The organism is Xanthomonas sp. WHRI 8393 (genome assembly GCF_040203315.1).
Taxonomy (GTDB): domain Bacteria; phylum Pseudomonadota; class Gammaproteobacteria; order Xanthomonadales; family Xanthomonadaceae; genus Xanthomonas; species Xanthomonas arboricola.
Map to the genome: position 1 here is coordinate 57,672 of NZ_JBEGGL010000002.1, position 57,671 is coordinate 115,342.

Annotated in this window: 37 protein-coding genes, 1 other RNA gene and 1 riboswitch (2 of these 39 cut by a window edge); of the genes, 22 read left to right on the forward strand and 16 right to left on the reverse strand. The window is 66.6% G+C overall.

The window, feature by feature from the left end; genetic code table 11:
• Together ABQ137_RS06200 and ABQ137_RS06205 are read right to left on the reverse strand one after the other, a co-directional pair.
• Nucleotides 1-473, reverse strand: partial view of an oligoalginate lyase gene (locus tag ABQ137_RS06200; RefSeq protein WP_349781602.1) — the beginning only. Its footprint begins 1,771 nt before the window's first position; 473 of the gene's 2,244 nt are visible here — the first part of the coding sequence; it begins with the start codon at nt 471-473; the stop codon falls past the left edge of the window.
• A complete protein-coding gene (locus tag ABQ137_RS06205; protein ID WP_349781604.1) occupies nt 470-2,662 on the reverse strand; it encodes a chondroitinase-B domain-containing protein in 2,193 nt (730 codons plus the stop codon). The genes ABQ137_RS06200 and ABQ137_RS06205 overlap by 4 nt, the downstream gene beginning before the upstream one ends.
• Nucleotides 2,663-2,933: 271 nt before the next feature.
• On the opposite strand from ABQ137_RS06205, the gene ABQ137_RS06210 reads away from it, so the two are divergent.
• Nucleotides 2,934-5,804 carry a TonB-dependent receptor gene (locus tag ABQ137_RS06210; protein ID WP_503021208.1) on the forward strand — a complete coding sequence of 957 codons (2,871 nt, stop codon included), beginning with the start codon at nt 2,934-2,936 and terminating at the stop codon, nt 5,802-5,804.
• A 61-nt stretch (nt 5,805-5,865) separates the two neighbouring features.
• The gene (locus ABQ137_RS06215; protein WP_024938638.1) at nt 5,866-6,609 is read left to right on the forward strand and encodes a FadR/GntR family transcriptional regulator; all 744 of its coding nucleotides are present in this window, start codon (nt 5,866-5,868) and stop codon (nt 6,607-6,609) included.
• Nucleotides 6,610-6,865: 256 nt separating this feature from the next.
• Here ABQ137_RS06215 and ABQ137_RS06220 read toward each other — a convergent pair whose 3' ends face one another.
• Genes ABQ137_RS06220 through ABQ137_RS06230 form a run of 3 tightly spaced genes read right to left on the reverse strand, consistent with a single transcriptional unit; the run spans nt 6,866 to nt 10,796 of the window.
• Entirely contained in the window at nt 6,866-9,163 is a 2,298-nt protein-coding gene (locus tag ABQ137_RS06220) for a xanthine dehydrogenase family protein molybdopterin-binding subunit (RefSeq protein ID WP_126967031.1), read from the reverse strand.
• Nucleotides 9,160-10,248 carry an FAD binding domain-containing protein gene (locus ABQ137_RS06225; RefSeq protein ID WP_184431862.1) on the reverse strand — a complete coding sequence of 363 codons (1,089 nt, stop codon included), beginning with the start codon at nt 10,246-10,248 and terminating at the stop codon, nt 9,160-9,162. Before ABQ137_RS06225 ends, ABQ137_RS06220 begins: the two co-directional genes overlap by 4 nt.
• On the reverse strand, nt 10,221-10,796 hold the full coding sequence (locus ABQ137_RS06230; protein WP_184431860.1) for a (2Fe-2S)-binding protein: 576 nt from the start codon (nt 10,794-10,796) through the stop codon (nt 10,221-10,223). The genes ABQ137_RS06225 and ABQ137_RS06230 overlap by 28 nt, the downstream gene beginning before the upstream one ends.
• Before the next feature lie 248 nt (nt 10,797-11,044).
• On the opposite strand from ABQ137_RS06230, the gene ABQ137_RS06235 reads away from it, so the two are divergent.
• A complete protein-coding gene (locus tag ABQ137_RS06235) occupies nt 11,045-11,569 on the forward strand; it encodes an RNA polymerase sigma factor (RefSeq protein ID WP_184431858.1) in 525 nt (174 codons plus the stop codon).
• A gap of 65 nt (nt 11,570-11,634) precedes the next feature.
• Nucleotides 11,635-12,657, forward strand: coding sequence for a FecR family protein (locus ABQ137_RS06240; RefSeq protein WP_349782337.1), 1,023 nt, complete (start codon nt 11,635-11,637; stop codon nt 12,655-12,657).
• Between the two features lie 174 nt (nt 12,658-12,831).
• Here ABQ137_RS06240 and ABQ137_RS06245 read toward each other — a convergent pair whose 3' ends face one another.
• Nucleotides 12,832-13,005 (reverse strand): hypothetical protein, encoded by a 174-nt coding sequence (locus ABQ137_RS06245; RefSeq protein WP_184611123.1) that lies wholly within the window; start codon nt 13,003-13,005, stop codon nt 12,832-12,834.
• Nucleotides 13,006-13,031: 26 nt separating this feature from the next.
• Here ABQ137_RS06245 and ABQ137_RS06250 point away from each other — a divergent pair, with 26 nt between their 5' ends.
• The 4 genes from ABQ137_RS06250 (at nt 13,032) to ABQ137_RS06265 (ending at nt 19,079) form a co-directional block, all read left to right on the forward strand.
• Nucleotides 13,032-15,929 (forward strand): TonB-dependent receptor, encoded by a 2,898-nt coding sequence (locus ABQ137_RS06250; RefSeq protein ID WP_349781609.1) that lies wholly within the window; start codon nt 13,032-13,034, stop codon nt 15,927-15,929.
• A 275-nt stretch (nt 15,930-16,204) separates the two neighbouring features.
• Complete coding sequence (locus tag ABQ137_RS06255; protein WP_349781611.1) at nt 16,205-17,521, forward strand: histidine-type phosphatase; 1,317 nt, start codon at nt 16,205-16,207, stop codon at nt 17,519-17,521.
• Between the two features lie 216 nt (nt 17,522-17,737).
• Nucleotides 17,738-17,813, forward strand: a non-coding RNA gene (locus tag ABQ137_RS06260) — sX9 sRNA.
• Nucleotides 17,805-19,079, forward strand: a complete 1,275-nt coding sequence (locus ABQ137_RS06265) for a jacalin-like lectin (RefSeq protein ID WP_228912128.1) — start codon at nt 17,805-17,807, stop codon at nt 19,077-19,079. Before ABQ137_RS06260 ends, ABQ137_RS06265 begins: the two co-directional genes overlap by 9 nt.
• A gap of 87 nt (nt 19,080-19,166) precedes the next feature.
• On the opposite strand, the gene ABQ137_RS06270 is transcribed toward ABQ137_RS06265, so the two are convergent.
• Entirely contained in the window at nt 19,167-19,592 is a 426-nt protein-coding gene (locus ABQ137_RS06270; RefSeq protein ID WP_104568814.1) for a type II toxin-antitoxin system death-on-curing family toxin, read from the reverse strand.
• 9 nt (nt 19,593-19,601) lie between these two features.
• Nucleotides 19,602-19,823, reverse strand: a complete 222-nt coding sequence (locus tag ABQ137_RS06275; RefSeq protein ID WP_016903820.1) for an AbrB/MazE/SpoVT family DNA-binding domain-containing protein — start codon at nt 19,821-19,823, stop codon at nt 19,602-19,604.
• A 161-nt stretch (nt 19,824-19,984) separates the two neighbouring features.
• On the opposite strand from ABQ137_RS06275, the gene lexA reads away from it, so the two are divergent.
• The 10 genes from lexA to ABQ137_RS06325 all read left to right on the forward strand — a co-directional run bounded on the left by lexA (nt 19,985) and on the right by ABQ137_RS06325 (nt 38,024).
• Nucleotides 19,985-20,590 carry a transcriptional repressor LexA gene (lexA, locus tag ABQ137_RS06280; protein WP_046341994.1) on the forward strand — a complete coding sequence of 202 codons (606 nt, stop codon included), beginning with the start codon at nt 19,985-19,987 and terminating at the stop codon, nt 20,588-20,590.
• Between the two features lies 1 nt (nt 20,591).
• Nucleotides 20,592-21,245 (forward strand): translesion DNA synthesis-associated protein ImuA, encoded by a 654-nt coding sequence (imuA, locus tag ABQ137_RS06285; protein ID WP_228912127.1) that lies wholly within the window; start codon nt 20,592-20,594, stop codon nt 21,243-21,245.
• Nucleotides 21,246-21,254: 9 nt separating this feature from the next.
• The gene (locus tag ABQ137_RS06290; protein ID WP_016903823.1) at nt 21,255-22,673 is read left to right on the forward strand and encodes a Y-family DNA polymerase; all 1,419 of its coding nucleotides are present in this window, start codon (nt 21,255-21,257) and stop codon (nt 22,671-22,673) included.
• Between the two features lie 156 nt (nt 22,674-22,829).
• The gene (locus ABQ137_RS06295; RefSeq protein ID WP_349781615.1) at nt 22,830-26,081 is read left to right on the forward strand and encodes an error-prone DNA polymerase; all 3,252 of its coding nucleotides are present in this window, start codon (nt 22,830-22,832) and stop codon (nt 26,079-26,081) included.
• A 324-nt stretch (nt 26,082-26,405) separates the two neighbouring features.
• Nucleotides 26,406-27,224, forward strand: coding sequence for an HDOD domain-containing protein (locus ABQ137_RS06300; RefSeq protein WP_046341997.1), 819 nt, complete (start codon nt 26,406-26,408; stop codon nt 27,222-27,224).
• Nucleotides 27,225-27,834: 610 nt separating this feature from the next.
• Nucleotides 27,835-29,805, forward strand: coding sequence for an OPT family oligopeptide transporter (locus ABQ137_RS06305; RefSeq protein ID WP_349781617.1), 1,971 nt, complete (start codon nt 27,835-27,837; stop codon nt 29,803-29,805).
• Nucleotides 29,806-30,629: 824 nt separating this feature from the next.
• A complete protein-coding gene (locus ABQ137_RS06310) occupies nt 30,630-31,478 on the forward strand; it encodes a transporter (protein WP_024939485.1) in 849 nt (282 codons plus the stop codon).
• 302 nt (nt 31,479-31,780) lie between these two features.
• Complete coding sequence (locus ABQ137_RS06315) at nt 31,781-34,207, forward strand: glucose/quinate/shikimate family membrane-bound PQQ-dependent dehydrogenase (protein WP_349781620.1); 2,427 nt, start codon at nt 31,781-31,783, stop codon at nt 34,205-34,207.
• Between the two features lie 237 nt (nt 34,208-34,444).
• On the forward strand, nt 34,445-35,731 hold the full coding sequence (locus ABQ137_RS06320) for a carbohydrate porin (RefSeq protein ID WP_349781622.1): 1,287 nt from the start codon (nt 34,445-34,447) through the stop codon (nt 35,729-35,731).
• A gap of 172 nt (nt 35,732-35,903) precedes the next feature.
• On the forward strand, nt 35,904-38,024 hold the full coding sequence (locus tag ABQ137_RS06325) for a prolyl oligopeptidase family serine peptidase (RefSeq protein ID WP_349781624.1): 2,121 nt from the start codon (nt 35,904-35,906) through the stop codon (nt 38,022-38,024).
• 101 nt (nt 38,025-38,125) lie between these two features.
• Here ABQ137_RS06325 and ABQ137_RS06330 read toward each other — a convergent pair whose 3' ends face one another.
• Complete coding sequence (locus ABQ137_RS06330; protein WP_349781626.1) at nt 38,126-38,530, reverse strand: hypothetical protein; 405 nt, start codon at nt 38,528-38,530, stop codon at nt 38,126-38,128.
• Between the two features lie 324 nt (nt 38,531-38,854).
• Between ABQ137_RS06330 and ABQ137_RS06335 the strand changes: the two genes are divergently transcribed.
• Together ABQ137_RS06335 and ABQ137_RS06340 are read left to right on the forward strand one after the other, a co-directional pair.
• Nucleotides 38,855-39,325, forward strand: coding sequence for a hypothetical protein (locus tag ABQ137_RS06335; RefSeq protein WP_167708586.1), 471 nt, complete (start codon nt 38,855-38,857; stop codon nt 39,323-39,325).
• Between the two features lie 128 nt (nt 39,326-39,453).
• A complete protein-coding gene (locus ABQ137_RS06340; RefSeq protein ID WP_024939479.1) occupies nt 39,454-40,179 on the forward strand; it encodes an AraC family transcriptional regulator in 726 nt (241 codons plus the stop codon).
• An 827-nt stretch (nt 40,180-41,006) separates the two neighbouring features.
• Here the strand turns inward: ABQ137_RS06340 and ABQ137_RS06345 are convergent.
• The 4 genes from ABQ137_RS06345 to gcvP all read right to left on the reverse strand — a co-directional run bounded on the left by ABQ137_RS06345 (nt 41,007) and on the right by gcvP (nt 49,205).
• On the reverse strand, nt 41,007-43,115 hold the full coding sequence (locus tag ABQ137_RS06345) for a catalase (RefSeq protein WP_039528594.1): 2,109 nt from the start codon (nt 43,113-43,115) through the stop codon (nt 41,007-41,009).
• Nucleotides 43,116-43,320: 205 nt separating this feature from the next.
• On the reverse strand, nt 43,321-44,175 hold the full coding sequence (locus tag ABQ137_RS06350; RefSeq protein WP_349781628.1) for an aldo/keto reductase: 855 nt from the start codon (nt 44,173-44,175) through the stop codon (nt 43,321-43,323).
• A 21-nt stretch (nt 44,176-44,196) separates the two neighbouring features.
• Nucleotides 44,197-45,846, reverse strand: a complete 1,650-nt coding sequence (locus ABQ137_RS06355; protein WP_349781630.1) for a carboxylesterase/lipase family protein — start codon at nt 45,844-45,846, stop codon at nt 44,197-44,199.
• Nucleotides 45,847-46,271: 425 nt separating this feature from the next.
• Nucleotides 46,272-49,205, reverse strand: a complete 2,934-nt coding sequence (gene gcvP, locus ABQ137_RS06360) for an aminomethyl-transferring glycine dehydrogenase (protein WP_349781632.1) — start codon at nt 49,203-49,205, stop codon at nt 46,272-46,274.
• 98 nt (nt 49,206-49,303) lie between these two features.
• Nucleotides 49,304-49,418: riboswitch (glycine riboswitch) on the reverse strand.
• A 256-nt stretch (nt 49,419-49,674) separates the two neighbouring features.
• Between gcvP and ABQ137_RS06365 the strand changes: the two genes are divergently transcribed.
• Complete coding sequence (locus ABQ137_RS06365) at nt 49,675-50,928, forward strand: multidrug effflux MFS transporter (protein WP_024939474.1); 1,254 nt, start codon at nt 49,675-49,677, stop codon at nt 50,926-50,928.
• Nucleotides 50,929-50,944: 16 nt separating this feature from the next.
• On the forward strand, nt 50,945-51,346 hold the full coding sequence (locus tag ABQ137_RS06370) for a hypothetical protein (RefSeq protein WP_016901679.1): 402 nt from the start codon (nt 50,945-50,947) through the stop codon (nt 51,344-51,346).
• Nucleotides 51,347-51,465: 119 nt separating this feature from the next.
• Here the strand turns inward: ABQ137_RS06370 and ABQ137_RS06375 are convergent, their stop codons facing one another.
• The 3 genes from ABQ137_RS06375 to ABQ137_RS06385 form a co-directional block, all read right to left on the reverse strand.
• A complete protein-coding gene (locus ABQ137_RS06375; RefSeq protein ID WP_349781634.1) occupies nt 51,466-53,400 on the reverse strand; it encodes an XVIPCD domain-containing protein in 1,935 nt (644 codons plus the stop codon).
• A gap of 129 nt (nt 53,401-53,529) precedes the next feature.
• Nucleotides 53,530-55,548, reverse strand: a complete 2,019-nt coding sequence (locus ABQ137_RS06380; protein WP_349781636.1) for a M2 family metallopeptidase — start codon at nt 55,546-55,548, stop codon at nt 53,530-53,532.
• Nucleotides 55,549-56,762: 1,214 nt separating this feature from the next.
• Nucleotides 56,763-57,671: the 3' portion of a phosphoethanolamine transferase gene (locus ABQ137_RS06385; RefSeq protein WP_065049271.1), read on the reverse strand. It continues 747 nt past the right edge of the window; only the last 909 of its 1,656 coding nucleotides appear in the window; its start codon lies beyond the right edge, outside the window — the gene reads right to left on this strand; the stop codon is at nt 56,763-56,765.

Here is a 57,671-nt window from a genome sequence, read left to right on the forward strand (position 1 = left end):
TGCCAGAACAGCCGCCCCGGCACCTGGCCGCGCCCGGCCGGGTGTGCGCCCAGCGTGGGATACAGGCGCGCGTAGGCCAGCAGCACGTCGCGCGCATAGTCGGCATAAACGCGATCGCCGGTGAGTCGGTACAGCGCGCCGGCGGCCTGGATGGCCTGGTAGTTGCGTTTGTGCTGCTCGTGGCTGGCGCCGCCGCCGGGATCGCTGGGCACCGGCACGTCCACGCCGGCGCGCATCGCCGCGCGCACGCTGGCTTCTGCGCGTGCCTGTTCGCGGGCGAACACAGGCAGCCTGGCGCCGGCGCTGGCCATCTCGCGCCATTGCTGGGCGGTGACCAGCACCGGCGCGGCGTCGGTGGCGCGCGGTTGCGGCTGCGCTGCTTGTTCGGCCGCGGGTAACGGGGCGGCGCTGCAGGGCAGGGCGCTACCGGCGCCTACCAGGACCAGCAGCAACAGGCGGGTGGAACGGGTCATAGCAGGGGCTCCGCTGCGTCGGCGTGCAAGGCCGGGGTGCCGACGAACTGATTGCCGCTGGCGATGAGGTGGGGTGTGCCGGTGGTGTGCTGCGCCAGGATCGCGGCGCTGTCGGCGAAGCGGTTATTGCGCAGCGCAATGCGCTGCACGCCATGCAGGCGCAGCGACGCACCTGTGTTGCGGCCGACCTGCGTGAAGTGCGAGTCGCTCACCTGCAGCACCGGGCCGAAGGTGCTTTCGTCGCGGCCGCCGCGATACAGGTCCAGCACCGGCCCGGCGACACGGTGGAACTGCGACTGCCGCACCGTCACCTGTTCGACGTTGTAGGTGCCGCGGTCGTCGGTCTCGGCGTGTGCGGACAACACCTTGCCGGAGACGTCCTCGACCAGCAGCCGGTCCAGCAGGATGTTGTCGGCCAGGCTGCCCTTGCCGAGTGCGATCACATCGAAGCCGGGTTGCGCGTCCAGATGATGCAGGTGCGTGTCGCGCAAGGTGAGCTGGTACTGCGCCACCGCTGTGCCGGGTGCGGTGCGGATCACCGCATTGCCCGGCTGCGCGGGTGCGGCGCGGCCATCGATCTCGAGCCGGGCCAGGTGGAGCGAGCCGCCGGGCGCGATCTGGAACAGCGCCGGCTGCGAAAAGCGGATGCGCGCGCGGCCGCGTTGCGGGCCTTCCAGCGTCAGCGGCCGGTCCACGTCGAGGATGTCATCGACCTGGTAGCGGCCTGCGTCCAGTTGCAGGCGGTCGCCGGGGCTGGCCTGCGCCACGGCGTCGGTCAGGCTGGACTGCCCCGGCCGCACGCGGGTGCGGCGGCCGCTGTCGGCGACTGCCTGCGCTGCCTGCTTGGGGTACCAGCTCACGCCCACCTGTGCGCGCGCGATGTAACTCAGCGCCGGGTCGGCGCCGACGCCAGTGGCGTTGTCGGCGACCAGCAAGCCGGTGCTGGCGCGGGTCATCGTCACCTGGCGGCTGTTGACGCCGCCGGGCAGGCGGGTGGAGGCCAGCGGGCTTTGCAGGTTGCTGGTGAAGGCAATACCGGACAGGTCGCCCAGCACGCGCACCGGGTCGCTGGCGGCCACGATCAGATTGCCGGCAAAGCGGCTGTTGATCGGCGCGGCGGTGCGCTCGGCATCCATGCCGGCACCGAAGTACAGCTGGTTGACGGTCACGAAGGTGTTGCGCTCGATGCGCGCCTGGTCCACCTGCACGTAGCGGTTGGCAGGCGAGTTGGGCACCCCGTACATGATGCTCAGCGCCGACGAATAGCCATCGCCGGCCAGGTTTTCCAGGTAGTTGTGGCGCACGGTCTGCTTGCGGTTGATCACGCGGATGCCGCCGGTGTTGGCCTTGCCGTCGCCGAAGAACACGTTGCGCTCGACCAGGTTGCCATCGCCGTGCCGCAGCACCAGCGCGCCGCGCGATTGCTTGAACACATTGCCACGGTAGGTGTTGCCGCCGGACTTGTTGGAGACCACCTCCACCTCGCCGTCGCAGCCTTCGAACCAGTTGTTGTCCACCACCGAGTTGGAGGCGCTGTCGGCATCGCTGCTGGTGCCGATGCGTAGCGTCTCGCCGCCATTGGCGCCCAGGTTGGGGCGTGGCCCGAACCAGTTGTGGTCGATGCGATGGCGGTTGTCCAGGCCCTGGGTGGCGTCGCGCACCACCACCAGGGTGGGGCCGGCATTGGTCTTGCCGACCAGCTGGTTGTGGTCGAAACGGTTGTCGCTGTCGTACAGCGCCACCCAGTTGTCCGAGTCGCTACGGGTGGGCTTGCTGAAGCCGTCCACCACCACGCCGGTGATGCGGCTGTGGCGCGCGCGTTCCTTGCTGGAGATGCGGTACGACAGCACCGCATCGCCCGGGCTATGGCCGTCGCGGAACACCAGGTCCGACACCACCAGGTAGGGGCCGGCCATGTGCAGGTCGGAGGTGCCGCTGATGATCACCTTGCCCGGCGTTTGCGCGGTGAGGGTGATCGGCTGCTCGGCAGTGCCTTGCCCGCGCAGCACGATGGCGAAATCCCGCCACTGCCCATCGGCCAGCACGATGCGATCGCCGGCACGCAGCGCGGCCGCCGCCACCGCGTACTCGCTCTGGTCGTGCACCAGGTACGAGGTGGCCTGGGCCGAGCCGACCCAGGCGGGCGCACACAGCAGCAACAGGCAGGCAAGGGAGACGGGGGATCGCATCGGGATGCTCCTGGACGCTGGCGCGTCGGTGATGGCCGAGGGTAACAGTGCAAACTGGTTCGTCAACCAAAATGGTAGTCCAGTTGGTCTGTATTGAAGCCCGCGATCGGCTCGATGTCATGCTGCAATTGCACAAAATAATCTACAGAACTGGCCTAGTCAGGTGGCTCGTTGGATAAATCGCAGAAATGGTTGACTTGGCGTTGATCCGCGTGGAGTCTCCACCTCGCTCGGTCTCGAGCGTCCTTTGGGAGGAGGAATTGTGCGGTATCTGAAAATAGTCCAATTACGTAGACCAATTATTCGGAATGCCCTGACCCAGGCGCTGCTGGGTGCCGTTGCACTGACAAGCGCGCAGGCAGCCCTGGCCCAGCAAAGCGATGCCGCTCAGCAGGAGCAAGCGCCCACCACGCTGGACCAGGTCAAGGTCACCGGCATCCGCAGCTCGATCCAGTCGTCCATCGACAGCAAGCGCGAGCAGACGGTGGTGGCCGACGTGCTGTCGGCCGAGGACATCGGCGACCTGCCGGCGCTGTCGATCGGCGAGGCGATCGAGACCATCACTGGTGCGGCCACGCACCGCGAGAAGGGCGGCGCGTCGGAGATCTCCATCCGTGGCCTGGGGCCGTTCCTGGGCTCGGCCACCTTCAATGGGCGCGAGGCCAGCAACGGCAGCGGCGACCGCTCGGTGAACTTCAACCAGTTCCCCTCCGAACTCATCAACACCGTGGCGATCTACAAGACCCAGCGCGCCGACTTCGTCGAAGGTGGCATCGCCGGCACGGTCAACATGCAGACCGTGCGGCCGCTGGAATTCGGCAAGCGCCGCGTGCAACTGGACGGGCGGGCGACCTATGCCGATGGCGACAGCAAGTTGCGCAACGCCGATGGCGTGGGTTGGCGCGGCACCGTCAGCTACCTGGACCAGTTCGATCTGCGCGGGGCCGGCAAGCTGGGGGTCTCGCTCGGCCTGCAGCGGCTGGAAGGCACCAACCCGGAAGAGGTGATGAGCAGCAGCTCCACCTGGACGGCCTGCAACGCCAACGAGGTGGTGGGCGCCAGCCGCAACTGCACCGCCGTGACGCCGGCGCAGGTGCAGGCGGGGACGCCGTATTACCTGGCGCCCGGCAGCCGCGTGTACCGCCAGATCAGCGAGCACGATCAACGCGACGCTGCCTTCGCCGCGCTGCAATGGCGGCCCTTCGACGGCCTGGAGGTGGCCCTGGATTACCAGGATTCGCAGCGCACCGTGACCGAAGACCGCGCCGAGCTCAATTTTTCCGAAACACTGCGCAACCTCAACAACCGCCAGGTGGGCGACAACGGCGCCTTGCTCGGCCATACCGGCAGCAGCACGGTGGAATCCTCCACCGACTACAAGGTGCGCGACGAGCAGTACCGCGGTGGCGGGCTACGCGTGGAATGGCGCCCGAACGCGGCCTGGATGCTGTCCACCGACCTGTCGTATTCGCGCACCGAGCGCAGCGAGATCGACCGCCTGATGCGGCTGCGCTCCAATGCCACCGACATCAACGGCAACCGCGTGCCCGGGATCAACGGACAACGTGTGGACTACACGTATACCTATGCCGGCGATGTGCCGGGGATTGTGGTCGATCCCGCGTTCGACCTGAACAACCCGGACAATTTCAGCGCCGCCGCGCGCGCGCGGCGCGACGAGTTGCGCCGCGAGCACACCATCCGGGCCTGGCGCCTCGATGGCGCCTTCACCCCGGAGAGCGGGCTGCTCACCTCCATCAAGGGCGGCGTGCGCCTGTCCGAGGCGACCTACCGCGACCTGGACGACCGCGTCGAACGCAACGTCACCGATCCGGCCACGATCCGCGCCGCCAACCTGGCCTGCCGGCAACCGTTCCCGCAGGAGGATTTCCTCTCCAGCGCCAGCGGCAACACCATCCGGCAGTGGGCCACCTTCGACAGCCGCTGCTTGTTCAGCGCCATCACCGGCGTGGACGACACCGGCCGCAATGCCGACCCGCGCGGCACCGCCGACTCCGACGTAAAAGAAAAGACCCGCGCGCTGTATGTGATGGGCGAATTCGCCAGCACGTTGTTCGGGCTACCGCTGGACGGCAACCTGGGCGTGCGCTGGGTGCGCACCGACGTCAGCTCGGTGGGGTTGCGCGGCGAGCTGGACGTGGTCGACAACCCCGACGGCACCATCCAGCTGGTGGAAACCGGGCGCTTCGCCGCGCAGACGGTGCGCGCGTCAAACCGCGTGTTCCTGCCCAGCTTCAACGCCAACATCGGCCTTACCGAGCAGACCCAGCTGCGCTTTGGGCTGTACCGGGCCATGGCGCGCCCGGATCTGGTGGCGTTGTCTGCCGGGCGCACCTTCATCCTGGAACCGGGGACCGAATTCACTACCGTCGGCGAGGCGATCGGCAGCATCACCGCCACCGGCAACCCGCGCACGCAGCCGCTGCTGTCGTCCAATGCGGACGTGTCGCTGGAGTGGTATCCCAATGCCGACTCCCTGCTCAGCGCCGCGGTGTACTACAAGCAGTTCACCGGTGGCGCGGTGCCCACGGTGGTGGACGAGCGCTTCGTCATCGACGGCACGGCGGTGGTGGTGCCGGTGGTGCAGGACGTCACCACCCGGCAGAAGAGCGATCTCACCGGGCTGGAGCTGACCGGCACCCACCGCTTCTCCTACCTGCCGGCGCCGTTCGACGGCCTGGGCGTCAAGCTGAGCTACAACTACGCTGATTCCAACTACAAGACCCAGGATCTGCGCCTGGGCGACCAGATCGACCCGGCAACCGGCCTGGTGAGCAGCGGCATCGTCGCGCCGGCCAATATCTTCGGCCTGTCGCGGCACGTGTTCTCCGGCCAGCTGTATTACGCCATCGGCGCGGTCGACCTGCAGGCCATCTACAAGTATCGCTCCGAGTATTTCCAGAAGTTCGTCGGCGCCCCGGCGCAGAACCGCTACGTGCGCGACAGCGGCACCCTGGACCTGCGTGCCAGCTACCGCGTCAATGCGCAGCTGTCGGTGTCGTTGGAGGCTTCCAACCTGACCAACGAGCCGCGGATCTCCGACATGCCGGTGCCCGGCAGCTTCCGTGAGTACAACACTTACGGGCGACGTTATTATTTGGGGGTGCGCTACCGGTTCTAGCGTCGCCCACCTGTCCGGCACCCGTGTGCCGGGCCGATCACCCTGAGGGTTTGAGTCGCCGATGTCCGAAAACCGCCTGTACCACTCCGTTGCCGCCAAGATCCGCGCGCTGATCGACACGGGCGAATTCCCGGTCGGCTCGCGCCTGCCGGGCGAGCGCGAGTTGGCCGAGCGCTTCGGCGTCAGTCGCGTCACCGTGCGCGAGGCCGAAATCGCGCTGGAAGCGCAGGGCCGCATCGTGATCAAGATCGGCTCGGGCGTGTACGTCAAGCCACGCCTGGCGTCGGACGAGGGCGCGTTGCCGGATGTCAGCGCGTTCGAGCTGACTGCCGCGCGCGCGGTGATCGAGGCGGAGGCGGCCGCATTGGCCGCCAGCCACATCACCGATGCGGAGCTGGATGAGTTGAACGGCATGATCCAGGCGCTGTCCGCACCGGGGCTCAGCGATGCGGCCGCTGCCGACTACGACCGCGCCTTCCACCTGGCGATCGCGCGGATTAGCGGCAACCCGGTGGTGGCGCACTGCGTGCAGCTGATCTGGCGCATGCGCAACGAATTGCCGCGCGTACGCGAGGTGTATGCGCGGGTCTGCCACGACGACGGCGCCACCCGCGTGGACGAACACACCGCCATCCTGCAGGCCCTGCAGCAACGCGACCCGGTCGCGGCACGCACGGCCATGCGCAACCACTTCCAGCGTCTGTTCGAATCCATGCTGGAAGCGACCGAGAACGATGCACTGGCGGAGATCCGCCGCCGCACCCAGCAGGACCGCGCGCATTTTCTGGCGGCCACGCGCACCTGAGTGCATGTGATGGTTTGTTGGACGCGCTGCGTCGACCACCAGCGGCACTTTCGTACCGCTGACGCTGGACCCTCCGCAAGACAGATCCTCCAATCAGCTGGACGCGCCGTCTGCGCCGGTTCGGTGCCATCGACACGCGGCTGATCTGAGTGTCGCGCCAGCGGTTGCCGCGGACGCCGCAGTGATAACACGCTGCAGCGTCCGCCCTCAGGCAGATCGCTCTGCCTGAGGGGCGTGGGTACCTGCAGTGCAGGTCTCAGTCCGCCATCACCTTGTCCGGCGTCATCGGGGTGCTGCGGATGCGCTTGCCGGTGGCATGGAAGATCGCATTGCAGATCGCCGCCGAAACACCGACCAGGCCGATTTCGCCCACGCCTTTCGCACCCAGGCTGCTGACGATGCGGTCGTCTTCGTCGGCGAAAATCACGTCGATGTCGTGGATGTCGGCATTGGCCGAGACGTGATACATCGCAAAATCGTGATTCATGAAACGGCCGAAGCGGTGATCGGACTGGGTGTGTTCGTGCAGTGCCTGGCCGATGCCCCAGACCACGCCGCCGACGATCTGGCTGCGCGCGGTGATCGGGTTGAGGATGCGCCCGGCTGCAACCGCGCTGACCACGCGGGTGACGCGGACCGTGCCCAGCTCTTCGTCCACCCGCACTTCCACGAACACTGCGCCGTGGGTGGCGCGGGTGTACTTGCGTTGCTTGAGCACATTGGGCAGCAGCAGGAACTTGTCTTCGATCTGTTCCAGTTCTGCTGCACGCAACAATTCGGTCAAGGCAATGGTGGTACCGGCATCGGCGCGCAATGCCAGCGTGCCGTCGGCAAACACCACCTCGTCCAGCTTGGCCTTGGTAAAGCGCGAGTTCGGCAACGCCTGCGCCAGGCGCAGCAACCGCGCGCGCAGCTTTGCGCACACGCCATCCACCGCCGAGCCCACCGTGGTCACATGCGACGAGCCGCCCTCGATCGGTGCGACCGGCAGGGTCGAATCGCCGAGTTGGAAGGTGACCTGTTCCAGCGGCAGGCCCAGTGCTTCGGCCGCGATCATCGCCATCACCGTATAGGTGCCGGTGCCGATATCGCTGGCTGCGCTGCTCACCACCAGCCGGCCATCGGCGTGCAGCACCGCATGCGCGCGCGCAAACATCTGCATCGCATCCCATTGCCCGGTGGCCATGCCCCAGCCGACCCACTCGTTGCCTTCCTTGCGTGCACGCGGCTGCAGCGGACGCTGCGCCCAGCCGAAGCGTTCGGCACCTTGCTGGTAGCACGCGCGCAGCGCCTTGGTGGAGTAGGGCTTGTCGTCGGCCGGGTTGACCTCGGCATAGTTCTTCAGGCGCAGCGCCAGCGGATCCATGCCCAGCTCATAGGACAGCTCGTCCATCGCCACTTCCAGCGCATGCACGCCGTGTGCGGCACCGGGTGCGCGCATGTCCATCGGGCTGAACTGGTCCAGGCTCACCAGGTTGTAGCCCAGATGCACGTTGTCGCAGGCATACAGCTGCCCACTCCAGTTGACCACCACCTCGACGTAATCCTCGATGCGTGATGTCTCGGCAATGGCCTCGTGCCAGATCGCACGCAAGCTGCCGTCGCGGTCGGCGCCGAGCTTGAGCCGCTGCAATGTCTCCGGGCGATGGCCGAAAGTGAACATCTGTTGCCGCGTCAGCACCACGCGCACCGAGCGGTCCAGCAGGATCGACGCCATCACCGCCAGCGGCAACTGATACTGCGGGCGCAGTCCGGAACCGAAGGCACCGCCCACGTACGGATTGCGCACGGTGACCTTGCGCTTGCTCAGGCCGAACACATGCGAGACATACCAGCGGCTGTTCTGCGAGCCCTGGGTCTTGTCGTAGATGGTGAAGTGGCCATCGGCATCGCGGATCACCGTGGAGGCGAACAGCTCCATCGGATTGTGGTGCTCCACGCCGCTGTAGTAGTCGGCCTGCACCTGGACAGCGGCATTGGCAAAGGCGGTGTCTGGCTCGCCCTTGTCCTTGGGCGGCGGCGAGAAACCGGCCTTCATGGCCTTGGGCTTGTGCGCGCGGTCCAGGTTGGTCATCAGGTTGGTGTCGTGCGGGTCCTGCAGCAGTTCCACCTCCACCAGGTGGGCCGCGTGGCGCGCCGCTTCAAAAGTGTCGGCCACCACCAGGGCGATCGGCTGGCCGCTGTACAGGATCTTGTTGTCGTACAGGGGCCGGAACGGCGAACCGGCCGGTGCAGTCATGTCCTTGTAGAACACATCCATGCCGCGCATATGCGGGCGGTTTTCATGGGTGACGATCTCCAGCACGCCCGGCACCGCACGCGCGGCATCAAGATGGAAGGCGACGATCTCGCCCTTGGCGATGCTGCTGTTGACCACCACGCCATAGGCCAGATCCGCCACCGGCCATTCGGCGGCATAACGTGCCTGGCCGGTGACCTTGGCGCGTCCGTCGATGCGGGTGACGCCGGTGCCGGTGGGGCGATAGCCGGTGCCGCTGTCGGCAACCGGCGGGATCAGGTCGTTGTCGGGTAGATCGGTGCTGCGTGCGTTCATGGCGCTTCCTCCAGCGCGCTGGTTCGCCCGCGGTTGTCGATGGTGCCCTCGCGGGCGACGTCCAGGGCACGCACGATCGCGCGGCGTGCCAGCGGCAGCTTGAAGGCGTTGTTGCCTTGCGGTTGCGCACCCTGCAGCAAGGCATCAGCCAGGCTGCCGAAGCTCTCGGCCGTGGCCGGTTTGCCCACCAGCTGCGCTTCGGCGTCGGGGTTGCGCCAGGGCTTGTGCGCCACGCCGCCCAGGGCCACGCGCACCTCGCGGATGCTGCCGTCCTCGGCCAGGTCCAGCGCCGCCGCCACCGACACCAGCGCGAAGGCATACGACAGGCGCTCGCGGATCTTCAGGTAGGCGCTGTGCGCAACGAAGCGCTGTGCATCGGGCAGGTCGATATGCACGATCAACTCGTCCGGGGCCAGGGTGCTGTCCAGCTCCGGGTGCTCGCCGGGCAGGCGGTGGAACTGCGCGAACGGGATGTCGCGCTCGCCGTTGGGGCCTTGCACGTGCACCACTGCGTCTAGCGCAGCCAGCGCGACGCACATGTCCGACGGGTGCGTGGCAATGCACTGCGCGCTGGCGCCGAGGATGGCGTTATAGGTGGTGAGCCCGCCGATCGCCGAGCAGCCGGTGCCGGGCGCGCGCTTGTTGCATGGAGTGGCATGGTCGTAGAAATACAGGCAGCGGGTGCGCTGCAGCAGGTTGCCGCCGTTGCTGGCCATGTTGCGGATCTGTGGCGAGGCGCCGGCCAGGATCGCCGCGCTCAGCAAGGGGTAACGCGTCTCCACGTCCGGGTGATAGGCGGTGTCGGCATTGCGTGCGAGCGCGCCCAGGCGCAGGCCGCCTTCGGGGAGCCCACTGATGCTGTCCAGCGGCAGGCGATTGATATCGACCAGGCTGCCTGGCCGCATCAATTGCAGCTTCATCAGGTCGGTGAGATTGGTGCCGCCGGCGATCAGGCGCACCGGGGCTTCGGCAGGCACCGGATGCGGGTCGCTGCCGCGCACCGACAGTGCAGTCAGCGCCGCATCGACGCTGTCCGCGCGCGTATAGGTGAGCGGGATCATGCCGGCACCGTCCCTGGCGTCCACGGTGTGGCGGCACTCTCGCTGCTGTCGCTGGGCGTGCCCATGACCTGCATCACCGCATCGGTGATCTGCGGGTAGGCGCCGCAGCGGCACAGATTGCCGCTCATCAACTCGCGCACCTGGTCGCGGTCGTGCGCTTTGCCCTCGTTGATCAGGCCCACTGCCGAGCACAACTGCCCGGGCGTGCAGTAGCCGCACTGGAAGGCATCGTTCTCGATGAAGGCACGCTGCAGCGGATGCAGCTGTTCGCCCTCGGCCAGGCCTTCGACGGTGGTGATCTCGGCGCCGTCCTGCATGACCGCAAGCGTCAGGCAGCTGTTGATGCGGCGTCCATCGACCAGCACCGTGCAGGCGCCGCATTGGCCGTGGTCGCAGCCTTTCTTGGTGCCGGTAAGGTCGAGCCGGTCGCGCAATAGATCGAGCAGGCTGACCCAGGCTTCGAGCTGCAAGTGGTAAGGCTGGCCATTGATGCGCAGGTTGACCGGGTAGGTCGGCGCAGCAGTGGCGGTGGCCGGCGCCGGATGCGTGGCAGTGGCGGGTGTGGCATTCATGCGAACCCCGTGGCGATGGCTGAGAGGAGGACCCTCACCTTGATGCCTGCGTGGTCAAGGTGTGGTGTAGGAGAGTGAGGTCTCTTTCACGCGTGCGTGAACCCTGAGCGTGGTCATGCGCGGAACATGGCGGCGTTGCTGCGCATGACATCGCTTGATCGCAGGCCGGTGCCATCGTCGGTGCGTCATCGTGGTGTCACCTGCAGTGGCCAGGCTAGCCGGCCCAGCGCACAGGGGAACGCGCCCGCATGAAAGCCAACGCCACCCGCGCCTGGACGCAGGTATTCACCCAGCACGGGTCGGTGCTGCGCGGCTTTTTCGTGCGTCGCGGCGCCAACGAGGATGCCGAAGACCTGGTGCAGGAAACCTATCTGCGGCTGTTGCGTGCGCATCAGGATCAAGGCGAGGCGATCGCCAATCCCGAGGCGTATCTGTACACGGTGGCGCTGAACCTGGCGCGCGAGCAGGCCGCGCGACGCAAGCAGGCGCCACTGCACATCGACGAGATGGAACAGTTTTCGCAGCTTCTGGCCGCAGGCGACGACGTGGAAGACGCCGCGCACCGGCAGCAGCGCCAGCAACGCCTGCAGGCCCTGCTGGCCACGTTGCCGGAGCGCACCTGCGCGGTATTGGTGATGCAGTACCGCGACGGGCTCAGTTACAAGCAGATCGCCGAGCGCATGGGGGTGTCTGCGCATATGGTCAAGAAGCATGTGGTGCGTGGCTTGTCGGCCTGCAGGCGAGCGGTCGCCGACAGCGGGGACAGCTGGTGAGCAAGCCGGTGTTACCGAGCCGCAGCGTTGTCGGTGAAGCCGCGCACTGGCACGCGCTGCAACGCATGCAGGCGCTGGATGCGACGCAACAGGCCGGCTTTCTGCAATGGCTGACCGCATCGCCGCTGCATGTACGCGAATACATGGCGGTGCTGCGTGTGGCCGGCGATCTGGGCGATGCCATGCGCGGCATGGACCTGGACGTGGATGCCCTGCTTGCTGCCGACCGGCGCAAGACTGCCGATGCCGCGCCGCCCAATGTGATTGCGCTGCCGCTGCGGTCACAAGTGCCGCCAGCACCGCAACCCGCTGCCCGGCCGCGCCGCAGCGAAGGCCAACCCAAGGCACGCATGCGCAGCTGGCGCATGGGCCTGGCCGCGGCGCTGTGCGGCGTGGCGATCCTGACCGGCTGGGCCTGGCCACGCACGCAGACCTACGCCACTGCGCACGGCGAGCAGCGTAGCGTGCAGTTGGCCGACCGCAGCGTGGTGCATTTGAATGGGCAAAGCAGCCTGCGTGCCACCATGACGCCGTGGAGCCGCCACCTTCAGCTGCTGCGTGGCCAGGCCAGCTTCGTGGTCGCGCCGGATCGGCGCCCGTTGCAGGTGCATGCAGGCCATCTGCGTGTCGAGGATATCGGCACCACCTTCGATATCGCCCTGTATCAACACCAGGCACGCATCGAGGTCGCCGAGGGCCGTGTCCATGTCTGGCGCGACGCGCGCGATGGTCAGCCGATGCTTGCCAACCTGGGGGCAGGGCAGAGCGCACGGATCAATGCGGCCACCGGCAAGATCGAACTGGCCAGCGAAGAGGTGGCCGTCATGCATGCCTGGCGGCAGCGGCGCATCGTGTTCCGCGACGCGCCGCTGGCCACGGTGGCCGAAGACTTCAATCGTCTCAACCGCACGCGTTTGTCGATCGACGATGCTGCCGCCGGTGCGCTGCGGCTCACCGGCAATCTGCGCGGTGACGATCTCGCCGCGCTGCGTGCCTTCCTGGATGGCCAGCCGAACCTGCGCGTTGTCAGCACGCCGGGGATGCTGCGCGTGAGCAGCCGGCCTGCGCCGGGAACGGCGACGCGATAGCCACGGCGCTGCACGACGCCGTAATGCGTGCAGCGCGTGCGCATGCCGCATCGCGCGCGTAGCCCACATGCATTGATCCTGCGCGCAGTGGATGAGGTTGTCGATGCCATTGCGCCGCGTGCATGCCGATGGCCGTCTGCGGCTGCGTCCACGCACATGCAAGACCTCACGTCCTCACGTGCACGCAAGGCGCAGCGCGATGCAGATGCAGTGCGTCGCGCCCGCACCGTTCGGTGCCTGCGCAGATGTCACAGAAAATTCATCAAAAAACGGTGCCCGATCGTCGCTGTCGATGCTCGTAGTCCAGGTACAACGCAGCATTCCCGCCTGGCGGGTGGTGTTGCGCATTGCTTCCTCCCCTACTGGATTCCACGATGCGCCGTACGTTGTTTCTTTCGATCGCTCTCGCCCTGCACGCCGGCACTGCTGGCGCCCAGACGGCTGCTGCCACCGTCGCGGTCGAGGCGATTCCGGCCCAGCCCCTGGCGCGCGCGCTCAATGCACTGTCGCGCCAGACCGGGCTGCAGTTTGTCTATGCCGCCGGCGTGGCCGGCAACCCGCAGACCCGCGCCACCGCGGCCGGCGTCGCACCCGAGCAGGCCCTGCAGCAATTGCTCGACGGTACCGGCCTGCGCTACCGCTATCTCGATGCGACCACGGTGACGATCGAAACCGCCGAGCCGGCGCCCGGCCTGCCGCCAGCGGCTCCGGCAACGGCCGCGGTCGCCACGGCACCGGTGCCGCGTGCAGACGCGCCGGTGCAGGAACTGGACAGCATCCAGGTGCTCGGCAGTTACGCCGGCAGCCTCAGCGCCGCGTTGCGCCAGAAACGCTACGCCGACAGCGTGGTGGATGTGATCGCCGCCGAAGACATCGGCAAGCTGCCCGCGCAGAACGTGGCCGAGGCGCTGCAGCGCGTGCCGGGCGTGTCGATCGTGCGCGACCGCGGCGAAGGCGTGTACGTGCGCGTACGCGGCCTGGGCCCGAATTTCCAGGTCACCACGCTCAACGGCCAGACCATGGCGGTCAACGAGAACGTGCGCACCTCCGGCCAGACCGGGCGGCAATTCCGCTACGACACGCTGCCGGCCGAACTGGTCTCCGGGCTGGACGTGATCAAGAGCCCCACCGCCGACCTGGACGAAGGCGCCATCGGCGGCATCGTCAACGTGCGCACATTCCGCCCGCTGGAGCTGGGCAAGACACTGACCAACGTATCGCTGGAATCCAGCCAGGCCCAGCGCACCCAGGCCAACGATCCGCGCGTCTCCGGGCTGTTCAACTGGGTCAATGCCGAAGGCACCTTCGGCATGCTGATTTCCGGCGCGTATGCGCAACGCACGCTGCGCCAGGACCGCGTCAACGAGGTGAGCTGGGACTACTACCGCAACGGCGTGCCGGGCGTGCCCGGTGCCAATTACGTTCCCACCGGCCTGCGCCCGACACTGGAGCTGGAAGAGCGCGAGCGCACCGGCGTGGCGGCCTCGCTGCAATGGAAGCCCAGCGCGGCGTGGGAGACCAACCTGGATCTGCTCTACGCCAGGCAGACCGTGCATTACGACGAATACAGCATGGGCGTGGGCTTCGACAGCCTGGCCAAGCTGAGCAATCTGCGGGTGGAAAATGGCGGTATCACCGGCTTCGATTATCGCAACGGCCAGGTGCAGATCTCGCGCGAGACCTCCGGCATCACCGACGACAACCGCAGCGCACGCCTGTCCAGTACCTGGAGCGGCGACCAGTGGACACTGGGCGCAGTGGCGTTCCACTCGCAGGCGCACAGCTACGACTCCGATCCGATCCGGCGCACCCGTCTGCGCAGCGGCACCAACCTGTCGATGCGCGTGGACATGCCGCAAGCCGACGGCGACAACGTACCGGACTGGAGCTTCACCAACGGCTTCGATCCGACCAACCCGGCCACCGTGGCAGGGCGCCGGCTGGAATGGCGCGAGATCGATGCGCGCGACAAGGAAGACGCGCTGCAGTTCGATGCCAGGCGCACACTCGACGGCAGCTTCTTTCGCGACTTCAAGGTGGGCGCCAAGTACCGCCAGCGTTCGCGCACCTACGATCGCGCCGACCTGCTGCTCAACAGCATTGCCGGGGTACGTTTCCCGGGCAGCTATTTCACCGCGTTGCCGGTGGGCGACATGCTGTCGGACGCCAACGGCAACCTGCCGCGGCAATGGCTGGCGCCGATCGAATCCGCGTTCTGGGGCAATTGGCCGACCAGCGCCGATCTGAGCAACACGCCCAACAGCGCCGACCTGCAGAATTCCTACGAGGTGCAGGAAAAGATTGCCTCGGCGTACGCGATGAGCAACTTCGCCACCCAACTGGCGGGCCGGGAACTGCGCGGTAATGTCGGCGCGCGCGTGGTGCGCACCGAGCAGGCCACCGATGGCCATGCCGATGTCAACGGCAGCGCACAGCCGGTGCATTTCGAGCGCAGCTATACCAATGTGCTGCCTTCGTTCAACGCGGCCTGGGACGTGCGCGAGGACATGGTGCTGCGGACTTCCGCGGCCAAGGTGATCACGCGCCCTGACCTTACCGATCTGTCGTCCAAGCTGACCTTCAATTCCAGTGGCGAACGCCTCACCGCCAGCGGCGGCAACCCAGCGCTGCAGCCCTTCGAAGCGTGGCAGTACGACCTGACCTTCGAGTGGTACATCGACGGCACCTCGGCACTGACCAGCGGTCTGTTCTACAAGGACATCTCCAGCTTCATCCAGACCCAGATGTCCAACCTGGTCTACCAAGGCCAGACCTATCTGCTGTCGTCCAAGACCAACGGCAGCAAGGCGATGGTGCAAGGCGCGGAAGTGGCGTATCAGCAGGTCTTCAGCGGCCTGCCGTCGCCGCTGGACGGCCTGGGCATGCAGCTCAACTACACCTGGACCGACAGCAAGGCGACCTATCACGACGGCACCGGCAGCTTCACCGACAGCCTGGAAGGCGTGGCCAGGAACACCTACAACGCTGTGCTGTTCTACGAGAAGGGACCGTTGATGGCACGCGTCAGCTACAGCTGGAGCGACGACATCCTCAACGCGGTGGGCACCGCCAATGTGGCCACGCTCAACAGCGACCGGTTCGGCAGCCTGGATGCCAATGTCGCCTACAAGGTCAACGACACGCTGTCGGTGTTCGTCAACGCGATCAATCTCACCGGCGAAGTGCAGCGCCAGTTCGTTGGCGATCACTTGTTCGGCGGCTATACCGACTACGGCCGCACCTGGTCGCTGGGGTTGCGCGCGCGCTTTTGACAAGGGCTGGAGACCTGGCGAGCAGTTGTCAGCGACGTGCGATGTGCATTTGGGGCGCTGTGTTTGCGGGTGACATACCGCCATGAAGGCCTTGCGACGAGCGCAGCCGTCGTGATCGCCGATCCAGTTTGTTGGCGGCAGCCAATGCCGCCACCGGGCGCCTTGCTGCAAGGCGCCATCTGCAAGGGCCATGGCTTCGGCTGTGGCGCTGTTGCCAGCGGCACATCGCCGCGTATCGCGCTGTGCAGCACCTGCATCACGTGTTGAGACCACTCATGTCATTACTGCTTCGTAGCTGTATCGGTTTTTTTGTCTTGGTCGTGGCCGGCCTGGCCATGCCGGTAGTGCATGCCGCCACCACGTCGGAGACGCTTGAGAAAGTCGTCATCCTCAAGCGCCACGGCGTGCGTGCGGCGATGTCCAGCCCGGAGCAACTGGGTCGCTATTCCGCACGTCCCTGGCCCCGCTTCGATGTGCCGGCCGGCCACCTGACCGCAAACGGTGCGCGTCTGGAGGCATTATTCGGTGCCTACTACCGCGCCCGTTACACGCCGCTGGGTCTGTTCGATGGCGATGGCTGCGCCAATGTCTACTACTGGGCCAATCGCACCCAGCGCACCATCGCCTCGGCGCGCGCGTTGGCAAGCACGCTCACCCCGGGGTGTACGAACACGGTGCACCACGTGGCCGATGACGCGTCCGATCCACTGTTTGACGGCGCGCCGGCATTGCGACAACCCGCTGCGACGGCGTTGATGCGCGCGGCCATCGCCGGCCGCGTCGGCGGCGATGTGGTCGCCTGGAACGCGGCGCAACGCGATGCGATCGACAGCTTGCAGCAACTGTTGCTGCAGTGCGCGCAGCGGCCGTGCCCGACCCAGGCCGGTGCCGGCAAGCAACGCCTGGATGCGGTGCCCGCAGGCATGGGCGCTACCCACGACGGAATCGCCGGTGTCCAAGGCCCGGCACCGGCAGCCTCCGGCATCAGCGAAAGCCTGTTGATGGGCTGGGCCGACGGCCAGGACTTTGCCGCGTTGGGATGGCAAGGCGTGGACGAAGCCAGTCTGCTGCGCGCGTTCGCACCGCATCAGGCCGAGTTCGCGCTGCGCCTGCGTGCGCCGACGGTGGCGCGCATGGCCAGTACGCCGCTGGCGGCGCGGCTGCTGGCGACACTGCAGCAAGGCAGTGTCGCCAGTGGCAATCGCAATCCACCGCAGGCCACGCCGATCGGTGGCGATGCACGGCTGGTGGTGCTGTCCGGTCACGACGGCACGCTGACCTTGCTGGCCGGCATGTTCGATCTGCATTGGCAGTTGCCCGGTTACCAACCCGACCAGACCGTGCCTGGCGGCGCCTTGGTCTTCGAGCGCTGGCGGCGTGCCGATGGGCAGCGGGTGATCCGCCTGCGCTATACCGCGCAGACGCTGGCGCAACTGCGCGAACGCCGCGCGCTGACACCGCAGGTGCCGCCGCCGTCATCGCCGGTGTTCATTCCCGGCTGCAGCAGCGCCACCCCGGAGTACGACTGCCCGCTACCAGCCCTGGCGACATTGATCGACGCCGCGATCGACCCGCATTACCTGAGCGAATGACGCCGCGCGCGCCGACCGCGACCGGCGCGTGTGGTTGCATCGGCGCATCGGCGCCGTTTCCCTGGCCACCGTGCCAGCCGCTGTTTCTCACCACTGCAAGAGGCGATTTATGCTCCACCAGCGACGTACTCTCGTCAGTCTCGGAACCGCTCTGAGAGCAACTACCAAAACTACTGCGCGTTCGCCAGGCGGGCGCGGCCGGTGCTCGGAATCCTCATGTACCACTCGTACACTGCGGTTCCTCCGCGCCGTCCGCACCCACCTGACAAACGCTCGCTACGTTTTGTTAGCTGCTCTCACACTTGCCTGCGCAGGCATCGCCCAGGCGCAAACGGACGTCGGCGTACTCGACGTACTGACCTACAACGTCGCCGGCCTGCCCGAAGGCCTGTCCAGCGGAACGCCGGCCACCAACACCGCACTGCTCGCACCGAAACTGGCGCCTTACGGGCTGGTCAACGTGCAGGAAGACTTCAACTACCACGCGACGCTGTACGCCGGCGACGCGCATCCCTACCGCACAGCCACCAGTGGCGGTGCCGCGTTCGGCGACGGGCTCAACACGCTCAGCAACTATCCCTTCAACGACTTCACCCGGGTCAAGTGGAACCAGTGCAACGGCACCGACTGCCTGACCCCGAAGGGTTTCAGTTACATGCGCGTGCGCCTGGCCGACGGCGTGTTGCTGGACGTCTACAATGCGCATCCCAATGCCGGGGTCGAAGCGGGCGACCTGTCCGCACGTCGCGCCAATATCGGCCAGCTCTCGCAGTTCATCCAGACCTGGTCGGCCGGCAATGCGGTGCTGGTGATGATGGATTCCAATACGCGCTACACCCGCAGCGACGACAACATCCGCGAGTTGATCGCCTCCAACGGTTTGACCGATCCGTGGGTGGAACTGATCAAGGGCGCAGCACCGGCGGCCGGCGCCGCACCGCTGTTGTGCGGCACGCCGCCCACCAATAGCTGCGAAGTGGTCGACAAGATCCTGTACCGCGATGCGCCGCAATTGACCCTGGTGGCCAACCGTTACCAGCTCGATGGCGGCGGCTTCTATGACAGCGCCGGCAAGCCGCTGTCCGACCACTACCCGCTGCATGTGCAATTCGGATGGGCCGTGGGCGACCGATTGCGCACCAGCGACCAGTTCGGTGGTCCGCATGGCGTTCCGTTCAACGATCTGGCCGGCAACCCGGGCGTGCGCCCGCTCAGTGGTGTGACCCTGCGCGGCGGTGCGCGCCTGGATGGCGTCGGCGTGATCCTGGACAGCGGCAAGCTGCTCGCGCATGGCGGCAGCGGTGGGCAGGCGACCACACTGTCGCTGGGTGCCAACGAAACGCTGTCCTCGGCCACCTTCACTGTGGGCAAGTACAACGACCGCACCCGCCTGTTCTCGCTGAGCCTGCGCACCAACAAAGGCCGCAGCGTGCAGGTAGGCAGCCCGACCAGCGAGAGCTACACGCTGAGCGCTCCCAGCGGCTGGCATATCGCCGGTTTCACCGGTCGCGCGGGTGAGGAGATCGACAAGCTGGGGGTGGTGTATGCGAAGGACTAGGCGCTGACGCTGTTTTCAGTGGCAGCGGGCAGGGCAGCGATGTGCGCCATGGATGGCTGCTGCACTGTAGGCTTGCCGGGCTACCAGTCACCCATATGACGGCGCCGATTCGTGCACGCGATCTGGATGCCGCAAGCGCAGGCGTGAGCGCAACCATGCGGCGCAAGCCGCTTCATCGAGTGAGCCATCGGCCAGGCCGATGTAGAAACCGTAGAGTTCCAGATCATCGGCGGCCAAGGTCGCTCCGTTGAGCACGATGAAGGTTTCGCAAGCGACGGCGGCAGTGCGCTTGTTGCCGTCGACAAACGGATGGTTGCGGCCCAATCCGTAGGCAAGACTGGCGGCAAGCGCAGCCAGGTCCGGTGGCGGCTCGCCGTAGGACAGCAGTTGCTTTGGCCTGGCAAGTGCCGAGTCGAGCAGGGCGTCGTCGCGCACGCCGCTGCCGCCGCCGTGTTCGGCCAGTTGGCGATCGTGGATGGCCAGGACAAGTGGCCGCTCGATCCAGACGATCATGGTCGAGCCTTATTGCGCCAGCTTGTGCAGCAACGCGCGGCGGTTGCGCATCACCTGCTCGGCCACATCCATCTGCGCGGCCAGGGTCGGGTCGAACGCGGTCAGCTTGATGCCGTCGGGCGTTTCCAGTGCATAGAGTTCGTCGCCCTTGCCCAGGCGCAGGCGGGCGAGCAGTTCCTTGGGCAGGATGACGCCAGCGGAATTGCCGATGGAGGTGATCTTGAGCTTCATGGTCGACGCCCTCGTTAGTACGTAAGTTATAACTCCGTCTCCAGCCGATCACAAGCCCGTCCTGGCTGAAGCGGCTCAGCAACCTGCATGGGCCGATCTCGCCTGCTGCGACCGACAGGTGTACAAATGTACACCTTGTCCCGTCCGGCCGTTGCACTCCCATGGAATCTCTCTCCCCCAAGCGTCAGGCGGTGCTGGCTTTCCTGCAGGAACAGGCCCGTGCAGGGGTATCCCCCAGCCTGGCCGAGATTGCGCAGGCGTTCGGGTTCGCCTCGCGCAATGCCGCGCAGAAGCACGTGCAGGCGCTGGCCGAGGCCGGGTTGATCGAGCTGCTGCCCAATCAGAAACGTGGCATCCGCATGCCGGGCGGGGCCGCGCGCGATGCCTTGCTGGCCTTGCCGGTGCTGGGCCGGGTGGCGGCCGGTGTGCCGATCGGGGCGGATATCGGCCTGGACCGGCAGTTGTGGCTGGACCGCACGCTGTTCTCGTTGCGTCCGGACTATCTGCTGCAGGTGCAAGGCGATTCGATGATCGACGACGGCATCCTGGACGGCGATCTGGTCGGCGTGCATCGCAGCAGCGAGGCGCGCGATGGGCAGATCGTGGTGGCGCGGGTGGATGGTGAAATCACCATCAAGCGGCTGGAGCGGGGTGCCGAACGCATCCGCCTGTTGCCGCGCAACCGCGCGCACGCGCCGATCGTGGTGGCGGCCGATGCCGACTTCGCGATCGAAGGACTGTACTGCGGTCTGATCCGGCAGGGTTGAGATGAGCCAGGAGCCCGCCCGCATCAGGCAGGACGGCAACGCGGCAGTCGCCCTGCCGCTGGACGCCCTGCTGGCCGCGCGCACGGTGTGGCGCGCGGGTCGTGGCACCGCCATCGCCCATGGCGGCGAATCCACCGGGCATGCGGCGCTGGATGCGCTGCTACCCGATGGCGGCTGGCCGCGGCGGGCACTGACCGAGTTGCTGCTGCCCGCGCACGGCGTGGGCGAGATCGCACTGCTGTTGCCCACGCTGGCGCGCATGACCGGCGCCAGCAGCCGGGTGGTGCTGGTGGCGCCGCCGTTCATTCCCTATGCGCCGGCCTGGCAGGCGGGCGGGGTGGTGCTGGAACAGCTGGAAGTGGTGCAGGCTGAGCCGCGCGATGCCTTGTGGGCGTTCGAGCAATGCCTGCGCAGTGGCGCGTGCGCGGCGGTGCTGGGCTGGCCGCAAACCGGCGATGCACGCGCATTGCGGCGGCTGCAGGTCGCCGCCGACAGCGGCAACTGCTGCGCGTTCGCGCTGCGCGATCGCAAGCATGCGGTCAACGCATCGCCGGCGGCGTTACGGCTGGAATTCCTGCCCGAGCGCGATGCCTGGCAGGTACGCAAGTGCCGCGGCGGGCAGGTCCCGTCGCAGCCGTTGCGGCTGGCGCATTGAGGCGCGCGCATGTTGTGGGCCTGCATCTTGCTGCCGCAGCTGGCGCTGGACGCCGTCCTCCGGCGTCTGGAAGAGCCGGACGCACCGCTAGTGCTGGTGGAAGGGCCGGCGCAGTTGCGCAGCCTGCACTCGGTCAATGCAGCGGCGTCCGCCGCCGGCCTGAAAGCCGGCATGCGGCTGTCGGCGGCGCATGCGCTGATGTCCCATGTACGCACCATCGATTACGAGGCCCAGGCTGAGGCGCGTACGCAGCGGTTTCTTGCGGCGTGGGCGTACCGGCACAGTTCGTTGGTGAGCCAGCAATGGTCGCGTGCCATCGTGCTGGAGGCCGGTGCCAGTTTTCGGTTGTTCGGTCCATGGCCGCGTTTCGAGCGCCGCCTGCGCGATGAACTGCAGGCCTTGGGCTTCCGGCACCGGCTTGCACTGGCACCTACGCCGCGCGCCGCGCGCGTGCTGGCCGGTTTGCGCGATGGCATGGTGGTGACGCAGTTGCCGGCCTTGCACGCCACGCTGGACAAGGTACCGGTACGCCGCGCCGCGTTGCCGGGCGATGCCGGCGAGCGCCTGCAACACATGGGCGTGCGCACGCTGGCGGCGGTGCGCGCGTTGCCGCGCGATGGGCTGCGCCGGCGGTTCGGCGCGGGCCTGCTCGAGCATCTGGACCGCCTCTACGGCCAGGTCGACGACCCCCTGGAGTGCTACGCGCCACCGGACCACTTCGACCAGCGTGTGGAACTCGGCTACGAGGTGGAAATGCATCCGGCGCTGCTGTTCCCGCTGCGCCGCCTGATCGGCGACCTGTGCACCTACCTGTCCATCCGCGACGGCGGCGTGCAACGGTTCCTGCTGCGGCTGGAACACGAAGAAGGCGCCACCGATGTCGAGATCGGCTTGCTGACGCCGGAGCGCGCGCCGACGCTGTTGTTCGAGCTTGCGCGTAACCGGCTGGAGCGGGTGGAGATTCCACGCCCGGTAGTGGCGATGCGCCTGCTGGCGCGGCAGCTGCCACCGTTCGTGCCGGCCATGCGCGATCTGTTCGATCAACGTGCGCAGCAATCGGTGGAGTGGCCGCAGCTGCGCGAGCGCCTGCGCGCGCGGCTGGGCGATGAGGCGGTGTACCGCGTACTGCCGGCCGACGACCCGCGCCCGGAACGTGCCTGGCGGCGCGCCATTGGCGATGCGGTGCGCGACGTTGCGGCGCCGCCGCGTCCGCCGCGCCCGACCTGGCTGTTGCCGCAGCCGGTGCCCCTGCACGAGACGCAGCTGCGCATCATCTCCGGCCCGGAGCGGCTGGAAAGCGGCTGGTGGGACGACGACGAGGCGCGCCGCGATTACTACGTGGTGGAAACCGCGCGCGGCCGGCGTGGCTGGGCGTTCGCCGCTCCTGGCCGTGTCGATGGCTGGATGCTGCACGGGTGGTTCGCATGACCGGTTGCATGCCCTTGCAGCAGCGGTGCATTGCCTGCGGCGCTGGTCATCGCAGCGGTGCCGCACGCGTCCGATGCCACGGACCGAAGAGGCAAACGCAGCGCGTCGATCTGCAGCGCATGTGTGGCGGCAGCGCGATGTCAAAGAGGTGCGCGCATGAGCTGGGATGACGCCGTCGACGGCGTGGACCGCGATACCCCCGGTGGACGCATGCCGCGCGCCTGGACGGTCGCCGCGCGGTTGCGCGCGGCAAACGACGACATCGCCCATGCCATGGTCGCCGATGGGCTGCCTGCCTATGCCGAGCTGCACTGCCTGTCGGATTTTTCGTTCCTGCGCGGTGCCTCCAGCGCCGAACAATTGTTCATGCGCGCGCACCACTGCGGCTACAGCGCCCTGGCGATCACCGACGAGTGCTCGCTGGCCGGCATCGTGCGCGGCCTGGAAGCCTCGCGCGCCACCGGCGTGCGCCTGATCGTCGGCAGCGAATTCACCCTGGTCGATGGCACCCGCTTCGTGCTGCTGGTGGAAAACGCGTATGGCTATCCGCAGTTGTGCGCGCTGATCACCACCGCGCGGCGTGCGGCAGGCAAGGGTGCGTACCGGCTTGGGCGTGCCGAGGTGGAGGCGCAGTTTCGCGCGGTGGAACCGGGCGTGTTCGCGCTGTGGTTGCCCGGCGCGCAGCCGCAGGCCGAGCAGGGCGCCTGGCTGCAGCAGCTGTTCGGCGAGCGTGCATTCCTGGCGGTGGAACTGCACCGCGAACAGGACGATGCGGCGCGGTTGCTCGCCTTGCAGCTGCTGGCGCAGCAACTGGGCATGACCGCTCTGGCCAGCGGCGATGTGCATATGGCGCAGCGGCGCGAGCGCATCGTGCAGGACACCCTGACCGCCATCCGCCACGGCTTGCCGTTGGCCGAGTGCGGCGCGCACCTGTTCCGCAACGGCGAGCGCCATCTGCGCACGCGGCGTGCCTTGGGCAACATCTATCCGGATGCGCTGTTGCAGGCCGCGGTGGACCTGGCGCAGCGCTGCAGCTTCGATATTTCCAGGCTTGAATACACCTATCCACGCGAACTGGTGCCGCAAGGGCATACGCCGGCGAGTTATCTGCGACAGCTCACCGAAGAGGGGATGCGTGAGCGGTGGCCGAATGGAACGCCGGCAAAGGTACGCGCCGACATCGAGAAGGAACTGGCGCTGATCGCGCATAAGAGCTACGAGGCCTTCTTTCTCACCGTGCAGGACGTAGTGCGCTTCGCCCGCGAGCAGCACATCCTCTGCCAGGGCCGTGGCTCATCGGCCAACTCGGCGGTGTGTTATGCGTTGGGCATCACCGCGGTCAACCCGGATGAAACGCGTCTGTTGATGGCACGCTTCCTGTCCGAAAAACGCGACGAGCCCCCGGACATCGACGTCGATTTCGAACACGAACGCCGCGAGGAGGTGCTGCAGTACGTCTACAACAAGTACGGCCGCGAACGCGCGGCATTGGCGGCAACGGTGATCTGCTATCGCGGCAAGAGCGCCGTGCGCGATGTGGCCAAGGCGTTCGGCCTGCCGCCGGACCAGATCGCGTTGCTGGCCAATTGCTATGGCTGGGGCAATGGCGAAACGCCGATGGAACAGCGCATCGAAGAGGCCGGGTTCGATCTGGCCAACCCGCTGATCAACAAGATTCTTGCGGTGACCGAGCAACTGCGCGATCACCCGCGCCATCTGTCGCAGCATGTCGGCGGATTCGTCATCTCCGACGAACCCCTGTCGCTGCTGGTGCCGGTGGAAAACGCCGCCATGGCCGACCGCACCATCATCCAGTGGGACAAGGACGATCTGGAAACCATGAAGCTGCTCAAGGTCGATTGCCTGGCGCTGGGCATGCTGACCTGCATCCGCAAGACGCTGGAGCTGGTGCGCGGCCACCGCGGGCGCGATTACAGCATTGCCACGCTGCCAGGCAATGACGAGCCGACCTACAAGATGATCCAGCGCGCCGACACCGTGGGCGTATTCCAGATCGAGTCGCGCGCGCAGATGGCGATGTTGCCGCGGCTCAAGCCTGCGGTGTTCTACGACCTGGTGATCGAAGTGGCGATCGTGCGCCCCGGCCCGATCCAGGGCGACATGGTGCACCCGTATCTGCGCCGGCGGCAGGGGCGCGAGGACGTGAACTACCCCTCGCCAGAGGTGGAGGACATTCTTAAGCCGACGCTTGGAGTTCCGCTATTCCAGGAACAGGTGATGGAGCTGCTGATGCACGCTGCCGATTACAGCGAGAGCGAAGCGGACAATCTACGCCGCTCGATGGCCGCCTGGCGGCGCGGCGGCGACATGGAACAGCACCGCGCACGGGTGCGCGAGCGCATGCAGGGCAAAGGCTACGCCTCCACCTTCATCGACCAGATCTTCGAGCAGATCAAGGGCTTCGGCTCCTACGGTTTCCCGCAGAGCCATGCCGCCTCGTTCGCAAAGCTTGTCTATGCTAGCTGCTGGCTCAAGCGCCACGAGCCGGCGGCCTTCGCCTGCGGGCTGCTCAATGCGCAGCCGATGGGCTTCTACTCGGCCAGCCAGATCGTGCAGGACGCACGCCGTGGCAGTCCCGAGCGCGCGCGCGTGGAGGTGTTGCCGGTGGATGTGCTGCACAGCGTCTGGGACAACACGCTGGTCGGTGGCCGGCCCTGGCGCAGCGACCAAGACCCCGGCGAACAACCGGCGATCCGTCTGGGCATGCGCCAGATCGCCGGGTTATCGGAAGTGGTGGCCAACCGCATTGTCGCCGCACGCGCGCAGCGGGCCTTCGCCGATATCGGCGATCTGTGCCTGCGCGCCGCACTCGACGAAAAGGCGCGCCTGGCATTGGCCGAAGCCGGCGCCTTGCAGGGCATGGTGGGCAACCGCAACGCCGCGCGCTGGGCGATGGCCGGCGTGGAAGCGCGTCGGCCGCTGCTGCCGGGCAGCCCGCAGGAACGCCCGGTGGAGTTTGCGGCACCGCGCGCAGGCGAGGAGATCCTGGCCGACTATCGCGCGGTCGGCCTGAGTCTGCGCCAGCATCCGATGGCGCTACTGCGCCCGCAGATGCGGCAGCGGCGCATCCTCGGCCTGCGCGAATTGCAGGGCCGCCGTCATGGCAGCGGCGTGCATGTCGCCGGCCTGGTCACCCAGCGCCAGCGCCCGGCCACCGCCAAGGGCACCATCTTCGTCACCCTGGAAGACGAACACGGCATGATCAATGTCATCGTCTGGTCGCATCTGGCGCTGCGCCGCCGCCGTGCGCTGCTGGAATCGCGCCTGCTGGCAGTGCGCGGCCGCTGGGAGCGCGTGGACGGCGTGGAGCATCTCATCGCCGGCGATCTGCACGACCTCAGCGACCTGCTCGGCGAGATGCAGCTGCCCTCGCGCGATTTTCATTGAAACGGCGCGGACGCGCGCCTGCTACGGCACGCGCACACGCATCCACGTCGCATATCAGCGTGAGTCTTTCTGCTTGTGTGTGGGCGCGCTGGCCATCAGGCACGCGCATCCGATGCCAATGCCTGCAGGGCGGCAATCGTGTTGCCGCGCCTGAGACTGGCGATCGAGCCCGGTGCAGCAGCATCGGCACGCCATGCGGTACAGATCGACGCAAAAGCGCGGGTGAATAGCCGCCGTGGCGGGTCATCGTCATCCAACCGGTCTGTGCTACACCATGCACGCCGGCGCGGCCGCGCTGGCTTACCTTTCATCCACGAGGCGATCATGAAGTTGGAGGCGTTGTTCGACCAGTTGCACACCTTGCCCACCGTGCCCGAGGTGGCGCAGGACCTGATTGCCCGGTTCGACGATCCGGCAACCAACATCGATGTGCTGGCGCACACCATCGAGCGCGATCCGGTGATCGCCGCCAAGGTGCTGCGGCTTGCCAATTCGGCGCGCTTCCACGGCCTGCGCGACTCCACCAGCGTGGAAGACGCGGCCATGCGGCTGGGCTTCAACACGCTGCGCACCCTGGTGCTGGCCTCGGCGATGACCGGCGCGTTCCGCGCCGGCCCGGGCTTCGATCTGAAGGCGTTCTGGCGGCACAGTTTCGAGGTGGCCGGCATCTGCCGTCTGCTGGCGCGCCAGCACGGCGTGGATCCGGAAACCGCCTTTACCTGCGGCATGATGCACAACATCGGCGAGCTGCTGATCCAGTCCGGCGCGCCGGATTACGCCAGCCGCATCAATCACGACAGCTCATCGGCTGGCCATGCCGCCGAAGAAACCCTGCAGTTGGGCTTCGGCTACCCGGAAGTCGGCGCCGAGCTGGTACGTCGCTGGCAGCTGCCTGTCGTCATCCAGGAAGCCATCGCCTATCAGGTCCGCCCGGCCGCTGCGCCGGAAGGTGCGCGGATGCCGCTGCTGGTCGCCCAGGCGGTGCAGGTATCCGACGCGCTGCGTGCACATGGTGGCGCCACGCCGGCGGCGTTGGACGCGGTGCGCGGTCCGTTGATGGACACGGTGGATCTGGATGCCTTGTTCGCCGCATTGCCGGACGTGATCGAGGCCGACCGCGCGTTTGCCGAACTGCTGCATTGATCGAACAGCAGCGCCGACGCCGCCAGCGTCGGCGCAGCCGCTGACGCACCATCGCCGGCAGCAGATCCCTGACGTGCAGGAAAAACGGCAACGCCCAGCAATCACGGCGACAGCGATATACGGCAACGCGTGCCCGCCGCTGCAGCAGCAGACCAGTCGGCCCTTACGGGCGCGCGGCCTCATCCGCGCCCCCTCATCAGCGCATTGTCCCGCCAGCACGGGCGGCAGGCGACCGCCGGTACGAGCGATGGGCGTGATGACGAGTCCATCGCTCGTTGTCACCTATCGGCCATGGCGCGCGTCGCTCATGGCGCCTCCGTCGGTCGACGAGCCGGAAGACCGCATCGCCGCACCCTGACGCCGTATGCCGCTGGTCTGCATGCCATGCAGCAGTGTCCGCCACCTCCACGCCGTGCGACCTCATGCGCTTGCGATCTGCATGCGTGCTGCAGTCGCCGGCACACGCTGGTACACGCCTGTCGTCCCCGTCGCTACATCCCCGGGCATTCCAGCCGCCACAGCAGGCACAGTGTCACGCCGCGGCGCAGCTGGACGGAACCCCGTGTAGGCGCTAGCGTGGTCCGGATTTTTTGCCACAGGGAAACTGCCCATGAGCCATGACGCGCAGCCGCGCCAGCTCACCTTCCGCGCCGTCGTGCTGGCCATCGTGCTGGCGGTGGTGCTTTCGGCCGCCAACGCCTATCTCGGCCTGTTCGCCGGCCTGACCATCGCCACCGCCATTCCGGCTGCGGTCGTCTCGATGGGCGTGCTGCGCCTGCTCGGCGGTGGCACCATTCTGGAAAACAACATCGTCCAGACCGGTGCCTCGGCCGGTTCGTCGATCGCGGCCGGGGTGATCTTCACCATCCCCGCGTTGGTGATCATGGGCTACTGGCCGGACTTCAAATACTGGTGGGTGCTGGGCATCGCCGGCATGGGCGGCTTGCTCGGGGTGCTGTTCTCGGTGCCGTTGCGGCGCTCGATGATCGTCGAAGACCCGCTGCCGTTCCCCGAAGGCAAGGCGGCGGCCGAGGTGCTCAAGGCCGGTGAAAACCCCGGCCCGGGCCTGAAGATTCTGGCGATGTCCGGTGCGATCGGCGCGCTGGTCAAGCTGGGTGCGGCCAGCGGCCTGCGGGTGATCCCGGACACCTGGGCGCAGGCCACCTACCTGGGCAGCAGCCGCCTGGTCGGCTATCTGGGCACCAACCTGTCGCCGGCGCTGCTGGGCGTGGGCTACATCGTCGGCCTGAATGTCGGCATCGTGGTGCTGTCCGGGTCGATCCTGTCCTGGCATATCGCCATTCCGCTGTATCAGCAGTTCTTCATGGGCAGCGACCCGGCCCTGGCGCAGAGCCTGGTCGGCGCGCCGGCGGCCGACGCGGCATTCGGCATCTGGGGCGCGAAGATCCGTTACCTGGGTGTCGGCGCGATGCTGATCGGCGGCGTATGGACGCTGTTCTCGCTGCGCAAGTCGCTGTTGTCCGGCGTCAAGAGTGGCTTTGCCGCCGCGCGCAAGAGCGGTGGCGGTGTGGTCGCCGAGACCGAGCGCGACCTGCCGATGAAGTGGATGCTGGCGGCACTGGTGCTGTGCACCTTGCCGCTGCTGGGCCTGTACCAGGCGATCGTGCAGCAGTGGCACGTGTCGATCCCGATGACCATCATCATGATCGTGGCCGGTTTTCTGTTCGTGTCGGTGTCCGGCTATCTGGCCGGCCTGATCGGTTCGTCCAACAACCCGGTCTCGGGCATCACCATTTCCACCATCCTGTTCGCCTCGGCGGTGCTGGTGCTGTTGCTCGGCAAGGATGGTCTGGTGCCGGTCGGCATCGGCGCGGCGCCGTTGGGTGCGGTGGCGGCGATCATGATCGGCGCGGTGGTGTGCTGCGCGGCAGCGGTGGGCGGCGACAACCTGCAGGATCTCAAGGCCGGCTATCTTGTCGGCGCCACGCCATGGAAGCAGCAACTGATGCTGGGCATCGGCGCGTTTTCCTGCGCACTGATCATGGCGCCGGTGTTGAACCTGCTGGCGCAGGCCTACGGCATTGGCCCGGCCACGTCGCAGCACCCCAACTCGCTCGCTGCACCGCAGGCCACGCTGATGGCCTCGGTCGCCAAGGGCCTGTTCGGCGGGCAGCTGCCGTGGTCGATGATTGCCATCGGTGCCGGCGTGGGCGCGGCGATCATCGCGCTGGACGAATGGCTGAAGAAGACCGGCAAGCGCTTCCGTGTGCCGGTGCTGGCGGCGGCGATCGGTATCTACCTGCCGCTGGAGTTGATGGTGCCGATCTTCCTCGGCGGCCTGATCGCGCACCTGGTGGAGCGCTTCCACAAGATCCGCGCCGACGACGAAGATGGCCGCGACCGTGTGCATCGCCCGGGCGTGCTGTTCGCCGCCGGCCTGATCACCGGCGAGGCGTTGATGGGGATCGCCATCGCGGTGCCGATCGTGCTGTCCAGCCGCGCCGATGTGCTGGCGTTGCCGGCCGGCCTGCAGCTCAACCAATGGTTCGGCCTGGCGATCCTCGCCCTGGTCGGCTGGCTGCTGTACCGCGTCGGCAAGCGCGGCGAACAGACCGCCTGAGGGTGACGCTTCACCAAGGCATGCGCCTGCGCGCTGCCTCTGGACGGACACGCATCGCTGGATGCGTGTCCGTTTTTCGTTGTGGCATTGAAACCGGATTGCCGCTGTTCTGATTGCCTTGCCGCAGACGCGGTTCGAATGCGGCCCTGCTGCCGAACGCGCAAGTGCAGCAGCATGCCGGCAAGGCATGGTGCACCGAATCGATGCCGTGACCGCACAGCGGCATATCCAGTTCGAACATTCCTGCATGCTCGTGCATTGCCACCGTGAGCGGACCTGCATTGCCGGTGCAGGACAACGTCGTTGGCGCATCTGGTCAATCAGCTGACACGACGAGCGCAGCTGTACCGCGCCAACGCATCAAGCGTTTGTCGATCGCGCAATGCACGCACAACGCTCAGGCCATCGCGTCTGCACCACCGCAGCGCCTTTGCGCCGGCTTTACGCCCCACCCAGGCCTCCTGCATAGCGACTTTATGCGGCTGCTCCGTATCGTGCCGTCTCCCGCACCGATGGTGCACCACGGCGACCGCATGCCTCGATCGATCCCGGTGACGCGCCACGGCGCAGCTCATCGCACCGCCTGATCCCCATAAATGATGGGTGTAGAAAAGCGATTCGCATCACGCTGTGCGACATCCGCACACTGTTGAGGCCGCTTTTGTCACCGACGGCGTTTTCGGACCTGCCGACGCCTATAAGATCGATTGGCAACACGCCGCCCTCCAGCGGCCATGCAGTCGTTCGACATCCACGCGCATTCCCCCTCCCACTGCTGGCCGTTCACGCGATCTGGCCAGCGTCTTGCCATGGAAACCACTGCAATGCTGACTGCTGCTATCTCCCATCGTTCCATCCGCGCACGCCGTGCCCCCTTGTTGAGCATCGCCCTGGCCGGTGTGCTGTGCAGCCTTGCGCTGCAGGCGCAGGCACAGGAGGCCACCGACGCGGCGCTGTGTACCGATCGCCCGACCAAGGCCAATTCCACCTGCACCGTGCCAACCGGCGCCTGGCAGCTGGAAACCGACATCGGCAGCTACACCCGCGACAGCCAGCCCGGCACGCGCATCGAAACCTCGGTGTTCACCAATCCCACGCTCAAATACGGCGTCAGCGACCGCATCGATCTGCAGCTCAACTGGGCCCCGCAGCTGCAGGTCAAGACCACCGACCGTGCCACCGGTGCGCGCAGCAGCCTGAGCGGCGGCGGCGATATCTTTCTGCGCATGAAGGCGCGTTTCTACGAAAGCGATACCGCCAGCGTGGCGTTGCTGCCATTCGTCAAGGCACCGACCGCGCGCACCGGCCTGGGCAACGACGAGTGGGAAGGCGGCGTCGCATTGCCGATCAATTTCGCGCTGCCCAACAGCTTCTCGCTGACCTTCGGGCCCGAGGTGGATTGGTTGGCCGACAGCGATGGCAGCGGCAAGCATGTTGCGCTGATCAATGCGATCAACCTGGCGCATCCGCTCACCTCCAAGTTGTCGATGGCGGTGGAAGTGTGGTCCTCGATCAACCGCGACCCGGCGCAGACCATCGAGCAGTATTCGGCCGACATCGCCGCTGCGTATCTGCTCAATCCGCTGCTGCAGCTGGATGTGGGCGCCAATTTCGGCCTCAATGACCGCACCCCGGACGCGCAGGTGTATGTGGGCATGTCGCACCGCTTCTGACGTGCGCAGCGCGCGCTGCGCACACAAAACGCCGCTGCGGTCCGCGCCTATGCGGACTGCAGTGTTCCGCAGGCAACCGCTTCAGATATGTAATAACTACCCGGTGCGGTGCGACACTATGTCGTCAGTCTGCCGGGCATGCCGGTGCCGGTCTCGCCAGAGGTACGCGGGCCGGGGAGGGGAGTGACAGAAAGTGGGCAGTGATGCTGCCTCTACTGGCCGTCGTGCGGGCACCTTGTAGCATCCAGATCGGAATGCCGGGCGCAGTGCAGGGCGGAATCTCCTGATCGAGGTGTTGCAACGTGGAAACGAAATCGAAGTTGCCGGTCCCGGGCCGGGCATTGCTGCTGGTGCTGGGCATGCTGATCGCGCTGGTGGGGCTGATTTTTCTGCTGGGTGGCGCGAGGTTGGCCAGCCTGGGCGGCAGCTGGTACTTCCTTTTGATGGGCCTGGCGACCGTCGTGGCCGGGGTGCTGATCGTGCTGCGTCGGCCGGCCGGTGCGCTGGTGTACGGCGTCGCCTTCGCGCTGACGCTGGTGTGGGCGCTGTGGGATGCGGGGCTGGAGTTCTGGCCGCTGGTCTCGCGGCTGATGCTGCCTGCGGCGTTCGCCGTGCTGGTGGCACTGGCCTGGCCAGCGCTGCGGCGCAGCCGGGCGTTGCCGACCGGGCGCACGGCCTATGGCGTGGCGACGGTGCTGGCGCTGGCGGTAGTGGCCGGGATCGGTGGCATGTTCGTGCCGCATCCGCCGGTCGCAGGCAACGCGGGTCCAGGCGTGACGGCGGTGCCGCCTGGAAGCGTGCAACAGAACTGGTCCGCCTACGGCAATACCGATGGCGGCAGCCGCTTCGCTGCGCTGGACCAGATCAACCGCAGCAACGTCGACCGGCTGCAGGTCGCCTGGACCTACCACACCGGCGAGATCGCCAACAGCGACGGCAACGGTGCCGAAGACCAGCTGACCCCGCTGCAGGTGGGCGAGAAGGTGTTCCTGTGCACGCCGCACAACAATCTGATTGCGCTCGACGCCAGCACCGGCAAGCAGCTGTGGCGGCGGGAGATCAATGCGACCTCGTCGGTCTGGCAGCGCTGCCGTGGCCTGGGCTACTTCGACGCCGATGCGGCGTTGCCGACGCCGAGCGTGGCCAATCCCTCGCCGATCGCCGCAGTGACGGTGGCGCAGGACGCCAACTGCCGTCGCCGCCTGTTCACCAACACCATCGATGGTCGCCTGATCGCGGTGGATGCGGACACCGGTGCGTTCTGCCAGGGCTTCGGCAGCAACGGTCAGGTCGATCTCAAGGCCGGCCTGGGCGCTGCGCCGGATCCGTTCTACCAGCTGACCTCGCCGCCACTGGTGGCCGGCACCACCGTGGTGGTGGGCGGACGCGTGGCCGACAACGTGCAGACCGACATGCCTGGTGGCGTGGTGCGCGGCTTCGATGTGGTCACCGGCGCGCAGCGCTGGGCCTTCGACCCGGGCAATCCGCACGACCGCCAGGCGCCGGCCGCCGGCAGCAGCTATGTGCGCAGCACGCCGAACGTGTGGGCACCGATGTCCTACGACGCGGCGATGAACACCGTGTTCCTGCCGCTGGGCGGGCCGTCGACCGATCTGTACGGCGCCGAGCGCACCGCGCTCGATCACCGGTACGGCGCCTCGGTGCTGGCGCTGGATGCCACCACCGGTGCGGAGAAGTGGGTCTACCAGACCGTGCACAACGATCTGTGGGATTTCGACCTGCCGATGCAGCCCAGCCTGATCGACTTCCCCAACCCGGACGGTAGCCACACCCCGGCGGTGGTCATCGGCACCAAGGCCGGGCAGATCTACGTGCTCGACCGCGCCACCGGCAAACCGCTGACCGAGGTCAGGGAAGTACCGGTGAAAGGCTCGGATATTGCGCACGAGCAGTACGCGCCAACCCAGCCGCTGTCGGTCGGCATGCCGCAGATCGGCACCAAGCACCTGACCGAATCGGACATGTGGGGCGCCACTGCGATCGACCAAATGTTGTGCCGCATCGCGTTCAAGCAGATGCGTTATGAAGGCCTGTACACCGCGCCGGGCACCGATGTCTCGCTGAGCTTTCCCGGCTCGCTGGGCGGCATGAACTGGGGAGGCCTGTCGACCGACCCGGTGCATGACGTCATCTTCGCCAACGACATGCGCCTGGGCTTGTGGGTGCAGATGATTCCTGCCGACACCCGCAAGGCCGAGGCGGCCGGTGGTGGCGAGGCCGTCAATACCGGCATGGGCGCCGTGCCGCTGAAGGGCACGCCGTATGCGGTCAACAAGAACCGCTTCCTGTCGGCGCTGGGCATTCCGTGCCAGGCGCCGCCGTACGGCACGCTCAGCGCGATCGACCTCAAGACGCGCAGCATCGCCTGGCAGGTGCCGGTGGGGACGGTGCAGGACACCGGCCCGTTCGGCATCAAGATGCATCTGCCGATCCCGATCGGCATGCCCACGCTGGGCGGCACCCTGTCCACCCAGGGCGGGCTCGTGTTCATCGCCGGTACCCAGGACTACTACCTGCGCGCGTTCGACAGTGCCACCGGCAAGGAACTCTGGAAGGGCCGCTTGCCGGTCGGCAGTCAGGGCGGGCCGATGACCTACGTCTCGCACAAGACCGGCAAGCAGTACGTGGTGATCAGTGCCGGCGGTGCGCGGCAGTCGCCCGATCGTGGCGATGACGTGATCGCCTACAGCTTGCCTGACGCGCACTGACACCGCCCACTCTTGACCACGTCGCCAGCTGCGTCGGCGTGGTCACGGAGCGGCCGACAAACCTCGCGCGTGCCCGGCTGACCGCTGCGCACTCGCGTCAGCCGCTGTTGGCTGCAACCCGACGGCCGGGTGTCTCGCACATCCCGGCCAACGCTCCCGTTACCGCAGCGGCGCTTTGGCACACCGCCATGCATCGCCACCGATGGCCGTGCACGCTGCCCCGATCAGAGAACCACGATGCATCGTCTGTCTTTCCTCCCGCGCCGCAGTGCGCTGGGCTACGCCTTGTTGCTGGCACTGCCGGCCACCGCAGTCGCCGCGGGCGACACCACGCTGACCGGCGACTGGGGTGGGCGCCGGTCAGCCTGGACCGAGCAAGGCGTGAGCGTCCGCGGCGACTACGTGTCCGAGACGTTTGGCGTGGTGGATGGCGGCTACGAAAACGCCAGCGCGCGCTATGCGCAGCAATTGCGGGTGGGCGTGGATCTGGACATGGCCAAGCTCGCCGGCTGGGGTGGTGGCAGCCTGCACGTCACCATCAACGACCGCCGCGGCCGCAGCACCTCCGCCGACCTGGTCGGCAATCGCTTCCCCATCCAGGAAGTGTACGGAGGCCAGTACACCCGCCTGAGCGAGTTCAGCTACGACCGCAGCTTCAACCAGGGCAGGACGTATCTGAAACTGGGCTTCTATGCGATGGGCAACCAGTTTGCCTCGCACACGTTGCTGGTGAACTTCGTCAATGCTGCGTTCTGCGCGCATCCGCTGGCGTTTTCGGCCAATAGCGGCTGGTACAACTATCCGGCCGCGCGCTGGGGCATCGAAGGCGCGCAGCAGCTGACCCCGCAGCTCAACCTGCATGCCGGCTGGTTTCAGGTCAACCCGAATCTGGGCTTCGGTACCCGCGACACCTACGCGTTCGAGCCGTTCGCCAGCGGCACCACCGGTTCGATCTTTCCGCTCGAATTTACCTGGAAGCCGGCCGCCGCGCGCTACCCGGGCGTGTACAAGTTCGGCGGCTACTACGATTCCTCGTCGGTACCCAGGCGTGGGCTGGATACCAGCCGCAGCACCGGCCGCGACGGCGCCTATCTGCTGGTCGAACAGAAACTGTTCACCCCGGGAGCGGACCCCGGCATCGGCCTGACCGGATTCGCCCAATACATGGCCAGCGACCACGACAGTGCGCTGATGACACGGTGGTATTCGGTCGGCGGGGTGTACCAGGGCATCGGCACACGCACGCAGGACCGCATCGCACTCGGCTATGTGGCCGGCAGGATCAATCATCGGCTGCTCGATGCACGCCGCGCAGAACTGATCGATGCCGGCGTGGCGGCCGATTCGCCACTGGTCGGGCTGAGCGCCGCCGAAGAGCTCTACGAGCTTGCCTACAGCGCGCAGATCACGCCGTGGCTGATGTTGCGCCCGGACCTGCAATACATCGTCAACCCCGGGACCTACGCCTATACCCACACGCGCAATGCAGTGGTGGTCGGGCTGCAGGCCAAACTCACGTTCTGAGTGCGTGCCCACAGCGTGGCGCGCCGTTGCCGCACGGCGCACCACGCGCTGTGCGCATTCGGCGCCTTGCAGGGCGGCCACGTGCGGCGCCTGCGGGCGCATGACCTTGTGCCTTTGCGCGTGCGGCGCAGCAACGCCTACCATCCACGTTTTGCCGTTGCAGGAACTCTCGATGAAGCTTCGTTACGCCGTGCTGCCCCTGTGTCTGTTGACCGCCTTGCCAAGTCTTGCCGCTGCGCGCGGATTCGATGTGCGCGACATGGTCGCGCTGGACCGGGTGTCTTCGCCCACGCTCAGCCCCGACGGCAGCGTGCTGGTGTTCGCCAAGCGGCAGGCCAAGAGCAGCAACGGCAAGCCGGCCACCAGCCTGTGGACGCGCAATCTGCGTACCCGCGATGCTGCGCCGCCCAGGCGGCTCACTCCCGACGGCTGGAACGTCAACAGCCCGGCGCTGTCGCCGGACGGCAAGACGGTGTACTTCCTCAGCAGTAAATCCGGTACGCAGCAGCTGTACGCGCAGCCGCTGGCCGGCGGCGCACCGCAGCAGTTGACCGGCTTTGCGGTGGATATGGACAGCTACAAGCTCTCGCCCGACGGCACGCGCATCGCCTTCAGTGCCGGCGTGTTCCAGGACTGCGGCTCGGACCTGGGGTGCACCAAGAGCAAGCTCGCCAACCTCAAGAGCGCCAAGGCCAGCGGCGTGGTCTATGACCAGTTGTTCGTGCGGCATTGGGATACCTGGAACGATGGCCGCCGCAACACCTTGTTCGTCGCCGACCTGCCGGCTGCCGGCGGCAAGGCCGTGGCCGGTGCCTCGGCGATCAGCGCCACGCTGGCCGGCGATGCGCCCTCCAAGCCGTTCGGCGGCAACGACGATTACGCCTGGTCGCCCGACGGCGGCAGTGTGGTGGCCAGCGTGCGCGTGCCGCAGCCGCATGGGCCGGAAACCGGCAAGAAGGCAGCCGCCGGCGCCAAGCCCACCGGCAACGACGAGCCGTGGCAGACCAACTTCGACCTGTACCGCCTGGATGCGGCCGGCAAGGCCGCGCCGGTCAATCTGACCGCGTCCAACCTGGCCTGGGATGCCGGCCCGGTGTTCAGCAGCGACGGCAAGACGCTGTACTACCGCGCGATGAAGCGCCCCGGTTTCGAAGCCGACCGCTTCGGCCTGATGGCGATGGACGTGGCCAGCGGCAAGAGCCGCGAGATCGCCCCCAAGTGGGACCGCTCGGCCGGCGAGATCGTCTTGAGCGCCGATGGCGCCAGCCTCTACACCAGCGCCGATGATCTCGGCGAGCATCCGTTGTTCAAGATCGACATCGCCAGCGGCCAGGCGACCAAGCTGGTGGGCGAGGGCAGCGTGCATGCGCCGACCCTGGCCGGCAACACGCTGGCGTTCACCCGCAACTCGCTCAAGAGCGGCGACCAGGTCTTTGTGAGCGATGTGCAGGGTCAGGGCTTGCGTGCGATCACCCAGAGCGCCGGCGAGCTGCTGCCGGAGGTGCAGTTCGGCGATTACGAGCAGTTCCAGTTCAAGGGCTGGAACAACGACACCGTGCACGGCTATGTGGTCAAGCCGTACAACTACCAGGAAGGCAAGACCTACCCGGTGGCATTCCTGATCCACGGCGGGCCGCAGGGCAGCTTCGGCAACGGCTGGAGCAACCGCTGGAATCCGCAGACTTACGCCGGCCAGGGCTATGCGGTGGTGATGATCGACTTCCACGGCTCCACCGGCTACGGCCAGGAATTCACTGATGCGATCAGCCAGCATTGGGGCGACCGCCCGCTGGAAGACCTGCAGAAGGGCTGGGCCGCCGCGCAGAAGCAGTACGGCTTCCTCAACGGCGACAAGGCCTGCGCGCTGGGTGCCAGCTATGGCGGCTACATGGTCTATTGGATGGCCGGCAACTGGAATCAGCCATGGAAGTGCCTGGTCGACCACGACGGCGTGTTCGACAACCGCACCATGGGCTACGCCACCGAGGAACTGTGGTTCAGCGAATGGGAAAACGGCGGCACGCCGTGGCAGAACCCGGCCGGCTACGAGAAGTTCAACCCGGTGCTGCACGTGGACAAGTGGAAGGTGCCGATGCTGGTCATCCACGGCCAGCAGGATTTCCGCATCCCGGTCGAGCAGGGCCTGGCCGCGTTCACCGCGCTGCAGCGCAAGGGTATCGATTCCAAGTTCCTGTACTTCCCGGACGAGAATCACTGGGTACTCAAGCCGGACAACAGCGTGCTGTGGCACGACACCGTCAACAGCTGGCTGAAGCAGCATATCGGCCAGTGAGGTCGCGACCGGCACGCCGCCTGGAGCGGCGTGCCGGTTGGTGCGGCGATGACGCGTGAGACCTCGGCCTTTGATGCGGGTCGCCGGGTTGTTTGGTTTGCTCAGTTCGGCAGCTGATCGCGTTTGGCCAACTGGCCTTCCACGATCTGCAGGATCTCCGCCACCGCGATGCCGAACGAGCCGGCATTGCCGGCATCGAAGGCGGCCTTCCATTCTGCATAACCCGGCAGGTAATCCTGATTGGGCGCGGCAGTGCCGACGTGTTCGGCAGCGCTGCGCTCCAGGGCCTGCGCGATCACCGGGATATGCGGCAGCGCGTCCAGGATCCCAGCGGGCAATCCTGCGTGACGTACCTGGATGTCGCTGATGCTCACGTGCAGAATCTGGCCGCCGTGGGGATGCATATCGATCTGGTTGATCAGCAGCAGCGGGGTCTCGGTTGCGGTGCGCCCGCGGCAGCGCCAGAGCTGGCCGACCGCATAGGCGGGAGAGGTGGTGTCGGACATCGGGTACTCCACGATCAAACCGCAATGATGCAACGCGCTTGCGGAGATGGCGACTCTGCCGGCATGCCGGGGTGGGTCCGGCGTTCGACCCGAGGTCTGCGCAATCGCGCTTCGCCCGTCAGACGATGTTCGCAGGTACGGTGTTGCGTGCTGGCAGCGTCCACGCCTGGATGAGTCCGCTTGCGGCGCGCGGAGAGGGCCTGGATTGCCGCATCTGGCTGAATGCCAGCATGAGCCAGCAGTGCCGCAGTGCACGCAAGCCATGTCAAAATAGCGATTATTTAACTTCCTCAACTCCCTGCCAGGATCGCAAGGACCGTTTGCATGCGCACCTTGTTCCGCCCCTCATTGTGGGCGCTCGCCCTCGTCTGTAGTCCTGCCCTGAATGCCGCATCGCGGCCCGCCGCCGTGCCCGCGCGCGCGCCCGTGGCTGCGACTGCCGTGGTTGGCACCGATGCGGTGGCCAGCGATCCGGGCGTGCCGCTGCCGGCCACGCTGAAGCCCGGCATGGGCTACCGCGCGTTTGCGCAGGCGGTGATGGAGCAGGGCTGGCAGCTGGTGGATCCGCTCGCCGCCGACAGCTGCATGGCCGCCGGCGATTGCGCCGTCGAGTTCATCGCACCCGGCGGCAGTGCACGCCTGCAGGTGCAGGTTGGCTCGCAGTCCGGTGCGGCGGTGGTCAGTGGCTGGCGCGCGCAGCAGGTGCCGCTGGATCGCATCGGCAACCCCACCGCAGCGGCGGTGGACAGCAAGGCTGCGCCGGCCGCGTCCAAGGTGGCGGACAACCCGCGTTGAGCGCAGTGCGCCGGCGTCTGAGACGCGCGGCGTATCATGGCGCTGCACGCGCTGCGGCCTGCACCGGTGGCGCGCGTCAGCGCCAGCTGCGTCTTTCCTGATCCCGAGTCCAGTCCCGCATGACCTCCATGAAGAGCATCGATCCTGCCGATCTGGAAGCGTTGTTCGATGCCGTGCCGGACGTGCTGTTCTTCGTCAAGGATCGCGAGGGCCGCTATACCCACGTCAACCAGACCATGCTGCGGCGCCTGGGCTTGAAATCGCGCAAGGAACTGATCGGCAAACGCGTTGCCGAGGTCTATCCCAGCGGCCTGGGCGCCAACTACGCCAATCAGGACGAGCAGGTGCTGGCTGGGGAAGTGATCGACAACCTGCTGGAACTGCATCTGTTCGCCAACCGCGAACCGGGCTGGTGCCTGACCTGCAAACGTCCGCTGCTGGTCGACGGCAAGGTGCAGGGCATCATCGGCATCTCGCGCGATCTGGGGCCGCAGGACGGGCACGAATCGCAGTACGAAAAACTGCGGCTTGCGCTGGCATACCTCAACGCGAACTACGCGCAGAACGTGCGCATGCAGGCGCTGGTGGAGATCACCGGATTTTCGATGTCCAAGCTGCAACGCTCGTTCCGCAAGGTGTTTCAACTCACCCCGCAACAGGTGCTGGCCAAGCTACGCCTGCAGATGGCGATGCATCTGCTGCATGGAAACAAGAGCCTCACCGAAATCGGGCATGCCTGCGGTTTCAGCGATCAGAGCGCCTTCGCACGGCAGTTCAAGCTGGCAGTCGGGATGACGCCACGCGAGTACCGCGCGCTGGCGAACGCGGCGCAGTTTCCTGCCGAACCGGCTTAGCGCATCCGACAAGACGACTGCTCAGCTGCTGAGTTAGCCGAGCACGGCTGCTCTGTAATGCTTGCGGGGAACTACGTGAATCCATCGAGATTCCGGATTGCAGTTTCGTTTGGTAGATGCAGTCGAAAGCCTAGTTCGTCGAGTGTGCGGCGCCCTCACCGCTTGCGGGACACGCCGTGAATCCGTCCATGGAGGCTCGGTGGCGGCATCCATGCCGCCACACGGTCCCGCAAGCGGCGAGGGCACCGCACCAGACAGTTGGTCGGCTGTTTGCCTGAAAGCTTGTTGCTCAGCCTGGCAGATGAAAGGTTGAGAGGTCACGTGTTGAAAGGGTGTCGGCTACTCCGCTTGCAACGAGAAGGCGGTGAGAAGCCAGTCGGACCTAGAGTGATCCACACAGCGCACCTCATGCTCTTGCTTGCAAACGTGCACACCGATTCTCTTGACGGGTCCTTGCCCGTCCACCGTCGCGGGACCTTACGCGGCATGGATGCCGCGTAAGAGCCTACAGGGACGTACTTGCGGCGTGTCCTGCGATGGTGGGCGGGCAAGGGCCTTGCAGCCAAACCGCAGCCCGCCGCTCTACTGCCGACCTAGCCGCGCGCGCCGACACCCCAAAGACACGACCGCAAAACAACGTAGAGACAGCCGGTTTCCAAATCGCAGCGTCGTTTATCAGGCGCGGCCAAAAGACTGGTTAAAGGTTGGCCGTTGCAGAAGATGCGCTGGTTTTCCGTTGAAGATGAATTGCTTCCCGCATAAACGACTTGGGCGCGAACGACGTGGAGTCGTTCGCGCCCAAGCCTGCGCAGCCCATGCGGATGCGGTTACGCCAGCATGCGCACCTTCGGTTCGCGTGCCCACTGGCGGGTCTTGGCGGCAGTGATGAATGCCTTGGTGTCTGCCGCCGCGATCACGCCCGCGTCCTTGCCGACATTGCCGGCCTTCAGCAGCAGCTGCGCGCCATCGTCAAAGGCGATTGCCTTCAGATGCGCCCACGCATTGCTGACGAAATCCAGCGCCGCCGATTCGCGTGTCAGCGCCTTGGCAGCTTCCGACGACAACACAACCGCCACCGCATCGAACACCACCGAGGGTGTGCCGGCCAATTGACCGTCGGCAGCCAGTTGCTTGCCGTCGCTGAGCTTGGCGCCGCCCAGTTTCGGCGCAACGATCTTGACCGTGGCACCGGCGGCTTCGGCGGCCTTGCGCACCGCCTTGATCGTCGCTGCATCGGAGCCATCGTGAATCAGGATGCCGACCGTGCGGCCCTGCAAGGTGTCCTTCATCTTGCCGATCAGCTGCAAGGCGGGCGACAGCGGCATGTCGGTCGGTGCGACCGCAGCCGGCGGTGCCGGCGGCAACGTGGTCATGCCCATGCCATCGGCCACACGCTGTGCCAGCGTCGGGTCGATGTGGCGCAGGTGACCGACGATGGCTTCACGCACGTGCGCGGTCTCCACCTTGGACAACTCGAACACCAGCGCCGATGCCATATGCGCCTGTTCCGGTGCGGTCTGGCTGCGGAAGAACATGCGTGCCTGGCTGTAGTGATCGGCAAAACTTGCTGCGCGTACGCGGCCCTTGGCGCCGTCTTCGGCCGGTGTCGCATGGCTGGGGAATCCACGCAGCGCCTCACGCGGTGCATCGGCCTGCAACGAGCTGGGTTCGTAGGCGACACGGCCCTTGGGGACGCCCATCTGCATATGGCCGTCGCGCTGGTTGTTGGCGAACGGGCACTTGGGCGCGTTGACCGGGATCTGGTGGAAGTTCGGTCCACCCAGGCGGCTCAGCTGCGTGTCCAGATACGAGAACAGGCGGCCCTGCAGCAGCGGATCGTTGCTGAAGTCGATGCCGGGCACGATGTTGGCCGGGCAGTACGCCACCTGCTCGGTCTCCGCGAAGAAGTTGTCCGGCCAGCGGTCGAGCACCATGCGGCCGACGATCTGCAGCGGCACCAGTTCTTCCGGAATGACCTTGGTCGAATCCAGGTGATCGAACGGGAATGCATCGGCTTCCGCCTCGGTGAACAGCTGCACGCCCAGCTCCCACTCGGGGAAGTCGCCGCTCTGGATCGATTCAAACAGATCGCGACGATGGAAGTCCTGGTCAGCGCCGGCGATCTTCACCGCCTCGTCCCAGATCGTGGACTGCAGGCCGAGCTTGGGGCGCCAATGGAACTTGACGAAGGTGCTGTCGCCCTTTTCATTGAGGAAACGGAAGCTGTGGATGCCGAAGCCTTCGATCATGCGCAGCGAGCGCGGAATGGTGCGGTCGCTCATCGCCCACATGATCATGTGCATCGATTCGGGGCTCAGCGAGATGAAGTCCCAGAAGGTGTCGTGCGCACTGGCGGCCTGCGGGAAACCGCGGTCCGGTTCCATTTTCACCGCGTGGATCAGGTCCGGGAACTTCATCGAATCCTGGATGAAGAACACCGGGATGTTGTTGCCCACCAGATCCCAGTTGCCTTCCTTGGTATAGAACTTCACCGCAAACCCGCGCACGTCGCGCGGCGTGTCCACCGAGCCGGCACCACCGGCGACGGTGGAAAAACGCGTGAACAACGGCGTCTTCTCGCCCACTTCAGTGAAGATCTTGGCGGTGGTGTACTGGCTCAACGACTTGGTCAGCTCGAAATAGCCATGCGCCGCACTACCGCGTGCATGCACGATGCGCTCGGGAATGCGCTCGTGATCGAAGTGGGTAATCTTCTCGCGCAGGATGAAGTCTTCCAGCAACGTCGGCCCGCGCGGCGTTGCGCGCAGCGAGTTCTGGTTGTCGCCAACCGGAATGCCCTGGTTGGTGGTCAGCTGCGGATGGGTGCCGCCGGCCTTCTGATGCAATTCATCGCCCGTGCCGCGCAACGTTTCGGGAGTTGCGCTGACAGCAGCGGTGGACGGAAGTTGCGCGGACTTGCTGGGGGACTTGGGCATGGGACTCCACTCTGGCGGGCTTGAGATGCGGGCTGATCCACTGAGCCTGGGAGGGGCGCTGTTAAGTGCACGTGTCTGCATGCGAACGAATACTCACATGCAGCCGAAAGTTTGCACTGGATCGCAGCCGTCCGATGCGTCGGTCACGCAATGTGCCGACGCACGTCTGCAAGCGCATGCAGCGAACGCGACCGTTACATGCCAACTACAGCAGATCCAGCGGCTGCTTGCGCGTCGGTGGAGGGAACGCACGGTCCAGTTCGGCAAGGTCCTGCGCGTCCAGGTGCAGCATGCACGCCGCTGCATTCGCGCGCACATGCGCGGGCGTTCCCGATTCGGGAATGGCAATGATCTGGCCGCTGCGGATCGCCCATGCCAGCGCTACCGCAGTTGCGGCCACGCCGCGTCGCTCGCCGATCGCGTGCAGTACCGGGTGATCCAGCAATGCGCGGCTGCCAAGCGGCGAATACGCCATCACCGTCACCTCGTGCTGTGCGCACCACGGCAGCAGGTCGAACTCGATGCCGCGGCTACCGGCGTGATACAGCACCTGATTGACCAGGCAATGCTGCCCGCCCTCGATCTCCCACAGGTCCTGCATGTCCTCCACATCGAAATTCGATACGCCCCAGTCGCGGATCTTGCCGGCATCGCGCAAGGCCTCGAAGGCATCGACCACTTCGCGCAGCTCGCTGCCACCGCGCCAGTGCAGCAGATACAGATCCAGCGTACGCACGCCAAGCCGCTGCAGGCTGGCCTCGCAGGCACGCGCGATGCCGCGCGCGCTGGCATTGCTCGGCAGGACCTTCGATACCAGATAAGGCCGCTGCGCGCTGTCCATGGCCTGGCCGATCAGTTGCTCCGACCGTCCATTGCCATACATCTCGGCGGTGTCGATCAGGCGCATGCCCAATTGCTGGCCTGTCTGCAGCGCATCGATCTCCTGCTGCGGCGGGTGTCGTCCCTGGCCCAGGTTCCACGAGCCGAGCCCGAGTGCCGGCACGCTGCGTCCGTTGCGCAGGCGCACCGTGGGGCAGGGAGATGAGGTGGAAACGGACATGGGTGGCTCCTGATGATGCGATCAATGCGAGTGTGACTGTGCCGGCGTTGCTGTCGCGTGCGGTGGTGTCAGCGTTGCCTGTGCATCCCAGAACGTGCAGCGATGCCGTTGCGCGAAGTCGGGCGTTGCGCCGATCCTGCCGGGCGACAGCGTCAACGGAGCGTCGCCATCGAAGCGCGGCCATTGCGGACGGCCAGCCCCGTTCGGATCGCCGGTGCGCGCAAACGCGCCCCAGTAATCCTGCAGCGTATTGGCGAAGGCCTGCTGCGCCGGCGTGAACGCCGGCTCGCCACTGAGTGCCCACGGACGCTGGAACAGGTACACCAGTTCGGACGCGTGATACGCGCCCAGCGGATGCGAGAACGGCAGGCGCAACAGGCCGTAAGGCGCCTGCGGGTCGTCGAATTCGTACGCATACACCGGCGCGCGGGTGTGCAAGGCCTGGCCCAGCCTACGTGTCGGGCAGGCGAATCCGCCATCGGTGACGATGTCGGCAAATGCATCCCAGCGCGATTGCGCGGCAACGTCCGCGTAGCGCGCCATGATCGCGCTAGGGTCGGCATGCATGCGCTTGAGGCGTGCCTCATAACCGCTGCGCAGGTTGAGCTTGCCGATGTAGGACAGCAACTGCGCAAACAGCCGCCCTTCGTTGCGGTTGGTGCCGATCAGCACCGGCACCTGCGCATGTTGCAGGTTGGCGATCCCCTTGGCGGGCGGCAGCGGCAACACCTCGCCGCCGGACATCGGCGCCCACGCATCGCTGCCGGTCAGGCCACGTCGCTGCGGTTTTGCGTCGGCCACGCTGTCGGCAGGCAATGCGCGCAGGCACGCGGCAACATCGCCTGCGTGCTCGCAGCCAAGCGTCTGCGCCATGCGCACACCGCCGCGCTCGGCCTCGGCACGCGGCAGGCTGGAATCGCTGGCCAGGCAACTGCCGCTCTGCAGGATTGCGCGTTGGAACAGGCCGGCCGCGCCCGGTGCGGCCAGTTGATAGCAGATGCTCCAGGCACCGGCCGATTCGCCAAAGACGGTGACGTTGTGCGCATCGCCGCCGAAGGCGGCGATGTTGCGCCTGACCCAGCGCAGCGCAGCCTGTTGATCGAGCAATCCGTATGCGCCTTCGCCTTCACCACGCAGCGCTGGATGCGCGAAGAAACCGAACACCCCCAGCCGGTAATTGGGCGCCACCACGATGACGTTCTGCCGCGCGGCCAATGCACTCAGGTCGTAGTCGACATTGCTGCCCAGCTCCAGCGCGCCACCGTAGATCCACACCATCACTGCGCGCGGATGCGCCGGCGCAGGGCCGGGTGGCGCATAGACGTTGAGGGTGAGGCAATCCTCGGACACCTGCTTCTGCCCGAAGCGATAACGCGGCAGGCACGCCGGGCCGGCCTGGGTGGCATCGCGGACCCCCTTCCAGGCTGGCGCCGCCTGCGGCGCGCGAAAGCGCAATGCGCCCACCGGCGGCGCGGCGAACGGCACGCCCAAGAACACCCGCCCCTGCGCGCCGGCAACACCGCGGACTGCGCCGGCATCGGTCTGCACCACCTCGGTCTGCGCATCGGCCGCGTGCACCAGCGCCGGTACCTCGCCAGGGCGGCGTGGCGCGCACGCGGCCAGCGTGCAGGCCGCCAGCAGGAGGATGCCGAAGTGTTTCAGCTGAAGCATGCGCAGGTCTGCCGTGTGCGTGAGGACGTTCGCCATCATCTCCACCGCACGTGTAGGGCAGGCAAACGTGTGGTTGGTAGGGCTCCGGCACGAGATGGCCGGGTACACGTGTTGCTGGGGAGTGAGCGGGTATCGCTGCCTGCGGCGCATGTGTACCTACTCGCGCAGTCGTCCTGCACGAAGTGTCGATGCATCCGCCTGCGACGGGCAGATGGCATCGCTGTCGCCTGGTCGAGTGCGGTGCGATGAGCGCAGCACGCGCCGGAGGGCAATCTTTCATCGCTGCCCATGAAGAGCCGGCTATCGCCCTGGCTGTGACAAACGCAAAACCTGTGGTGGCGGCAGCGCCTGCCTGTCCCGGCACGGCAACAAAAAACCCAGCCGTGTGACCGGCTGGGTTTCGCATTTTTACCTGGTGGTGGCGCTTACGCCTCCACGTCGTCCTTGTACGCATCCACCGGGATGCAGGCGCACATCACGTTCTTGTCGCCGTAGACGTTGTCCACGCGCGCCACCGGCGGCCAGTACTTCTGCTGCTTGAGGCTGGGCAGCGGGAAGGCGGCCAGTTCGCGCGGGTAGGCGTGGGTCCACTCGCTGGCCGACACCTGGGTGGCGGTGTGCGGGGCGTGCTTGAGCGGATTGTCGTCGCGGTCCAGGCGGCCGTCTTCGATGGCGCGGATCTCTTCGCGGATCTGGATCATCGCGTCGATGAAGCGGTCCAGTTCGTGCTGCGATTCGCTTTCGGTCGGCTCCACCATCAAGGTGCCGGCGACCGGGAAGCTCAGCGTCGGCGCGTGGAAGCCGAAGTCGATCAGGCGCTTGGCGATGTCTTCGGCACCGATGCCGCTGGTCTTTTCCAGCGGGCGGATGTCGAGGATGCATTCGTGCGCCACCAGGCCGTTGCGGCCGGTGTACAGCGTCTTGTAGTGCGGCGCCAAGCGCTTGGCGATGTAGTTGGCGTTGAGCAGGGCCACCTGGGTCGCCTTGCGCAGGCCGCCGCTGCCCATCATGGTCACGTACATCCAGCTGATCGGCAGGATCGAGGCCGAGCCGTAGGCCGCCGCGCTGACCATGCCGCCAATGCGCGAGGATTGTCCACTCCCGCTTTCGGAGTTGAGTCCGCCGCCATGGATGGCGGCAGTTTGACCTTCGCCGTCATGGATGCCGGCACGAGGCAGGTATGGCGCCAGATGCGACTTCACCGCGCAGGGGCCCACACCCGGGCCGCCGCCGCCATGCGGAATGCAGAAGGTCTTGTGCAGGTTCAGGTGCGACACGTCCGAGCCCCACTTGCCGGGTTTGGCCACGCCGACCAGGGCATTCATGTTGGCGCCGTCGGTGTAGACCTGGCCGCCATGCGCATGCACGGCTTCGCAGATCGCCACCACGTCCTCTTCGAACACGCCGTGGGTGGACGGGTAGGTGATCATCAACGCGGCCAGACGCTCGGAGTACTTTTCCGCCTTGGCGCGGATGTCGTCGACATCGACATTGCCGTTGGCATCGCACTTGGTCACGACCACGGTCATGCCGCACATCTGCGCCGACGCCGGATTGGTGCCGTGGGCGGATTCGGGAATCAGGCAGATGTCGCGATGCGCTTCACCGCGCGCGCGGTGATAGGCACGGATCGCCAGCAGGCCGGCGTACTCGCCCTGCGCGCCGGAGTTGGGCTGTAGGCTCACCGCGTCGTAGCCGGTGCATTCGACCAGCATCGCTTCCAGCTCCTCGATCAGCTGCGCGTAGCCGGCCGACTGCTCGGCCGGGGCCAGCGGATGGATCGCGCCGAACTCGGGCCAGGTCACCGGGATCATTTCGGCGGTGGCGTTGAGCTTCATCGTGCAGCTGCCCAGCGGGATCATGGTGCGATCCATTGCTAGGTCCTTGTCGGCCAGCGAGCGCATGTAGCGCAGCAGTTCGTGCTCGCTGTGGTGGGTGTTGAACACCGGGTGTGTCAGGAACGCGCTGCTGCGCAGCAGGCCGTGCGGCAAGGCGTCGGCGGTGGCGGCATCGAGTGCGTCCACATCCGCCTGCGCGCCGAACAACGCGGCCAGTGCGACCACATCGGCGCGCGTGCTGGTTTCATCCAGGCTGATGCCGACCGCTTCGCTGTCGATCGCGCGCAGGTTGATGCCGGCGGCGCGGGCCTTGGCGTGGATGGCCTCGGCATCGATCGCCTTGACGTGCAGGGTGTCGAAGAACTGCTCGCCCACGGTGACACCGGCGCCGCGCAGGGCGGCGGCCAGGATCGCGGCAAGGCGATGCGTGCGCCGCGCGATGCGGGTCAGGCCCTCGGGGCCGTGGTAGACCGCGTACATCGAGGCCATCACGGCCAGCAGCACCTGCGCGGTGCAGATGTTGGAGGTGGCCTTCTCGCGGCGGATATGTTGCTCGCGCGTCTGCAGGGTGAGGCGGTAGGCCGGGTTGCCGGCGGCATCGATCGACACGCCGATCAGGCGGCCCGGCATCGAGCGCTTGTAGGCATCGCGACAGGCCATGAACGCGGCGTGCGGGCCGCCGAAGCCGAACGGCACGCCGAAGCGCTGCGAATTGCCGACCACGATATCGGCGCCCCATTCGCCGGGTGCGGCGATCAGGGTCAGCGCCAGCAGGTCGGTGGCCACCGCGACCAGGCCGCCTTGCGCGTGCACCGCATCGGCCAGCGCAGCGTGATCGCCGATGTGCCCGAAGCTGTCCGGGTACTGCAGCAGCACGCCGAAGCACTCGGCCTGCAAGGCCTCTTCCGGCGTGCCGACGCGCAGCACGATGCCCAGCGGCTCGGCGCGGGTGCGCAGCAGTTCCAGCGTCTGCGGGTGCACCGCGTCATGCACAAAGAAGGTGTCCGACTTCGACTTGGCCGAGCGCTTGGCCAGCGTCATCGCTTCGGCCGCGGCAGTGGCCTCGTCCAGCAGCGAGGCGTTGGCGATCTGCATGCCGGTGAGGTCGGTGCACAGGGTCTGGAAGTTGATCAGCGCTTCCATGCGGCCCTGCGAAATCTCGGCCTGGTAGGGCGTGTAGGCGGTGTACCAGGCCGGGTTTTCCAGGATGTTGCGCAGGATCACCTTGGGCGTATGGGTGCCGTAATAGCCCTGGCCGATGAAGCTGCGCTGCACCTGGTTCTTGCTGGCGATGGCGCGGATCTTGGCCAGCGCCTCTTCTTCGGTGATCGCCTCGGGCAGCGCCAGCGCCGCTGGCGACTTGATGTTGCCGGGCACGATCGCATCGGTCATCGCATCCAGCGAGGCGTGGCCGACCACCTCCAGCATCTGTGCGATTTCTGCGTCGTTGGGGCCGATATGGCGTTCGACGAACGCACTGTGGTGTTCGAGGTCGCGCAAGGAAGACGTGGTCTGGGACATGGCGGGCATCCGGGGCAGGGGGCAGACGAATGGTCGACAACCACCGGACCGGCGTGACGCGCGCAGCGCATCACCTCCTGTCGCAGCGACAGTCTTCCTCGCGCCCCTCTGTCCTTTTGCCTGAGAGTTTAAGAACGCGGCATGGCGCTGGGCCTGCCTGCGTTCCGTGCCCCTTCGGCGCCGGCATCGGCCGGTCTCTCCAGAGTTGTACTGCGGATGGTATCGGGCCTGAGCGATTACGGGCTGTTGCGCCTTCGGCAGCGGCAGTGCCGCTTCTCCCACCGTGTTGCCGGCCGATTATAGCCTGCGTGCGCACGCGCCGGAGCGCACGCGGCAGGCCATGCGCTCGGGTTTGCTTAACCTTGCAACGGCGAGCGCCTATCATCGACGCCCTTGTGCCCATCCCGACGCCGCCCCCAGGGCGGCGCCGGCGTGCGTCCCCCCGATGCACCACGTTTCGGATCCCTGCATGACCCCCACCACGCCTTCCACCCGTCGCATGGCGCTGCTGCTCGCCGGGTTGGCGATGTTCGGCCCGTTTTCCATCGACACCATCTTCCCGGCGTTCTCGCGGCTCAGCCGTAGCCTGGCGGTGGACGAGGTGGCGATCCAGCAGACCATCAGCGTCTATCTGCTCGCCTACGGGCTGATGAGCATCGCGCACGGCCCGCTGTCCGATGCCTGGGGCCGCAAGCGGGTGATCCTGGGCGGGCTGGTGCTGTTCATCGCCGGCTCGGTGGGCTGCGCGCTGTCACAGGACCTGCCCACCCTGCTGGCATTCCGCGCGCTGCAGGGGCTGTCGGCCGGGGTGGGCATGATCGTCGGGCGGGCGGTGATCCGCGACCTGTTCCAGGGGGCGGACGCGCAACGGCTGATGAGCCAGGTGTCGATGATCTTCGGCATCGCCCCGGCGATCGCGCCGATCATCGGCGGCTGGATCCTGCTCAGCGGCGCCGGCTGGCCGCTGATCTTCTGGTTCCTGGTGGCGTTCGGGCTGGTGCTGCTGGTGGCCACGCTGACCTGGCTGCCGGAGACCCACCCGCCGGAGGCGCGCACGCCGCTGCAACTGCGCCGCCTGATGCACGACTACGTGCGGATCGGCTTCAACCCGCGTTTCCAGCGGCTGGCCGCGGCCGGTGCGTTCAACTTCGCCGGCATCTTCCTGTATATCGCCTCGGCGCCGGTGCTGATCATGCGCCACCTGCACCTGGGCGAGGGCGACTTCGCCTGGTTGTTCATTCCCACCATCGGCGGCATGACCCTGGGCTCGTTCCTGTCCGGGCGCATGGCCGGCAGCATGGACCCGGTGCGGCAGATCCGCATCGGCTTCATCTGCTGCGGCGTGGCGGCGCTGGCGAACCTGGGCTACACCATGACGGCGGCGCAGATCGCGCTGCCCTGGGCGGTGCTGCCGATCTTCCTGGCCGGCGTGGGCATGGCGCTGATCTTCCCGATCCTGGCGCTGGCGGTGCTGGACATGTACCCGCATCAGCGCGGCCTGGCCTCCTCGCTGCAGGCCTTCACCCAGCTGATGACCAATACGCTGGTGGCCGGGGTGCTGTCGCCGCTGCTGAGTGAACACCCGCGCCATCTGGCGATCGGCATGACCGGTTTTTTCCTGCTGGGCTGGCTATTCTGGCGCTGGGAACGCCGCAGCGGCCGCCGTCTGCGCCGCCGCCAGGCCGAGGAGGCAGTGCCTCTGGAGCCGGCCGACCATCTCTGACCTCACAGGAGCCTGCATGTCCACCGATTCCAAGCTGCGCCGCGATGCCCGCAAGCGCGCCGCCGAGCGCCAGCGCAACCAGGCCGCCGCCAATCCCGCGCCGGTCTCGCCGATCGAGCCGCATGCCGAACTGCGCGACCAGCAACGCACGCTACTGGCCGGCATTGTCCGCCGCGACGGCGAATGGGTGCTGGGCATGGACGGCCGCATTGCCGGCGAAAGCACCAGCGCCGCCCAGGTGCTGGCCCTGATCATGCGCGCGGCCGAGCTGCACGAACGCCAGGGCACGCCGGTGCGGCTGACCTATTCGGACGCGCTCAAGGACGCGGCGCATGCCGAGGCGGCCGCCGATGGCAGGGATTTCGAGGCGTTCCGGATCGAGTTCGCGCAGAAGCTGGTGCCTGCGCGCACCAACTGAGGTCATAACGCAGCGGTGTCGGCGAGACCGGCTCCGGACACGGCCCATTCCGCGTCAGCGGGCAGTGTTCGGTGCTGACCTGCGCCAGCGCTTGGCTGCGGATCAGCCAGCGCGCTGAATCAGCGCGCCGGTGCCTGTCGCTGGACGTCCTGCTGCTGCGCCTGTTCCTGCGCTGCGGCGTTGCGATCCTGCTCGGCGCCCACTGCCTGCGCGCGCTGCAGGCTGTGGTCCACCGGCGTCTGCTGCGCGGCCTGGGCATCGAAGGGTCCGCGCAGGTGCGCCGGCGAATCCAGCGCTCCCTGGACCACGAAGCCCTGTGCCGGGTCGCGGCCGAGCACCACGTGGTCGACGCGCTGCAGCCCGTGCTCGCGTGCGGCCACCAGCGCGCCGGCTGCCAGGCGCTCGCTGTCCGCATCGGGTACGCGGCCGCGCGCGGCCTCCAACTGCTCCACCGCTGCGGTGCATTGGCTCAGCAGCGCATGGTCCGGACTGGCCGGATTGCGCGGATCCGCCGCCGCGGTTTCCGCAGCCGCCTGGCGCGGAAGCGCCTCGGCATCGATGCGCTGCAACCGGCCGTCGTATGTCCCATCGGCGCCGTCGGCGATGCGCTGCAGCCGCTCGACGAACGGATACGGCTCGCCGCCCACATTGCGCGCCATCGCGATCGCGAAGCGTTCGGGTGACTGCGGTGCGGCGTTGCGGTCGCCGACCAGCGCCGTCAGCGAGCTGCCGCCGATCCTGCCGGCTTCGACGCTGGCCTGGGTCTGCTGCATTAGCGCCTGCATCTGCGCCTCGCTGAAGGCCAGCGTGGTCTTCTGCCCTGCCGCAATCGCACCGGTGCCCGCCATGTCGCCGCTCAGCGCGCTGTTGAGATTCTGTGCAATCGCCTTCTCCTCGCTGGCCTCGTTGCGCCCGCCCAGGCGTTGCAGCAGCCCCGGCGCGGCGACATCACCATCGATCTCGAAGCGGTAGCTGCGTTCCTGCACGCGTTCGGTGTCGTTGCCGTCGTACTGGCGCACGATCGTCAGCGGCACGTTGCCGCCGTATTGCAGCTGCTGCACCACGGTGTAGCCGTCCTGGCCCGGTGTGCTGATGCGCACCTGGCTGCCCTGATTCCGGTTGCCGGCCACATCGGCGCTGAGCGGGCCCAATTCCAGCTGCAGACGCTGCTGCGAGCTGAAACTGATCCGCTCCACCGTCTGTAGCTCATCGACGCCGGGCACACCCGGTGCCATCTTGCCCTCGCGTATGAACGCGCCCATGGCTGCACGCGCACGCGGATCGGCCAGGTCGAATTGCGCGCTCTCCACACGCGACTGGCCCAGGGCGTCGGCGCGCCCGAGCAGGGCCTGCGCCGGTCCCACCTTGACGCCAACGGCGTTCACTGCCTCGATGGCTGCATTGGGCCCGGTCACCACACGCACGTGGCGCTCGTCCACGCGCTCGATCAGGTAGCTGCGGCCGCTGGCTTCGGTGATCTCGCTTTGCATGGTGAGGTGTTGCAGACTCGCCGAGGCGTCGCGCTGGGTGTAGGTCTGGGCGTCCATCACTGCGCGCGCGCCGATCGGCAGGCTCTCCGGCTGCAGCGGATTGACGCGGGTGGCAGCCTCTGCAGGCTGGTCGGCACCGGGCAGCGTCAGTGCGTAACGCATGCGCTGCCCGGCACTGGTGCTGGTCTCGATGCTCAGCTTGCTGTCGCCGAGCTTGGTCTGCAGGCGTTGCTGCTGGCCGGTGTTGGCATCGGCCTCGAGGTTGAAGGTGGTGGTCTCCGCTTCGGCGTCGCTGAGCTTGCCCAGGCCGAGCGAGCGGCTGGTGCGCAGGCTGTTTTCGCCCAGCGGCTGCGTCGGACTGCCGCTGCTCTGCTGGCTGGTATGGGAATACTTGACCGTCTGATCTTCGGGGCTGAGCTCGATGTTGCTGCCGCCCACTTCCAGCGCGTAGTCGCTGCTCTTGCTGCTGTAGATCGGGTCGAATGCGCGATCGTTTGCGTCGTCGATGAACTGCTTGTTGCGGTCCGCGTCGCGCGGGTCCGGGCCGGTGGAGGGGTTGTTCACTGGATGCATCCTGCATGCTGCGCCGGTGCAGCGGGCGCGCAGTATATCGCCGGCGTTTTGTGCGTTTATCAAATCAACGTTATGCGACGGCCAGGTGAGGGCCGCCGCATTCCGCGCGAAGCGCGTGCGTCAGTGCGTTGCGGCGGGCACAGGCGTCGTGCTGGCGGCCGCGGGTGCGTTCGCCTGCCAGCCGCACAATTTCCCCTGGTTCTGCTGCTTCAGCCACTCGTTCATCGGTGCGAAATATTCCAGCATCGGGCCGGCATCCAGGCGGTCGTTGCCGGTAAGTTCCTTCAGCGTGGTCTGCCAGGGTTGGCTCGAGCCCCGTTGCAGCATCGACCAGAACTTCTGCCCGGCGTCCTTGTTGCCGTAGAAACTGCACTCATACAACGGGCCTTGATGGCCGGCGGCTTCGCACAGGCCCTTGTAGAACTGGAACTGCAGGATGTGCGCAAGAAAATACCGGGTGTACGGCGTGTTGCCGGGCACATGGTACTTGGCGCCGGCATCGAAGAACTCTTCGCCGCGTGGGTTCGCCGGTGCAACGCCCTGGTACTTGGCTTTCAGTTCCCACCAGGCCTGGTTGTAACGCTCGGGGGGGATCGAGCCGTCGAACACGCCCCAGCGCCAGCGGTCGATCATCAGCCCGAACGGCAGGAAGGCAACCTTGCTCAGCGCCATGCGCATCTGCGAATTGATCAGCGCCTCGCGGCTGGTTTGCTGTTCGCCCACCATGTCGATCGACTGCAGATACTTGGGCGTCATCGCCAGCACGATGGTGTCGCCGATCGCTTCGTGGAAACCGTCGTTGGCGCCGTTCTGGAACAGTGGCGGCAGCGGGTTGTAGGCCAGGTCGTAATAGATGTGCCCAAGCTCGTGATAGATGGTGGTGAAATCTTCTTCGGTCGGCTTGATGCACATCTTGGTGCGCACGTCCGCACCGATGTTCTGGGTCGCTTCGCCGCCCATGTTCATGTCCCATGCGCTGGCATGGCAGACCACGTCGCGGTCCAGCGGTTTGATGAACTGCGAACGCTGCCAATAGGTGTCGGGGAGCTTGGGCATGCCGAGCGAGGTGTAGAAATCCTGCGCACGTTCGGTCATCTGTTTTGCGGTGCGCAGCTGCGCTTCGCGCTCGGCCTGGAAGCGTGCGCCACTGCCGCCCTCCGTGCCGGTAGTGCGCGCCAGCACCGCACTCAGGTTGCCCTGGTACTGTTTTTCCAGCGCAGCGGTGATGTCCAGGTCGCCGGCACCCGGGTATGGCTGCAGCAGGTCCCACAGATTGCTCCAGTCCTGCTGCCACATGTTGCCCATCAGATGTGCGGGCAACATGCCTCCGGCGAGCTCGCCCTTGTCCTTGCCGTACTGCGTATCGAGCTTGCCGCGCGCATAGCACTGCAGTTGTGCGTATAGCGGCTTGACCTGGTCCCAGAGACGGTCGGTCTCGCTGGCCAGTTGCGCTGGCGGCATGTCGTAACCGCTGCGCCACAGCACGCCGACATCGGCAAAGCCCAGCCCGCGCGCGCCCTCGTTGGCGAGCTCGACAAAGCGCTGGTAGTCCTTGCGCATCGGGACTGCAGTGCCATGCCAGCCCTGCCAGGCATCCAGCTGTTCGGCGTAATCACGGCTGCTGGCCAGCACCTGTTCCAGCTCGCCAAGCTGGCGGCAGCGGCGTTGTTCGCCATCGTCCACGCAATAACTGGCCGCACCATAATCGCCTTCCATCTTGGCGGCGATCCGGGTGAGCTCTGCCAGCTTGGCCGGGTCGCGTGGGGCGGGCAGGGCGCTCATCAATTTCAGCAGTTGCAATGCACGCGCGCTGTCGGCCGACATCGGGGTGCCTGCATACTGCTTGGATTGTTCGATCCAGTGGTCCAGTTGCGCCAGCGAGCGTTCGTTGGCCTTGGCGGCCAGCAGCTGCGAGTCGCCGTTGATGTAGGTCGAGGACAACCATTGCGCGGCGGTGAGTTCCGGGTAAGCGGCCTTGTACTCGGCGCTGATGCGCGCGACGAACTGGTCGGCGCTTTCCTCCGGCGCGGTTTTGGTGGCAGCGGGCTTGGCGGGTGCTGCCGCGTCCTGACGGCAGGCCGACAACGACACGGTGCCGGCGGCCACGGCCAGCGCCAGCCACAACAAACGAGGATTCACGGGTGGTCCTTGCGGTGAAGTCCGACGCAGGCTAGAGCGCGTCGGGTTCCACCGCAAGCGCTGTCACGGTGTACGCGACTCGGACGGCTGCAAATCCATCTGTGCTCGTCAGAGCAAGTGCCACATTGGCGTGCTCATCGCAGGCGGGCACGGCCGTTACCTGTTTGCTCGCGATGTACTGCCAGTTGCTTCAAGACTGGGGGGCCGATGGCATTGGGTTGATGGAGCGGTGCAGGCGGATCAGTTGCAGAGCGGATGATCTGCCGCTTGGCTGCAAGGCCCTCGCCCGCCCACCATCGCGGGACACGCCGCAAGTACGTCCGTGTAGGCTCTTACGCGGCATCCATGCCGCGTAAGGTCCCGCGACGGTGAGCGGGCAAGGACCAGTGGAGATGGTCGGTGTGCACGGTAAGAGCAGTGCGTGATGCGCGTTGTTCGATACTCGACGTCCGACACACGCGCGACAAGCAGCTTTTCACGAGATTGCTTTTGGTGTCGTGCTCCAAAGGACTGGACGACGCTGATGTATCAGCTGCAAAGCGGTTGATCTGCCGCTTGGCTGCGGGGCCCTTGCCCGCCCACCCTCGCAGGACACGCCGCAAGTACGTCCATGTAGGCTCTTACGCGGCATCCATGCCGCGTAAGGTCCCGCGAGGGTGGGCGGGCAAGGACCAGTCGAGATGGTCTGTGTGCACGGTAAGAGCAGTGCGTAATGCGCGTTGTTAGATGCTCGAAGTCCGACACACGCGCGACAAGCAGCTTGTCACGCGTTGTTTTGGGTGTCGTGCTCCAAAGGTCTGGACAGCGCGGATAGATCGGCTACAGAGCGGATGATCTGCGGCTGGGTTGCAGGGCCTTTGCCCGCCCACCCTCGCAGGACACGCCGCAAGTACGTCCATGTAGGCGCTTACGCGGCATCCATGCCGCGTAAGGTCCCGCGACGGTGGGCGGGCAAGGACCCGTCGAGATAGTCGGTGTGCACGGTAAGAGCAGTGCCTGATGCGCGTTGTTCGGAGCGTCGTGCGTCCGAAAATCTTTCCATCGCAAGCCGCGCAGCAAGTCTTCAAAAAAGAAGCCGACCAACTTACTGGCGCGGTGTCCTCGCCGGCATGGATGCCGCCAAGGAACCTCCACGGGAGGATTCACGGCGTATCGCGCGAGCGGCTAGGGCACCGTGCCTTCGATAAGCCATGCTTGAAGAAATTCAGTCGCGTCTATCCCGTGCATTGCGCGAACAGATCGCGCTCGCGTGCATAGGCGCTGGTCTTGACCTGCATCAGACCGAGCACCGACGGAAACAGCGCGTCCTGATCGGTGTACTGGCCGGCACGGTGGCGCAGGCAGGTTTCGTCCAGGCCGCGGTCACGTGCGAACTCCGGCGAGAACCACATCACCATCGGCACGTGGGTCTGTTCCTTGGGCGCGATCGCGTAGGGCACGCCATGCAGGTAGAGGCCTTTTTCGCCCAGCGATTCGCCGTGATCGGAGAGGTAGATCATCGCGGTGTCGTAGTCCTGCAGCCCGCGCAGCGTGTGGATGGCCTGGTTGAGGAAGTGATCGGTATAGGTGATGGAATTGTCGTAGGCGTTGACGATGTTCTGGCGGCTGCAACTGCCCAGGTCGGCGGTCTTGCACACCGGTTTGAAGCGCTCGAACTGTGCCGGGTAGCGTTCGAAGTAACTCGGTCCGTGGCTGCCGAGTTGATGCAGCACCACCACGCGGTCGCCGGGCTTTGCGCGCACTTGCGCAGCCAGGTCGCTCAGCAGGATCTCGTCCATGCAACGGCCATCGGCGCACAGCCCTGGCGTGGTGGCATCGTCCAGCTTCTGGATGTCCAGGCCATCGCAGACGCCCTTGCAGCCGGACTGGTTGTCGCGCCACAGCGTGGAAATGCCGGCGTGTTCGAGCACATGCAGCAGCGACTGGTGGCCGCGGATCGTGTCCTCGTTGTAATCGCGGCGGCCGAACGGCGAAAACATGCACGGCACCGAGACCTCGGTGCTGGTGCCGCAGGAATGCATGTCGGGGAAATTGATCACCCCGGCCTGGGCCAGCTCGGGCGTGGTCTGGCGCGCATAGCCGTTGAGGCCCCAGTTCTGCGCACGTGCGGTTTCGCCCAGCAC

Bases quoted from the DNA above. Each gene is read 5' to 3' on its own strand.
- ABQ137_RS06205 (WP_349781604.1), bottom strand. From the start codon at position 2,662: ATGCGATCCCCCGTCTCCCTTGCCTGCCTGTTGCTGCTGTGTGCGCCC.
- ABQ137_RS06215 (WP_024938638.1), top strand. From the start codon at position 5,866: ATGTCCGAAAACCGCCTGTACCACTCCGTTGCCGCCAAGATCCGCGCG.
- ABQ137_RS06220 (WP_126967031.1), bottom strand. From the start codon at position 9,163: ATGAACGCACGCAGCACCGATCTACCCGACAACGACCTGATCCCGCCG.
- ABQ137_RS06230 (WP_184431860.1), bottom strand. From the start codon at position 10,796: ATGAATGCCACACCCGCCACTGCCACGCATCCGGCGCCGGCCACCGCC.
- ABQ137_RS06235 (WP_184431858.1), top strand. From the start codon at position 11,045: ATGAAAGCCAACGCCACCCGCGCCTGGACGCAGGTATTCACCCAGCAC.
- ABQ137_RS06240 (WP_349782337.1), top strand. From the start codon at position 11,635: ATGCAGGCGCTGGATGCGACGCAACAGGCCGGCTTTCTGCAATGGCTG.
- ABQ137_RS06245 (WP_184611123.1), bottom strand. From the start codon at position 13,005: ATGCGCAACACCACCCGCCAGGCGGGAATGCTGCGTTGTACCTGGACT.
- ABQ137_RS06250 (WP_349781609.1), top strand. From the start codon at position 13,032: ATGCGCCGTACGTTGTTTCTTTCGATCGCTCTCGCCCTGCACGCCGGC.
- ABQ137_RS06255 (WP_349781611.1), top strand. From the start codon at position 16,205: ATGTCATTACTGCTTCGTAGCTGTATCGGTTTTTTTGTCTTGGTCGTG.
- ABQ137_RS06270 (WP_104568814.1), bottom strand. From the start codon at position 19,592: ATGATCGTCTGGATCGAGCGGCCACTTGTCCTGGCCATCCACGATCGC.
- ABQ137_RS06275 (WP_016903820.1), bottom strand. From the start codon at position 19,823: ATGAAGCTCAAGATCACCTCCATCGGCAATTCCGCTGGCGTCATCCTG.
- lexA (WP_046341994.1), top strand. From the start codon at position 19,985: ATGGAATCTCTCTCCCCCAAGCGTCAGGCGGTGCTGGCTTTCCTGCAG.
- imuA (WP_228912127.1), top strand. From the start codon at position 20,592: ATGAGCCAGGAGCCCGCCCGCATCAGGCAGGACGGCAACGCGGCAGTC.
- ABQ137_RS06290 (WP_016903823.1), top strand. From the start codon at position 21,255: ATGTTGTGGGCCTGCATCTTGCTGCCGCAGCTGGCGCTGGACGCCGTC.
- ABQ137_RS06295 (WP_349781615.1), top strand. From the start codon at position 22,830: ATGAGCTGGGATGACGCCGTCGACGGCGTGGACCGCGATACCCCCGGT.
- ABQ137_RS06300 (WP_046341997.1), top strand. From the start codon at position 26,406: ATGAAGTTGGAGGCGTTGTTCGACCAGTTGCACACCTTGCCCACCGTG.
- ABQ137_RS06305 (WP_349781617.1), top strand. From the start codon at position 27,835: ATGAGCCATGACGCGCAGCCGCGCCAGCTCACCTTCCGCGCCGTCGTG.
- ABQ137_RS06310 (WP_024939485.1), top strand. From the start codon at position 30,630: ATGCTGACTGCTGCTATCTCCCATCGTTCCATCCGCGCACGCCGTGCC.
- ABQ137_RS06320 (WP_349781622.1), top strand. From the start codon at position 34,445: ATGCATCGTCTGTCTTTCCTCCCGCGCCGCAGTGCGCTGGGCTACGCC.
- ABQ137_RS06325 (WP_349781624.1), top strand. From the start codon at position 35,904: ATGAAGCTTCGTTACGCCGTGCTGCCCCTGTGTCTGTTGACCGCCTTG.
- ABQ137_RS06330 (WP_349781626.1), bottom strand. From the start codon at position 38,530: ATGTCCGACACCACCTCTCCCGCCTATGCGGTCGGCCAGCTCTGGCGC.
- ABQ137_RS06335 (WP_167708586.1), top strand. From the start codon at position 38,855: ATGCGCACCTTGTTCCGCCCCTCATTGTGGGCGCTCGCCCTCGTCTGT.
- ABQ137_RS06340 (WP_024939479.1), top strand. From the start codon at position 39,454: ATGAAGAGCATCGATCCTGCCGATCTGGAAGCGTTGTTCGATGCCGTG.
- ABQ137_RS06345 (WP_039528594.1), bottom strand. From the start codon at position 43,115: ATGCCCAAGTCCCCCAGCAAGTCCGCGCAACTTCCGTCCACCGCTGCT.
- ABQ137_RS06350 (WP_349781628.1), bottom strand. From the start codon at position 44,175: ATGTCCGTTTCCACCTCATCTCCCTGCCCCACGGTGCGCCTGCGCAAC.
- ABQ137_RS06355 (WP_349781630.1), bottom strand. From the start codon at position 45,846: ATGCTTCAGCTGAAACACTTCGGCATCCTCCTGCTGGCGGCCTGCACG.
- gcvP (WP_349781632.1), bottom strand. From the start codon at position 49,205: ATGTCCCAGACCACGTCTTCCTTGCGCGACCTCGAACACCACAGTGCG.
- ABQ137_RS06365 (WP_024939474.1), top strand. From the start codon at position 49,675: ATGACCCCCACCACGCCTTCCACCCGTCGCATGGCGCTGCTGCTCGCC.
- ABQ137_RS06370 (WP_016901679.1), top strand. From the start codon at position 50,945: ATGTCCACCGATTCCAAGCTGCGCCGCGATGCCCGCAAGCGCGCCGCC.